The following is a 57,671-nucleotide window of genomic DNA, read 5'->3' on the forward strand; positions in this document are numbered from 1 at the left end:
GCGTCCGCGAGGCCGCCGAGGCCGGGGAGGCGATCTTCGGCAACACCGACACCTGGCTGCTGTGGAACCTCACCGGCGGCACCGACGGCGGCGTCCACGTCACCGACCCCACCAACGCCAGCCGCACCATGCTCATGAACCTGGAGACCCTCGACTGGGACGACGAACTGCTGTCGTTCTTCGGCATCCCCCGGGCCATGCTGCCGCAGATCCGCCCCTCCTCCAACCCCGCCTCCTACGGGGTGACCCGCGCCGACGGCCCGCTCGGCGGAGAGGTCGCCCTGACCGGTGACCTCGGCGACCAGCAGGCCGCCACCGTCGGCCAGGTCTGCTTCTCCCCCGGCGAGGCCAAGAACACCTACGGCACCGGCAACTTCCTGCTGCTCAACACCGGCACCGAACTGGTCCGCTCCAAGCACGGCCTGCTCACCACCGTGGGCTACCAGTTCGGCGACGACAAGCCGGTCTACGCCCTGGAGGGCTCCATCGCGGTCACCGGATCGGCCGTCCAGTGGCTGCGCGACCAGCTCGGCATCATCTCCGGCGCCTCCCAGAGCGAGTCACTCGCCCGCCAGGTCGAGGACAACGGCGGCGTCTACTTCGTCCCGGCCTTCTCCGGCCTGTTCGCCCCCTACTGGCGCTCCGACGCGCGCGGCGCCATCGTCGGGCTGTCCCGCTACAACACCAACGCCCACCTGGCGCGGGCCACCCTGGAATCGATCTGCTACCAGACCCGCGACGTCGTCGAGGCGATGCAGAACGACTCCGGCGTGGTGCTGGACGTGCTGCGCGTGGACGGCGGCGTGACCGCCAACGACCTGTGCATGCAGATCCAGGCCGACATCCTCGGCGTCCCGGTCTCCAAGCCCGTCGTCGCCGAGACCACCGCCCTCGGCGCCGCCTACGCCGCCGGCCTGGCGGTCGGCTTCTGGAAGTCCACCGACGAGCTCAAGCGCAACTGGAACGAGGACAAGCGGTGGCAGCCGCAGTGGTCCCAGGAGCAGCGCGAGACCGGCTACGCCGGCTGGAAGAAGGCGGTCACCCGCACCCTCGACTGGGTCGAGGTCGACTGATCAACCCACGACCGGGGCCGCGCCGCTCGGCGGCGCGGCCCCGGCCTCCGATGTTGTTCGAATGAGGAGCCCGGAACTGTGAATGCTGTACCGATGGGGCCGTCGTACCGCGCGGCGAGCCTGCGAAGGATGGCCGACGGTGAGTTCGACGTGCTGGTCGTCGGCGGCGGAGTGGTGGGCGCCGGAGCGGCGCTCGACGCGGTGTCGCGCGGCCTGTCGGTCGCGCTGGTGGAGGCCCGCGACTGGGCGGCCGGTACCTCCAGCCGGTCCAGCAAGCTGATCCACGGCGGCCTGCGTTACCTCGAACAGCTCGACTTCAAGCTGGTCAGGGAGGCGCTGAAGGAACGCGCCCTGCTGCTGACCCGGCTCGCGCCCCACCTGGTGCGCCCCGTGCCGTTCCTGTTCCCGCTCAAGCACCGGGTGTGGGAGCGGTTCTACGTGGGCGCCGGTGTGACGCTGTACGACGTGCTCGACGGCAAGCGGGTGCTGCCGCGCCACCGCCAGCTGAGCCGCCGCCGCGCGCTCGCCGTCGCCCCGGGCCTGCGCCCGGAGGCGCTGGTCGGCGCCGTGCAGTACTTCGACGCGCGGGTCGACGACGCGCGCTTCACCATGACGCTGGCCCGCACCGCCGCGCAGTACGGCGCCGCCGTCGCGACCGGGGCCCGGGTGACGGCGCTGGTCCGCGACGGGGAGCGCGTGACCGGGGCCAAGGTGCTCGATCTGGAGAGCGGCGAGGAGATCGTCGTCCGTGCCCGCCAGGTGATCAACGCGACCGGCGTGTGGACCGAGGAGACCCGGCGGATGACGGGCGCCGAGGGCGGCCTGACCGTCCGGGCGTCCAAGGGCGTGCACATCACGGTGCCGCGTGACCGGATCACCCTCAACACCGGCCTCATCCTCCGCACCGAGAAGAGCGTGCTCTTCGTCATCCCGTGGGGCCGGCACTGGATCATCGGCACCACCGACACCGACTGGTCGCTCAGCAAGGCCCACCCGGTGGCCACCCAGGCCGACATCGACTACCTGCTCGACCACGTCAACGAGGTGCTGAGCACGCCGATCGGCCGCGACGACATCGAAGGGGTGTACGCGGGGCTGCGTCCCCTGCTGGCCGGGGACGCCTCCGACACCGCCAAGCTGTCGCGCGAGCACACCGTCGCACGGCCGGCGCCGGGCCTGGTGGTGGTGGCGGGCGGCAAGTACACCACCTACCGGGTGATGGCCAAGGACGCGGTGGACGTGGCGGCGCGGGAGCTCTCCGGGGGCGTTCCCGCGTCGGTCACCGACCGCCTGCCCCTTCTCGGCGCGGAGGGGTACGAGGCGCTGTGGAACCGCCGTGCCCACCTGGCCGCCCGGGCCGGCCTGGACGTCGCCCGCGTGGAGCGCCTGCTGCGCCGCTACGGCTCGGCCGTGGAGGACCTGCTGCAGATGATCGAGGCGGACTCCTCCCTCGGCCTTCCGCTGGCGGGGGCCGGCGACTACCTGCGGGCGGAGGTGGTGTACGCGGCCTCGCACGAGGGGGCGCGGCGCCTTGAGGACGTCCTGGCCCGCCGCACGAGGATCGCGATCGAGGAACGCGACCGGGGCCTCGCGGCGGCGCCCGAGGTGGCAGCGCTCATGGCGCCGGTCCTCGGCTGGGACGAGCGGGACGTGCTGCGTGAGACCGAGGAGTACGCCGGCCTGGTCCAGGCCGAACTGGCGGCCGAGCACCAGCCCGACGACCTGTCCGCCGACGCCACCCGCGCCGGGCTGGCCACCCGTGACACCGGCACCGCCCACGCGGAGGCCTGCTGACCCGCGGCGGTCCATGACCCCGTACGTCGTCCCGCCGTGGGCGCCGGCACGAGCGTCCACCTCTCGCCGGGGGCGCCGGACGCCGGCGCCTGGACGACGGGCGCGTCGTCGTCCAGGGAGCCGCCGCGCACGCCGGCCACGTCGCCGCTGTCGCGGTTGGTGATGGTGTAGGCGCCGTCGCCGGTGGGCGTGAAGCGCCACTGCTGGCGCTCCGCGCGCGTGTCGGGACGCGCGTGGAGCGGGGCGCCCGCCGCGCGTGACGACGCGGTGAGGGCCCTGCCGCCGGTGACGAGTTCGAGGTAGCCGGTGCCGTGCCCCTCCAGCTTCCACCGCTGGCCGGCGGCTCCGGTGCCGGTCGCCTGGACGAGCCCGTCGCCCGACACCGTGAGGACCTTGCCGCTGCCGGCGTTGACCAGCGTGTAGGCGGTGCCCGTGGTGGCGTCCCGGCCGGGGGTCACCGTCAGGTCGTCGAACCGCGCGTTGAGCCACCCGGCTCCCGGCGTTCGCGTGCCGCCGTCGCCGACGCCCACCGCCAGCCCGGCCGGTCCCGCCGTGTAGGCGGTGTCGCGGGCGGTCCCGGCCGTCCGGCCGTCGATCGCGGCCGTGATGGCGTCGTCCTGGAAGGTGAGCGCCAGGCGGTGCCAGCTTCGCGTGCCGAGGGCGGCGACCCGCCCGGAGGCGAGGGTCGTGAGGCCGCCGGTGGTGTCGCCGCGCACGATCGACCACTCGCCGGTGCCGGTCACCCGCAGGTAGTAGGCGTCGATGTGGCCGACCTCCCAGTAGTCGCGCCCGCCGTACCTCCCGAGCAGCTCCGCCGAACCGGCCCCCTCCAGCATCACGTCGGCGCCGATCGTGTAGTTGGCCCAGATGGCGTCGCCGATCAGGCTGTACGGCGTCGCGTCGTTGTCGTGCCACACGATCGGCTTCACCGGCGACATCTGCCGTACGCACCGGCCGGCCCGCCCGGCGCCGCAGGGCGTGACCTCGAACGCGCCGTGCTGCGGGGCGAGGTAGGCGGGGATGGAGCCGGGCCGTGAGCCGTCGAAGTCGTCGGAGTAGGGCAGGCCGAAGGAAGCGGGCGGCCCGGAGACGGCGTCTCCCCTGCCCTGGCCGGTGGTCGTCGTCAGCGTGTAGACGCGGCCCGGCTTCAACGTCACCGAGAAGCTCCCGCCGTGGGGCGTCACGTCGGCCACGTGGGCGAGGTCCCCCGCGGGGTCGGTGGACGCCAGGTCGGTGGACCAGAGGTGCACCGTGCCGGTGGACAGCCCGCCCGTGACGGTGAACGTCGCGGTCTGATCGGCCCTGGCTCGGGTGGTCTCGATCACCGTGCTGTAGTCGCGCCCGTCCGGCGACTTCAGCGTGACGTAGCTGCCGTTGACGCGATCGCCGCCGAGCAGGCCGCTCGCGCCGTCGAGGTAGGTCCAGCCCGGCCGGGTGAACTGGGTGGTCTGGGCGGTCACCCACACCTGCTTGCCCACGGCGAAGCGCCCGGACCACGGCTGGTCGTCGACGATCAGCGCGGTCGTCGGGAACGGCAGGCCGGGCGGCGTCGCCGCGACCAGGGGCCAGTTGATGAAGGAGGTCATCCGCCCGTCGACGTACCCGAGGTTGACCGCCCGCGCCATCGCCGCCGCGCCGGCGTCGTGGTCCTGTGAGCCGTTCTCGCTGGCCCAGATCGGCTTGCCGGCGGTCCTGGCGGCCTCGGGCGTGTGACAGGTGTGGGCGTTGCCCCCGTCGCCGCCCTCGCAGGGATAGTGGGCGCCGACGACGTCCACCGCGGCGGCGAACGCGGGGTCGGCGGCGAGGGCGCCGGCCACGTCCCACCCGGAGTCGGCGGCGACGACCTTGGTGGCGTGGCCGCCTGCCCGCAGGGCCGCGTGCAGCTTCTTGTACCAGGAGGCGTCGAAGCCGTTCTCGTTCCACCCGCCGATGTAGTCGACGCGCAGGTGGTGCCGTTCGGCGCAGCCGAGCCACTTCATGAGGTAGCCGATCATGTCGTCGCTCCAGAAACGGCCGCGCCCGATCCAGCCGGGCGCGCCCCAGGACAGCGCCGCCAGCTTGATCGCGGGGTTGCGGCGCTTGGCCTCCTCCATGAGCCACCACTCGTAGCCGCGGTCGCAGTCGAGGTCGCCCGCGGTGTGCATGTGGCTGGGCTCGGCGCCGTCGGTGGAGTTCATGTCCCCGCCGATCTCCACCTTCAGCAGCTGGAGCGCGGCGCCGTAGCCCGGTTCGAACAGGTAGTCGAGGATCCGGCCGCGCTGCGGTTCGGGGTAGTCGAGCAGCAGCCGGGAGTTGCCGCCGCCTCCGCTGACGGCGCCGATGCCGTCGAAGGTCCGGCCGCTCCCGGCGCCGTCGACGGTGACGGTCGTGGTCGTGGGCGCGGCGCCGGGGACGGGGACGGCGGACAGGGAGAACAGGAGCGCGAGCAGGACCGGCAGCGGGCCGGAGCGGTTGTCGGACATCACTCACCTACAGGTCAGGGCGGCGAGGTGGTCCGGCCGCCCTGACCCGTTCGTCCCCCTCGGGGGCCATGGTGACGCGCTCAGGCCTTGTACGACTTGGCGATCTTGGCGAGCAGGTGCTCGAGCGTGTCGTAGGAGGGGGTGTCGACCACGTCGATGAGGTTCGCCGGGACGGGCACCTTGTGGGCGGCGGCGACCTTGGCGAACCGGGAGGGGTCGCCGGAGCGGAACCCGTGCTCGGCGGCGAGGCGCTGCAGGTCCGGGTCGGTCGACAGCAGGCGGCCGACGCGGTCGCCGCCGGGGGTGAACGGCACCAGCGTGTGCCTGGACAGCACGGTCGGCGACGGGTACATCAGCACCATGCCCGGCTTGACGCGTCCCCGCGCGGCGGCCTCCACGAACTGGGCCTCGTAGATCCAGACCAGCGGCGTGGGGCCCATGCCGACCGAGAGGTACTCCTCGAACGGCCCCTCGCTGGTGTTGTCGGTGTAGCCCTGACCGAGGAACAGCCGGGACAGCGCCGGCAGCACGTTCCGCTCGGCGTCGCCGCCCTGCACGATGCTGTGGCCGTTGGCCACGTAGCTCGCCACCGCCAGGTACATGGCCGCGGAGTTCGAGGTGCGCGGGTCGGTGGTGGAGACCAGGACGTTCTTGCGGACGGGATAGGCGGAGTGGCCCTCGAGCTGGTCCCACCGCACGCCGCGCGCGACCAGCTCGAGGTAGCGGGCGAAGTCGAAGCCCTGGACGGCCCTGCCCTTCTTCCCGGCGCCCATCTCCTTGACCACCCCCGCTCTGGCCAGCAGCTTCGCGATCGGCTTGAAGGTCGCGACCGCCATGGGCGAGGAGAACGGCGTGTACTTCGCGCTGACCTTCTTCTCCCGCTGGATGCGGTCGGCCGCGGGGGCGCTGGAGGGGAACGCGAAGTCGTACCGGCCGAGATCGACGGAGGTGGCGATCTGCCGCGAGCCCGCCGGGTCGACCTCGACCTTCAGGCCGTTGGCGGCGAACACCTTGACCACCTCGGGGTCCTCGAAGAACGCCTGCTTCTCCGAGCCGATCACCCCGCGCACGGTGACCAGTGAGGACGGCGTCCGCGCCGCGGCCGCGGGTGAGGCCGCCGTACCGGACGAGGACCGCGAGGTGGCGGCCGGGGCCGCCGGGGCGGACGGGATCCCGCCCGCCGCCGTGGGCGAGGCCGGGTCGTCCCCACCGGTGGTGATGACGACCACCGCGCCGACGACCACGACGGCCGCCGCCAGAACCGCGGAAACGACCTTCTTGTTCCGGTCCAGCAGTTCCTTAACATTCGATGATCGGAAGATTTCCGAATAGTGACGCCCGCCTGAATTCAAAGTGTCGCGAGTCGTCGACGGCCGGGCATCGGACGTGGCGTCGGCGATTTCCGGAGCGGACCCCTGGGGCTCCACCTCAATATTCGTCCCAGCCGCCTCCGGACCCAATTCGCGCCGGACCATGCGTTCGACGAAGATGGGAACGAAGTCCCTGATGGGGAAGCCGTCGAAGCGACTGTGGACGTCCCCCACCACGGTGTGCACCCGGTCGGCGGAATAGGCGTCGGTGAAGGTCTCGACCAGGCGATCGGTCACCTGACGCATCGCCTGTTCTTCGCGCACGGTATCGAGACTCAATGCGTATCTCCTCGGCGTGACAGCAGCCATATCGACGGCGGGACACCAAGATCCATCCGCGCCGCGCCAACCCTACCGGTTTACGGTCGCGCCGATAAAACGAATAGGTATTCCGAATGCCGCCGCGCACACCATTCAGCGCCGCATTAGGGCCCTTGCACACCTTTTGCGAGCTATAGGGCGATATACCGGGCTCAGGGCTGCGGAGTCAGGGAGATGCCCTCGGCGTCGTCGATCTCGAAGTACGACGGGTATTCGGTGTGGCCGGCCAGGCGCAGCGTGCGGGCGAGCCAGCGGCGCTGGGCGTGACGGGTGACGCCCACGGCGTTGTTGTAGAAGCGGCGGGAGTAGATCACCTTCGTCACCGCGGTGTCGAGCTCCTCCACCAGCTCCTTGCCTCCCGGGGCCTCGGCCAGGCGCTCGCGGAAGCGTTCCTGGTCCATCACGGCCCGCAGGGTGCGCGACAGGTCGCTCTCGGCGTGCTCACGCTCATCGAGCCCGGCCGTACGCGCCTCGTGCGCGGCCGCGGCGAGCACGAGGCTGGTGGCCGGGTCGAGGATGCGGGAGGAGGCGAGGTCCATGGCGACGGCGGCGCGGCGGACGAGCGCGGCGTCGAGGGCCTCCCGGGCGAGTTCGAGGCGGATGTGCAGCCGGTCGAGCCGCCCGGCCCGCCAGGAGATGTAGACGGCGGTGAGCACGACGACCACGCCGACCACCAGGATGATCGTGACAGTGCTCACGAACTCTCGCTTTCGTCACAGAGGCGGCGCCCGGTGACCGGCCCGCCCTCGCGAACGCTCACCGGGCCCCGCCGTCGTACCGGTGCTCGCGGCCGCTCACAGGGCCTCGGCCTCGTAGGCCGGCTCGGCCTGCCGGGACCGGCCGTTGTGCTCCTCCTCCACACCGCCGGCCGCGGTGGCGGTCACCGTCTCGTACACCCGGACGACGTCGCGGGCCACGGTCGACCAGTCGTACTTGCGGACGGCTACCCGGGCCTCGTCGGAGAGCTTGGCGCGGCGCTCGGGATCGTCGAGGAGGGCCACGGCCTCACGGGCCAGGGAGGCGGGGTCTCCGGTGGTGAACAGCGCCCCCGCCTGGCCCTCGCCGAGGACGCGGCGGAAGGCCGGGATGTCGCTGGCCAGCACGGCGGCGCCCGCCGACATCGCCTCGGTCAGCACGATGCCGAAACTCTCACCGTGGGTGTTGGGAGCGCAGTAGACGTCGACGGAGTGGTAGGCGCGGACCTTGTCCTCCTCGCTCACCATGCCGAGGATGCCGACGCGGTCGCGCAGCGCGGCCGGGACCTTGGCGAGCACGTCGCCGGCGTCGCCCGGGCCCGCGATGAGCAGCCGCAGGCCCGGACGCTCGGGAGCGATGATCGAGAACGCCTCCAGCAGCACCGAGAGGCCCTTGCGCGGCTCGTCCATGCGGCCGAGGAAGCCGATCACGCCGCCGTCGGGCCCCCAGCCGGGCAGCGGCTCGGCCTCGGCGTACCGGCTGACGGTGACGCCGTTCGGGATGAGGACGGCGTCGCCGCCGAGGTGCTCCACCAGGGTCTTGCGGGCGGCGTCGGACACGGCGATACGGCCGGTGATCTTCTCCAGGGCGGTGTGGAGCACGGGCGCCGAGACCGAGACGGCGCGCGAGCGCTGGTAGGAGGCGTGGAAGGTGGCGACGATCGGGCCGCGCGCCGCCCACACGGCCAGCAGTCCGACCGAGGGCACCGCCGGCTCGTGCACGTGGAGCACGTCGAAGCGGCCCTCGCGCAGCCACTTGCGCACCCGGCCGGCCGACAGGAAGCCGAAGGCCAGGCGGGCCACCGAACCGTTGTAGGGGACGGGCATCGCGCGCCCGGCCGAGGTCACGTAGAAGGGCAGGGGCGCGTCGTCGGACGCGGGGGCCATCACCGAGACGTGGTGGCCGTCGGCGATCAGCGCTTCGGCGAGGTCGCGCACGTGCGCCATGACGCCGCCGGGGACGTCCCAGGTGTAGGGGCAGACCATGCCCACCCTCATGGCGTGCTCACCGGGGTTCCAGGTCGTCGAGCCAGAGTCGCTGCAGCATGTGCCAGTCCTCGGGGTGTCGGGAGATGCCTTCCTGGAAGACGCGCGCCATGCTCTGGGTCATGATGGCGACCTTCTCCTGGCGGGTGCCCTCGGCGGGGACGGGGATCTCCTCGTGGATGTGCACCCCCCAGCCGTCGCCCTCGAACCACAGGCTGGCGGGATGCAGGGCGGCGCCGGTCTGCAGGGCGAGGAGCGCGGGGCCGGCCACCATGCGGGTCCTGCCGTTGAAGAAGTCGACCTCGATCCCCTTCTCGGTCAGGTCGCGCTCGGCCGGCAGGCACACCGCCCGGCCGGCCCGGAGCCGCTGCGCGAGGGTGCCGAAGGCGTGGGCGGTGCCGCCTCCTCTGGCGGTGAGCGGCAGCACCTCCATGCCGAGGCTCTGACGGAAGGCGACGAACCGTTCGTACAGCGACTCGGGCTTCAGCCGCTCCATCACCGTGGTGAACGGATACCCCTTGTGGATCAGCCAGGCGCCGGCGAGGTCCCAGTTGCCCATGTGGGGCAGGGCGAACACGACGCCCCTGCCGCCGTCGAGGGTGGCGAAGGCCCGCTCCGCCCCGATGTCGCGCACGCCGGCGAGGACGCGTTCCCTGCCGATCACGGGCAGGCGCAGCGCCTCCAGCCAGTAGCGGAAGTAGGAGCGCAGCCCGGCCTTGCTGAGGTCGCGGATCGACGGATCCGAGACGTCCTTGCCCGTCACGCGGGCGAGGTTGGATTCCAGGCGCCGCACGAGCTTGCCGTGGCGCCGCCACATCAGGTCGGCGATGAGGCGGAAGGCCCACGCGGCCACCGGCTCGGGCAGCTTGGGCACCAGCACCCAGCCGAGGTGGAACGCCCAGACGACGAGCCGATCGGCCACGCGAGGTTCACCCCCTAGGAGTCGGTGAGAAGATCTTCCGTCGATGCGTCGGGTCGTACGTTCATGTTGGCACTGTCTGGCGGTAAACGTGCAGAATCCGCTGCCCGGCGGTGAACGCGCTGGCCGCGGCGAGCAGCCACAGCCCCACGGCCAGCACGTACGGCACGCCGAGCCCCGACAGGCCCGCGGCGACCAGGACGACCAGCAGGCGCTCGCCGCGCTCGGCCAGGCCCACGTCGCAGGTGAGGCCGAGCCCCTCGGCGCGCGCCTTGGCGTACGACACCACCGCCCCCGCGACCAGGCAGAACAGCGCGACGGCGGCCAGCACCCGCTCACCGGTGGACATGAACCACAGGATCAGCCCCGAGAAGATCGCGGCGTCGCCGACGCGGTCGAGGGTGGAGTCGAGGAAGGCGCCCCAGGTGCTGCCGTTGCCGAGCATGCGGGCCAGGACGCCGTCGAGCAGGTCGGCGAGCACGAAGACCGTGATGACGATCGTGCCGAGGAACAGCCGGCCGCTGGGGTAGAAGCCGAGCGCCCCCACGGCGACGCCGAGCGTGCCGACGGCGGTGATGACGTTCGGGCTGATGCCGCGGCGGGCCAGCGCCCGGCCGAGCGGGGTCAGCACACGGGTGACGGCGGGGCGCAGGCTCTTCAACATCGCGGTCCGATCGTAGGCCACCCGGGGACCCGGGTTCGAACGGAGCCTCCCAGGTGAGCCGCCTGCCGCTGAATGGCACGCCGGAGCACGGGGAAGGGAAAAGGTGACAACACGAGAGGGAAACCGGCGGGCGAACACCTGGACAAGTCCAGATGTCGATTCGTGAGCACTTTTGCCTGTCCCCTCTTGTGATCCGCGCCACAGAGGTAAAGGGTGGTGTGCACCGCGCTCTCTCGGGGCGGCGGGCGCGGCGGCGGACGATGTGGCCGCGCGCGGCCGCATCTCACGGCGAAACGCGGGAGGCGACGTGCCGGAGAAGACCACGGGCCACACATCGGGAGCCGCGGGCAGAGCACCCTCGGCCGACCGGCCGGATGCGGTGCGCAATGTCGTGCTGGTCGGCCATTCCGGATCCGGGAAGACGACGCTCGTCGAGGCCCTGCTGGCCACGACGGGCACCATCCAGCGCATGGGCCGGGTGGAGGACGGCTCCACGGTCAGCGACTTCGACGAGGTGGAGGTGCGCCAGCAGCGCTCGGTCAACCTCGCCGTCGCGCCGGTGACGCACAACGACATCAAGATCAACCTGCTCGACACCCCGGGGTACGCCGACTTCGTGGGCGACCTGCGGGCGGGTCTGCGGGCGGCCGACGCCGCCCTGTTCGTGGTGTCCGCGGCCGAGGGCGTCGACGGGCTGACGCGCATGATCTGGGAGGAGTGCGCCGCCGTCGGCATGCCCCGGGCGGTCGTCATCACCAAGATCGACCATCAGCGCGCCGACTTCGACGACGTCGTCGCCACCTGCCAGGACACCTTCGGCGACGGCGTCGCCCCGCTCTACCTGCCCGTCGTCACCAACGGGCACGTCAACGGGCTCATCGGCCTGCTGACGCAGAAGTTCTTCAACTACGCCACCGGCTCCCGCACCGAGAACGAACCGGGGCCGAGCTACCAGGACCAGATCGACGCCTACCGCGGCACGCTGATCGAAGGGATCATCCAGGAGAGCGAGGACGAGTCCCTCATGGACCGTTACCTCTCCGGCGAGGAGATCGACACCAAGGTGTTGATCGAGGACCTCGAGAAGGCCGTGGCCCGGGGCGGCTTCTACCCGGTCCTCGCCACCTGCGCGGCGCCCGGCGCCGGCCCCGCCGTCGGCATGCTGGAGCTCCTGGAGGTGATCACCCAGGGCTTCCCGTCCCCGGTGGAGCACCCGCTGCCGGAGATCACCACGATCGACGGCAAGCCCGTGGACGGCCTCACGTGCGCCCCCGACGGGCCGCTGGTCGCCGAGGTCGTCAAGACCACCAGCGACCCCTACGTCGGCCGCATCAGCCTGGTGCGGGTCTTCTCGGGGACGCTGCGCCCCGACATGGTCGTCCACGTGTCCGGCCACGGCATGGCCGAGCGCGGGCACGAGGACCACGACGTGGACGAGCGCATCGGCGCCCTGTCCTCTCCGCTCGGCAAGACGCAGCGCACCGCCACCAAGTGCATCGCCGGAGACATCTGCGCGGTCGCCAAGCTGGGCCGGGCCGAGACGGGTGACACCCTCTCCGACAAGGACCACCCCCTGCTGGTGACGTCGTGGACGATGCCCGACCCGCTGCTGCCCGTGGCGATCCGCGCGAAGTCCAAGGCCGACGAGGACAAGCTGTCGCAGGCCCTCGCCCGCCTGGTCGCCGAGGATCCGACGCTGCGCCTGGAGAACAACGCCGAGACCCGGCAGCTCGTGCTGTGGTGCATGGGCGAGGCCCACGCCGACGTCCTGCTCGACCACCTGGCCAAGCGCCACGGCGTGGAGGTCGAGCGGATCGACCTGCGGGTGCCGCTGCGCGAGACCTTCAGCGGCAAGGCCCAGGGCATGGGCCGCAACGTGAAGCAGACCGGCGGGCACGGGCAGTACGCCATCTGCCACGTCGAGGTGGAGCCGCTGGAGTCGGGCGGCGGGTTCGAGTTCGTCGACAAGATCGTCGGCGGGGTGGTGCCGAGGCAGTTCATCCCCTCGGTCGAGAAGGGCGTGCGCGCCCAGATGGAGCGCGGCGTCCTCGCCGGCTACCCCGTCGTCGACATCCGCGTCACGCTGTACGACGGCAAGGCGCACTCGGTCGACTCCTCCGACATGGCCTTCCAGATCGCCGGGCAGCTGGCGCTCAAGGAGGCCGCGGCGAAGGTGCCCGCCCTGCTGCTGGAGCCCGTGGACGAGGTCTCGGTCCTGGTGGAGGACGAGCACGTGGGCGCGGTGATGTCCGACCTGTCCTCCCGCCGGGGCCGCGTCATCGGCACCGAGGCCGTCGGCACCGGCCGCACCCTGGTGAGGGCCGAGGTGCCCGAGCTCGAGATCACCCGTTACGCCATCGACCTGAGGTCGATGTCCCACGGCACCGGCACCTTCCAGCGAAGCTTCCTGCGCTACGAGCCCCTGCCGTCCCACCTGGCGGAGAAGATGAGATCCGCCTCCGACTAGCGGCCCGCCCCCTTCCCGGCGCCGGTCCCCGCACGTCAGCTGCTCGTGACCGGCGCCGGGTCGGCGGGGACCCGTTACGGCGAAGCCGGCGCCACCGTACGGCGGGGACCTCGGGGGCCGCCGGCGGAAGGCTGTCCCGGTGCAGGACGGCGGACGCCGCGGAGCTTCGGGTAAGACACTTGTCACCATCCGGCGTGGCGGGCCCGTGGCATGCCGGCCGGACGCGGAAGCCGCCCGGGTACGGAGACGCAGGTCCCCGAGGTTCTCCGCCCTTCCCTGGAGGGCCGCCCGGGCGTCCGCGGCTTCGCCGCATCGTTCACTGCGGCTCCATGGGTCATGGCGGTATCACGATCTGATTTCTTTCATCCGGCCTTACCAGTTCTTTGCCGATGCCAGACTGGTGTCCCATGCGAAACGGACATCGGCCTCTGCTCGCCGCCACCACCATCGCGGCGGTCACCACCGGCGTCGCCTATCTGTTCGGCCCGGGTGGCGTGCGGGCCGAGAAGGCGGACAGCGAGACCAAGCCCGCGACGCCGGCCGCCACGAGCCGCCGTACCCCCGCCCCCAAGGCGACGAGCCACCGCACCACGGCGGCCTCCGCGTCGGCCTCGCCGGTGTGCGCGGTGAACCCCAAGTACCCCAAGCGCCAGCTCCGGGGCGTGTGGATCGCCACCGTGCACAACGTCGACTGGCCCTCCGAGACCGGCCTGGACCCCGCGCGGCAGCAGGCGGAATACGTGCGCATCCTCGACAACGCGGTCAAGCGGCACCTCAACGCCGTCTTCGTGCAGGTCCGCCCGGCCTCCGACGCGATCTACCGCTCGCCGTACGAGCCGTGGTCGCAGTGGCTGACCGGCACCGCCGGGAAGGACCCCGGCTGGGAGCCGCTCCCCTTCCTGATCGCCGAGGCGCACAAGCGGGGCCTGGAGTTCCACGCGTGGTTCAATCCCTATCGCGCCGCCGACAAGGACGACGTGAACGCGCTGCCCGAGAACCACCCGGCCCGTCAGCACCCCGGGTGGACGGTGAAGTACCAGGGGAAGCTGTACTACAACCCCGGCCTGCCCGAGGTCCGCGCCTACACCGTCAAGGTCATCGACGACGTCGTGCAGCGGTACGACATCGACGGCGTGCACTTCGACGACTACTTCTACCCCTATCCGGGCAACGGCGCGAAGTTCTCCGACAAGGCCGCCTTCGCCAAGTACGGAAAGGGCATGTCGCTGGCCGCCTGGCGCCGGGACAACGTGAACAAGCTCGTCGCCGAGGTGGGCGAGGCCGTCCACGCCACCAAGCCGTACGTCAAGTTCGGCATCAGCCCGTTCGGGATCTGGCGCAACAAGTCCGACGACCCGTCCGGCTCCGACACCAAGGGCCTGTCGGCCTACGACGCGATCTACGCCGACGCCCGTGCCTGGATCAAGGCCCGTTCGGTCGACTACGTCATGCCGCAGCTCTACTGGCCGCGCGGGTTCTCCGCCGCCGACTACGCCAAGCTCGTGCCCTGGTGGGCGAACGAGGTCAAGGGCACCGGGGTGCACCTGTACATCGGCCAGGCGCTGTACCGGGTCGGCACCAAGGACGACGCGGCGTGGACCAAGGCGGGCGAGCTGCCGTCCCACCTGACCCTCGGCCGCAAGTATCCCGAGGTCGGGGGGGACGTCTACTTCAGCGCGGCCGACCTCGGCAGGAACCCGCTCCACGTGCTCGACGCGATCGTCAAGGACCACTATCCGCGTCCGGCGCTGACGCCGCTGATGAAGGAGCGCGGCGGCGCCGCCCCCGCCGCCCCGCAGGCCGTGCGCCGCACCGGGGGCACGCTGCAGTGGAAGGCCTCCCCCGGCGCCCGCTCCTACGCGGTGTACCGGGTGGCGGAGGCCAAGCCCGGCGACTGCGCGACCGCGGACGCCCGCAACCTCCTCGCCGTCGTCCCCGCGAGCGGCGCCGCCGACGAGTCGTACGCCGCCCGCACGGACGGCACCTACCTGGTCACCGCCCTCGACCGCCTCGGCAACGAGAGCGCCGCCACCGTCGCGACCCTCACCTAGAGGCGAGCCGGTCGGCGGCGTGGGCGGCGGCCGCCGCGGCGAAGGCCCGCACGATCGGGTGCGGGCGCGCCCCGTCGCCGGCCAGTTCGGGCTGGAACAGGGTGCACAGGAAGAACGGGTGCTCCGCCAGCTCCGCGATGCGCGCCTGGCCATCGTCGTCGAACCCGGTGAACGACATGCCGTGCTCGCGCAGCAGGCCCAGGTAGGACTGGTTGAGGCCGTAGGAGCAGTGGTAGCGCTCCATCCTGCGGTCGGCCCCGAGCACCTTCTCGGCCAGCGACCCGGCGGTGACGCGGACCGGCGCCTCGTGGCCGACCAGCGAGCAGGCCAGCGGCATGATCAGCATGCCGTCGGCGTCGTCGTCCAGGGCGGCGTTCTCGGCGTGGAGGGCGCCCCGCATGCCGCACACGTCGCGGGCGTACTCCAGCAGGGCGTGCTGGAAGCCCGCGCAGGTGCCGAGGAACGGGACCCGGCCCTCCCGCGCCGCCCGTACCGCGGCGAGGGCGCCCGCCTCGCTGGCGTACGGGCTGCCGGGCACCAGCCAGACGCCGTCGAACCCGTCCAGCGCCCCGTCCTGCCCGGCGTCCTCGGTGGGGATCCAGTACACGTCCAGCTCCAGCAGGTCGCGCTCGCGCAGCGCGTCCAGCAGGACGGGGATGCGCCCGTGGGCGCGCACGTGCGGGGAACGGTCGCCGACCAGGGCGAGGCGGGCGGCGAAGGCCGAGGCGGTGGAAGGCATGACGAGGCTCCTGACAGCGGGAAGGGGATCGACCGGCATGACCATCCTTGGCCGCCGAGGGCCTTGAGCGCCAACGATGATTCCCGGTCGGCCGATAAGCGATCCTGATGGAATGCGGACCCCCGGTGCCGCCGGTGTGCGACGATGTCGGCTGTACTCCCCGCGGAGCGCTCCGGGCGTCCCGTCCGGAGTCGGCGCACCGCTTTAGATCTTGCTAGGGTGCGCGCGGGCCCACGTCTCGGGGACGTTCACGGCCGGCCACCGGCGACCTCGAATTCCCGGACGGGTTCGACGTGATTTCCTGGACCGCGTGGCCGCCCTTCCCGTACGGTGCCAAGGATTTGCCGGGAGAAGGTTGTGGGAGGTCGTCGGTGAGGCGGGCGCTCGGCGCGTTGGTGATCCTGTTGGGCCTGGTGACGGCCCCTGCCGCCGCATGGGCGGACACGCCGCTGAGGCGGGAGGCGAACGCCGCCGGGCAGGTCGCCCTGATCGGTGTGCCCGGCCTGCACTGGGACGACGTGAGCGCGGCCGGCACGCCCAACCTGTGGCGGCTGGCCGGCCAGAGCGCGATCGGCTCGCTCTCGGTGCGCACCGTCGGCCGTACGACCTGCCCCTACGACGGATGGCTGACCGTCTCCGCCGGGGTGCGCACCGCCGTCGGCTCCAAGTGCGGCCCGCCGCCCGCCGTCGAGCAGCGGCCGGACGGCAAGGGGCTCATCCCCGACTTCGACTGGCTGTGGACGGTGCGGGACGCGACGTACGCGGGCACGCTCGGCACCGCCGTCCACTCCGCCGGCCAGTGCACGATGGCCGTCGGCCCCGGCGCGGCGCTCGCGCTGGCCGACCGCACCGGCACCGTCGACCGGTACGTCCCCTCCCCCGACAAGGTCGCCGACTGGTCGGCCTGCCGGGTGGTCGCGGTCGACGTCGACGACCTCATCCGTCCCTACATCGAGGGCGAACGGCTGTCCGAGGCGCCCGACAAGCTCTCCCCCGAGCAGCGCAGGGCCGCGGTGAAGGCGGCCGACGCCAAGGTCGGCGCCGTCACCGCCGCGCTGGCGCCCGGCACCGCGATCGCGCTCGCCGGCCTGTCCGACCACGGCGCCGACCCGCGCCTGCGGGTCGCGATGTGGCGGGCCCCGGGCACGGCGGGCCGCTTCCTCGGCGCCATGTCCACCCACCGCGACGACATGGTGATCCTGCCCGACGTCACCGCCACGCTGCTCCAGCAGGCCGGCGTGGCCGTCCCGGCGACGGTCATCGGCGTGACGTGGGACGCGAGCCGCCCGACCGCCCTGGCCGACGGCGTGACGGCCCTGCGGCACGCCGACGTCGCCGGGCAGACGATCCGCGGCCTGGGCGGGGTGTTCTTCACCAGCGTCGCCGTGCTCCAGGTGCTGTTCTACGTGATCGCGTTCCTGCTGCTGCGCCGGCGTCGCGCCCTCGGCGGGGTACGCCTGGCCGCGCTCGCCCTGGGCTCGCTGCCCGTCTCCACCTACCTGGTCAACCTCACCCCCTGGGACCGCTCGCCCGTGCCCGTGCTCACGCTGCTCGGAGGGGTCGTGGCCGGCGCGGCGGCGCTGACCGCGCTGGCCTTCGCCGTCCCGGCCCTGTGGGCGCGCCTGCGGGGCCGCGCGGAGGGCGGCACCGTCCTCGGCCCGCCCACGGTGATCGCCGGCGTGACGGCGGCCGTCCTGGTCGCCGACCTGCTGACCGGCACGCGACTGCAGTTCAACAGCCTCATGGGCTACACCGGCGTGGTCGGCGCCCGCTACAGCGGGCTCGGCAACATCCCCTTCGCGCTCCTCGCCACCTCGGTGCTGCTGCTCACCACCGCGGTCGCCGACGGCCTGGTCCGGGCCGGTCACCGCAAGGTGGCGGTCGCCCTGGTGGCGGGCCTCGGCGGCTTCGCGATGCTGCTGGACGGCTGGCCGGGGGTGGGCAGCGACTTCGGCGGCGTGATCGCGTTCGTGCCCGGCATCGCGGTCACGGCCCTGCTGGTGGCGGGCAAGCGCGTGTCGATCGTGAAGCTGGGGGCCTTCTGCGTGGCGGGCGGCGTGCTGGTCATGGGCATCGCCTACCTCGACTACCTGCGCCCGACGGCCTCCCAGAGCCACCTCGGGCGGTTCGTCGGCCAGGTGGTCGACGGCACCTTCTGGCCGGTGATCAACCGCAAGCTCGGGGCGATGCTGAGCACGCTGCTGTCGCCGAACCTCATGCCGATCGTGATCGCGGCGTTCGCGTTCCTGGTCTTCGCCCTGCTGCGCCCGGGAACGGCGAGCGCGGGCGTGCTGCCCGTGGCGTTCGAGCGGGCGCCGATGCTGCGCGCGGGCCTCATCGGCGCCCTGGTCAGCGGCGTGGTCGGCATGCTGGTGAACGACTCGGGGGCCGCGGTGCTGTCGATGGCCCTGGCCCTGGCCGTGCCGCTGGTGCTGTCGGCGGGCATCCGCGCCCTCACGCCCGGCTCCCCTGAGGGAACGGCTCCCGTGCTCCGTCCCCTCGCGACGGAGGCGTGAAGGCGCGGCCGCCCTGCCGGGCCTGAGCCCGGCGGCTCAGACGAGCCAGGCGGCGGTGTCCGGCGGGAGGTCGTGCCCGTCGACGGAGCCGCTGGTGAGGAGGATCTCCTCGTGCGCCGGCAGCCGTACCGGCTCCTCGCCGAGGTTGACGACGCAGGTCAGGCCGGAGTCGCGGGTGAACGCCAGCACCCGCGGCCCGAGGTCGAGCCAGGTGAGGGCACCGTCGCCGAGCCGCTCGCGGCGCAGACGCAGAGCGGTGCGGTAGAGGTTGAGCATCGAGCCGAGGTCGCCGGACTGGGCCTCGACGGTGAGCTTGCGCCAGTCCTCCGGCTGGGGCAGCCACGTCGGCTGCCCGCCGAAGCCGAACGGCGGATCCTCTCCCGACCACGGCATCGGCACCCGGCAGCCGTCCCGGCCGGGGACGGTGTGGCCCGAGCGGTGCCACATCGGGTCCTGGCGCAGCTCGTCCGGGATGTCCTCCACCTCGGGCAGGCCGAGCTCCTCGCCCTGGTAGATGTAGACGCCGCCCGGCAGTGCCATCGCCAGCAGCGCGGCGGCGCGGGCCCGGCGGTAGCCGAGTTCCAGGTCCGACGGCACGCCGTCCCTGCGGTCACCGTGGTCCCAGGAGGTGTCCTCCCTGCCGTACCTGGTGACGACGCGGGCGACGTCGTGGTTGGACAGCACCCACGTGGGCGGGGCGCCGAGCGGCGCGTGGGTCGCGAGCGTCTGCTCGATCGAGTGGCGCAGCGCCGCCGGGTCCCACGGGCAGGCCAGGAAGTCGAAGTTGAAGGCGGTGTGCAGCTCGTCGGGGCGCAGGTAGCGGGCGAAGCGCTCCTGGTCGGGGAACCACACCTCGCCGATGAACATCCGGTCGTCGTACTCCTCCGACAGCCGGCGCCAGCTCCGGTAGATGTCGTGCACCTCGGGCCGGTCGGTGTACCCGTCGGGGTCGCCGCCGTCGAAGTCCTTCACCAGCACGGCGGCCGAGTCGATGCGGATGCCGTCGACGCCCCGGTCGAACCAGAAGCGCAGCACTTCGTGGAAGTACTCGTGCACCTCGGGGTTGGTCCAGTTGAAGTCGGGCTGTTCGGGGGCGAACAGGTGCAGATACCACTGCCCGTCGGGGACCTGCGTCCACGCCGGGCCGCCGAAGATGGACTTCCAGTCGCCCGGCTCGTCGCGGAACCAGAACCGCTGCCGCTCGGGGGAGCCCGGCCCGGCGGCGAGTGCCTGCCGGAACCATTCGCTCTGGTCGGAGGTGTGGTTCGGCACCACGTCGATGATGACCCGGATGCCGAGCTCGTGGGCCTCCTCGATGAACCTCTCCGCCTCGTGGAGGCTGCCGAAGGCCGGGTCGATGCCGCGGTAGTCGGCCACGTCGTACCCGCCGTCCGCCATGGGCGACGGATACCAGGGATTGAGCCAGATGGCGTCGATCCCGAGGTCCGCCAGGTAGGGCAGGCGCGCACGGAGTCCGGCCAGATCTCCGGTGCCGTCGCCGTTGCCGTCGGCGAAGCTCCGCAGGTAGACCTGGTAGATCGCGGCTCCCCGCCACCACGTTTCGGGCATCCTGGACACTACTCCTTGCCGTCGATAGAGGTTGTCAGCCCTTGAGGCTGCCGGCGGTGAGGCCCGCCATGATGTGCCGCTGGAACAGGAAGAAGACGACGATCGTCGGAATGCTGGCGATCACCAGCGAGGCGATCAGCACGTTCTGCGGCATCTGCCGCGAGAGCGAGGCGATGCCGATGCTGATCGACATCTTGTCGCTGTCCGGCAGTACGAGCAGCGGCCAGACGAAGTCCCGCCAGACGTTGACCACGGTGAGGATGGAGACCACGCCGAGGATCGGACGGGAGACCGGCACCACCACCGACCACAGGATGCGGCCGGGGCCGGCGCCGTCGATCTCGGCCGCCTCCAGGAGTTCCCTGGGGATGGAGTCGAAGAAGCGCTTGAGCAGGAAGATGTTGAACCCGTTGGCCGCGGCGGGCAGCCAGATCGCCCAGGGCGTGTTCAGCAGGTCCCAGCCGAGCAGCGGCAGTTCCTTCACGGTCAGGTACGCCGGAAGCATGATCACCATCGGCGGGATCATCAGTGTGGCGAGCATCAGCGCCAGCACGACCTTGCCGAGGGCCGGCCGCAGCTTCGACAGCGCGTAGGCGGCGGCCACGTCGAAGGTGAGCGTGAACAGCCACGCTCCCCCGGCGTACAGGGCCGTGTTGCCCAGGAGCCGCTGGAGGTCCATCAGCTCCCACGCCTCGGCGAAGGCCTCGAAGCCGAAGTGCGAGGGGAGAAAGGTCGGCGGGATCTGGACGAGTTCCTCGGTGCTCTTCATCGCCCCGGTGACCATCCAGTACAGCGGGAAGACGAACACCGCGGTGAAGAGGGCGACCACCACGACCAGCACGGTCCAGTAGATGGCCCGTCCGTGCCGGGTGTTGAGCTGGTGGGGCGAGACGACGGTGCGGAACTCGCTGGAGATCGGCTTGCGGGGGCGGCGCCTCCCGCGCGCGCCGCTCCGGGCCCCGGACGTCTCGGCGGAGCGCTTCGGGGCGACGGTGAGGTTGGACATCTGCGGCCCTCTACTTGGTGTTGTCGCGCGAGACGCGCAGGTAGACGGCGGAGAAGATCATCAGAACGATCATGAGCATCACGCCGAGGGCGTTGCCGCCGTTGATGTTGCCGAAATTGAACGCGTACTGGTACATGAGGTAGACCACGCTGACCGTCGAGTTCTCCGGCCCGCCCCCGGTGAGCAGGAACGGCTCGATGAAGACCTGCATGGTGGCGACGATCTGCAGCAGCAGCATCACCAGCAGGATCAGCCTGGTCTGCGGGATCGTGATGTGCCGGATCCGCTTGAGGATCCCCGCCCCGTCCAGCTCCGCCGCCTCGTACAGCTCGCTCGGGATCGTCTGCAGCGCGGCCAGGTAGATCAGCGTGCCGCTGCCCATGTTCATCCAGGTGGACACGATCACCAGCGAGAACAGCGCCGTGCTGGAGGAGTTCAGCCAGTCCAGCGTCGGCAGGTGCAGAAAGCCGAGGACCTGGTTGAACAGGCCCGCGTCCGGGTCGTAGAACCACTGGAACAGCAGGACGCCGACGGCCGGGGGCAGCATGACCGGCAGGTAGACCACGAACCTGAGGTACGCCCGCGCGTGCCGCAGCTCGTTCAGCACGATCGCGGTGACGAACGGCACGCCGTACCCGAAGATCAGCGCGAGCACCGTGAACATCACCGTGTTCCGCCAGGCGGGGCCGAACGCCGGGTCCTGGACGACCGTGACGAAGTTCTCCAGCCCCACCCACACCGGCGCGTCGACGAAATTGGTCCGCTGGAAGCTGAGGATGATCTCCCGGATCATCGGATACCAGGAGAAGAAGGCGAAGCAGATCAGCGCTCCGCACAGGAACCCGTAGGCGGTGATGTTGCGCCTGATGCCGCGCCCCCGCCGGCTCGGGGACCGGACCGGCCTTCGCGCGCTCATTGTGGTCATCGGTGTCGTCTTCCGATCTCAAGGTGAAACGGCCGGGGCGCCTGCCACGCCCCGGCCGGGGGATGCTCAGCCCTTCTTGGCCAGCAGGGCGTTGACCTTCGCCTCGGCGTCGGAGAGCAGCTGGTCGATGTTGGCGTCCTGCCTGGTCAGGACCGCCGACATCGGGGTGTCGAGGACCGCGTAGATCTCCTGTGCGTACGGCCCGGGCTCGGCCTTCGGCGGGATGCCCTTGGAGCCGTCCACCCACTGCTGGAACTGCGAGGTGTCGATGTTGGCGTTGGCCTTGCGCAGCTCGGTGACGGCCTGCGCGGAGGGGCTGTCCGGCTTGAACAGGTCGGGGTACGGCTGGCCGACGGTCATGTTGGCCGCCTTGTTCCGCGCGTAGTCGAACTGGCCCTTACCGGGGGTGAGGAACTTGTAGTCGATCCACTTCAGGCCGGCCTTGATCTGCTCCGGGGTGGCCTTCGGGTTGATCATGTAGCCGGCGCCGCCGTTGAACAGGGCCTTGGCCTCGGGCAGGGCGGCGACGGCGTAGTTCTCGAACTTGGCCTGGAAGTCGTTGCGCAGGCTGATCAGCACGTCGGGGGCGCCGAGCATCATGCCCATCTTGCCGCCGGCCATGTCCTTCATCAGCTGGGCCCATTCGGTGTGGAGCCGGGAGCCGGTGCTGTTGTCGACCCAGCGCATGTCGTGCAGGTTCTGCAGCACGGCCTTGCCCTCGGGGCTGTTGAAGGCGGCCTTCTTGCCGTCGGGGGTGAGCACCGAGCCGCCCCGGCCGTACAGGGACGCCGTGAAGTGCCACCCGCCGACGTTGTTGGCGCTGTACTCGCCGAAGCCGACGTACCCGGCGCCGAGCGCGGAGATCTTCTTGGCGGCCTCGCGCACCTCGGCCCAGGTCTTGGGCGGGTTGTTCGGGTCGAGCCCGGCCTTGGTGAAGACGTCCTTGTTGTAGACCAGGCCCATGCCGTAGCCGTCGGTCGGCAGGCCGTAGACCTTGCCGTCCTTCTTGAAGATGTCGACGGCGCTGTTGTAGTCGCCGTAGGTCTTGATCGTGTCGAGGTAGGGCGTGATGTCGGCCGCCTGGCCGCTGGCGATGAGGCGCTCGACGTTGGGGAAGTTGACGTAGAACACCGTCTCCAGCTGGCCGCCCGCGAGCTTGGCCTCGAAGGTGCGCGGGTCGTAGCAGGGGAAGGCGTCGGTCGCCTTGCTGATCGTGATGTTCGGGTTGAGCTTCTGGAACGCCGCCAGGTCCTCTTCGAAGGTGGCGCGCTCCACCTTGTTGGTCCTGGGCGGCTCGCAGTTCACCGTGATCGAGACCGGCCCGTCACCGGCGGGAGCGGCCGTGCCCTGCGAGCCCTTGGCATCGGGGGTCTTATCAGCGTCCGCGCCGCAGCCGGCGGCGGCGAGCGCGAGTCCTGCGCTGAGCAGGATCATCATCTTCCGGGATTTCATTTGCTCCTCCTGGCCAGGTTTCGCGGCCGTTTCGCCGAGCGACGCGCAAGGAACATATAAACCAGGACAGAGCACAGCAAGAGATCGACGAGGATGATGCAAAAAAGTGACAGAGGATCGTCGGCAGGGTGACGCGTGCCGTACGAGGGCGCGGCGAGCACCGTGAGCGCGCGGGCGGAAGAAAGAGGCGGTGCTTCCGAGTGACGAGGGAAGCGCGCCGGCTCAACAGGCGCCCAGCCGTGAGCTCAGCGGCGGCTCCCGGGGACCGGAAGCCGCCCGGGAGCGGGCCGCCCGGGAGCGGCCGCTCCGGAAAGCACTGATCAGCCGCCCACCGGGGACCGCTCGGCAAGGTCCTCGCCGGGAACCTGCTCGCCCGAGAGCCCGCGCGCGCGGACCGGGCCCGTCGAGCCGCGGACGACGAGCTCGGGCTCGAACAGCAGCTCCTCCGCCGTGACCGCCGCGCCGTCGATCTGGTTGACCAGTAAAGTCACGGCGGTGCGGCCGATGGCCTCCAGCGGCTGGCGCACGGTGGTCAGCGGCGGGTGGGTGCAGTTCATGAACGCCGAGTCGTCGAAGCCGACCACCGAGACGTCCTCGGGCACCGCCAGGCCCAGCCGCCGCACCGCCCGGATCGCCCCCAGGGCCAGCACGTCGCTGGCGCAGATGATGGCGGTCACCCCCTTCTTGACGAGCCTGGTCGTCACCGCCTGCCCCCCCTCGAGCGCGAACAGGCTGCGCTCGACCGCCCAGGGCTCGACCGTCAGCCCGGCCCGGGCCGCCTCGGCCCGGAAGGCCTCCAGCTTGCGGTTGGACGGCACGTGGTCGGCGGGGCCGAGGACCATGCCGACGCGCTCGTGGCCGAGCGACAGCAGGTGGCCGAAGGCCTGCTCCACCGCGACCTCGTCGTCGGTGGACACCCGCGGGAAGTTCAGCCCCTCGGTCGCGGCGTTCACCAGGACCACGGGCAGCCGCAGTTCGAGCAGCCGGTGGTAGTGGTCGTGCGGCGCGTCGTCCTCGGCGTAGTGGCCGCCGGCGAACACCACGCCGGAGACCTGCTGCTCCAGCAGCATCTCGATGTAGTCGGACTCCGAGAGCCCGCCGGCGGTGCGGGTGCACAGGACGGGGGTGAAGCCGCGCTGGGCCAGGGCGCCGCCGACGACCTCGGCCAGCGCGGGGAAGATCGGGTTGGCCAGCTCGGGCAGCACCAGCCCGACCAGGCGTGCCCGCTCGCCGCGCAGCTGTGTGGGGCGCTCGTATCCGAGGACGTCGAGGGCGGTCAGCACCGCGGCCCGGGTGGCCTCGGAAACCCCGGGCTTGCCGTTCAGCACGCGGCTGACGGTGGCTTCGCTCACGCCGACCTTCTTGGCGACCTCGGCGAGCCGCCGTGTGGTGGAACGGCCGGTGGCCGCCAGGTTCTCTGTCACGTTGCAAGCATATTGTCAAAGTCCCGCAAGTGTTTGCAGAGCCGGACGGCGACCGTGTCGAGGACGCCTCACGTCCCGCCCGGACAACCGGCGTGACAGAGTCGTTATCTTTCATAGAGTCATCGAAACATTGCAGACATCTGGTCGTCATCTTAAGGTGTGGGCACCTCGAGCTCCCTCTCCTCCCCCCACAGATGGGACCGCGATGAGACCAACGCAGATGGCGTTACGGCTGCTCTCCGTGACGCTCGCGACCATGCTGGCCGTCACGGGACTGACGGCCGCACCCGCCTCCGCCTCCGGCCCCGCCCCCGCCCCGGGCGGAACGACGGGCACCGCCAAGCGCGCCACGGCCGCCGCCGTCGGCACCGTCAACCTCGCGGCCGGCAGACCGGTCACCGCCGGCAGCACCAACAACGGCTACCCGGCCTCCAACGCCACCGACGGCAACCAGGCCAGCTACTGGGAGAGCGCCAACAACTCCTTCCCCCAGTGGATCCAGGTCGACCTCGGCTCCACCGCCACCGGCGTCGGCCGGGTCGTGCTGAAACTGCCCACCGGCTGGGAGCGGCGCACACAGACCCTGTCCATCCAGGGAAGCACCGACGGATCCACCTTCTCGACGCTCTCCGGCTCCGCCGGGCGGGTGTTCGACCCGGGCGTGGCCAACACCGTCACCGTCGACTTCACCGCCACGAGCACCCGCTACGTCCGGGTGAACATCACGGCCAACACCGGGTGGCCCGCCGGCCAGGTCTCCGAACTGGAGGTGTACGGCGACGACCCCGGTTCGGGACCTGATCCCGGGACCAACCTCGCCCTCGGCAAGGAGGTCGCCGAATCCGGCCACGTGTACACCTTCGCCGCCGCCAACGCCGTCGACGGCGACCTCAACACCTACTGGGAGGCCAACTCCGGGGCGTTCCCCAACACCCTGACGGTGAAGCTGGGCGCGAACGTCGCCACCTCCCAGGTCACGCTCAAGCTGAACCCCTCCGGCGCCTGGGGCACCCGCACCCAGAACATCGAGATCCAGGGCCGCGAGCAGAGCTCCTCGTCGTACACCACCCTGAAGCCGGCCGCCGACTACACCTTCGACCCGGCCACCGGCAACAGCGTGAACATCCCCGTCTTCGCCTCGGTCGCCGACATGCGGCTGAAGTTCAACTCCAACACCGGCGCGCCCGGCGGCCAGGTGGCCGAGTTCCAGGTGTTCGGCACCGCCGCCCCGAACCCCGACCTCGTCGTCACCGCCGCGTCCTGGACGCCCGCCTCCCCCGTCGAGACCGACGCGATCACCCTGTCGGCGACGGTGAAGAACCAGGGCAACGCCGGCTCCGCCGCCAGCAAGGTCGGCCTGTACCTGGGTGACACCAAGGTCGGCACCGCCGACGTCGGCGCGCTGGCGGCCGGGGCGTCGGCCACCGTGTCGGCGAACATCGGGCCGCGCGCCGCCGGCACCTACCAGGTCACCGCCAAGGCCGACGAGGCCGGCACCGTCGTCGAGCGGAACGAGTCCAACAACTCCTTCACCGCCCCCGGCTCCCTGACCGTCCGGCCGGTGGACAGCTCCGACCTCGTCCCCGTGCCCGCCTGGAGCCCCGGCAACCCGGCCGGCGGCGCGAACGTCACCTTCACCGTCGCGCTCAGGAACCAGGGCAACGTGGCCTCCGCGAGCGGCGCCCACGCCATCACCCTGACGGTGCTGAACGACAGCGGCGGCACCGTCAAGACACTGACCGGCACCTACAACGGCGCCATCGCCGCCGGCGCCACCACCTCCCCCGTCAGCCTCGGCACCTGGACCGCCGCCAACGGCCGATACACCGTGCGGGCCGTGGTCGCCGACGACGGCAACGAACTGCCCGTCAAGCGGGCCAACAACACCCTCGACCAGTCACTGTTCGTCGGCCGCGGCGCCAACATGCCGTACGACCACTACGAGGCCGAGGACGCCGTCACCGGCGGCGGCGCGGCGGTCGTCGGCCCCAGCCGCGACATCGGCACCCTGGCCGGCGAGGCCTCGGGCCGCAGGGCGGTCACGCTGAACGGTACCGGCGCCTACGTGGAGTTCACCACCAAGGCCGCCACCAACACCCTGGTCACCCGCTTCTCGATCCCCGACGCGCCGGGCGGCGGCGGCATCACCTCCACGGTGAACGTCTACGTCAACGGCCAGTTCCACAAGACGCTCAACCTGACCTCCAAGTACATGTGGCTGTACGGCGCGGAGGCGAGCCCCAACAACTCGCCCGGAAACGGCTCCCCGCGGCACATCTACGACGAGGCCAACCTCATGCTCAACCAGAGCTACCCGGCCGGCACGAAGATCAGGCTGCAGAAGGACGCCGCCAACTCCAGCACCTACGCGATCGACTTCGTCGACACCGAGCAGGTGGCCCCGGTCGCCAACCCCGACCCCGCCAAGTACGTCGTACCGGCCGGCTTCGGCCAGCAGGACGTCGCGGCGGCCCTCGACAAGGCCCGGATGGAGGCCGGGTGGACCGGCGTCTACCTGCCCGCGGGTGACTACCAGGTCTCCTCGAAGTTCAACGTCTACGGCAAGGCCGTCAAGGTCGTCGGCGCCGGTCCCTGGTACACCAGGTTCTACGCCCCGTCCGGCCAGGAGAACACCGACATCGGCTTCGAGGTGAACTCCAGCGCCAACGGCTCGTCCTTCTCCGGGTTCGCGGTCTTCGGCAACTACACCCAGCGCAACGACGGCCCCGGCAAGGTGTTCAACCTGACCGGCGTCCGCAACATCACCATCGACGACCTCTGGATCGAGCACCAGATGTGCATGGTGTGGGCGACGAACGTCAGCAACGTGACGGTGACCGACAGCCGCATCCGCGACCTGTTCGCCGACGGCATCAACTTCACCAACAACAGCAGGAACAACACCGTGCGCAACGTCGAGGCGCGCTCGACCGGGGACGACTCGTTCGCCCTGTTCAACGCGGTCGACATCGCCCAGGGCGACGTGACCGGGAACGTCTTCGAGAACCTCTCGGTCATGACCCCCTGGCGGGCCGCCGGCATCGCGGTCTACGGCGGGTACGACAACGTGTTCCGCAACATCTACATCGCCGACACGCTCACCTACTCGGGGGTGACGATCAGCTCGCTCGACTTCGGCTACCCCTTCCGGGGCTTCGGCACCACGCCGACGAGGTTCGAGAACATCTCGATCGTCAGGTCCGGCGGCCACTTCTGGGGCCAGCAGACCTTCCCGGGCATGTGGCTCTTCTCGGCCTCCAAGGAGTTCCGCGGCATCCGGATCAGCGACGTGGACATCGTCGACCCGACCTACTCCGGGATCATGTTCCAGACGAAGTACAGCAGCAACCAGCCGGAGAACCCGATCACGGACACCGTTCTCACCAACGTCACCATCTCGGGCGCCCGCAGGAGCGGTGACGCCTTCGACGCCAAGTCCGGCTTCGGGATCTGGGTGAACGAGATGCCCGAACAGGGCCAGGGACCGGCCGTCGGCTCGGCGACCTTCACCAACCTGACCCTGACCAACAACTACCAGGACATCAAGAACACCACCACGACCTTCACCATCAACCGCAACTAGGACGTCGTGCCCGGCGGGTGGAGGACGCCCCTCGCCGGGCACGGCCGCTCGCACCCCGGTGGCGTGGGCACCCCACGCCACCGGGGTGCTGACGTCAGGAGGCGGGCCAGGCGTCCGCGAGGAGCTCGCGGGTGTCCTGCAGCAGCTGCGGCAGCACCTTGGTGTGGCCCACCACCGGCATGAAGTTGGTGTCGCCTCCCCAGCGGGGCACGATGTGCTGGTGCAGGTGCGCGGCGATGCCCGCCCCGGCGACGTGGCCGAGGTTCATGCCGACGTTGAACCCCTGCGCGCCGCTCGCCTTGCGCAGCGACACGATCGCGCGCTTGGTGAAGTCGGCCAGCTCCACCGTCTCGGCCTCGTCCAGGTCGGTGTAGTCGGCGACGTGACGGTACGGGCAGACCATCAGGTGGCCGGAGTTGTACGGGTACAGGTTGAGCACGGCGAAGACCGAGGAGCCCCGGGCCACGATCAGCCCGTCCTGATCGCTCATCTTGGGGATCTCGCAGAACGGGCACCCGTCACCCGGGCCCGACCCCGTCGGCTTGTTCTCCCCCTTGATGTACGCCATGCGATGCGGGGTCCATAGACGCTGGAAGTTGTCTGGCTCTCCGGCACCGGGCTGCTCAATCGACTCCTGCATGCCTTGCAGCATAGGACGGGCCGCGTGCTTCCCGCCCCCCGGGCACCGCCCCAGACGGGGGAAGGCCGGTCCCCGCGCCTCACGGGAACCGGCCTCCACGCACGGGCCGGGGCGCCGCCCCTCAGACCTGGACGCGCCGCTCGACGGCGTCGACGATCTCGGCGATGGCCTCGTCGACCGGGACGCCGTTCTTCTGCTCGCCGCTGCGGTAGCGGAACGACACCGCGCCGGCCGCGATGTCGTCGTCGCCCGCCAGCAGCATGAACGGCACCTTGGACTTCTGCGCGTTACGGATCTTCTTCTGCATGCGGTCGGAGGAGGCGTCGACCTCCACCCGGATGCCTCGCTCACGCAGCCTCTTGGCGACGTCGGCGAGGTAGGGCACGTGGGTCTCGCCGATCGGGATGCCGACCACCTGCACGGGCGCGAGCCACGGAGGGAACGCGCCGGCGTAGTGCTCGACCAGGACGCCGAAGAACCGCTCGATCGACCCGAACAGCGCCCGGTGGATCATGACGGGCCGCTGCCTGGCGCCGTCGGAGGCCTGGTATTCGAGCTCGAAGCGCTGCGGCAGGTTGAAGTCGAGCTGGATGGTGGACATCTGCCAGGAGCGGCCGATGGCGTCGCGCGCCTGCACCGAGATCTTCGGGCCGTAGAACGCCGCGCCGCCGGGGTCGAGCACCAGCTCGAGGTTCTCGGACTCGGCGACCTCGCGCAGCGTCTGGGTGGCCTCCTCCCAGTCCTCGTCGGTGCCGACGAACTTCACCGGGTCCTTGGTGGACAGCTCCAGGTAGAAGTCGTTGAGGCCGTAGTCGCGCAGCAGGTCGAGCACGAAGCGCAGCAGCGAGGTCAGCTCGTCGCGCATCTGCTCGCGGGTGCAGTAGATGTGCGCGTCGTCCTGGGTGAGGCCGCGGACGCGGGTCAGGCCGTGGACCACGCCGGACTTCTCGTAGCGGTACACCGTGCCGAACTCGAACAGCCGCAGCGGCAGCTCGCGGTAGGACCGCCCGCGCGCCCTGAAGATCAGGTTGTGCATCGGGCAGTTCATGGGCTTGAGGTAGTAGCGGGCGCCCTCGAGCTCCATGGGCGGGAACATGCCGTCGGCGTACCAGTCGAGGTGGCCGGAGATCTTGTAGAGGTTCTCCTTGGTGATGTGCGGGGTGTTGACGAAGGAGTACCCCGCCTCCTCGTGCCGCTTGCGGGAGTAGTCCTCCATCAGCTTGCGGATCACGCCGCCCTTGGGGTGGAAGACCGGCAGGCCCGAGCCGAGCTCGTCGGGGAAGGAGAACAGGTCGAGCTCGGCGCCCAGCTTGCGGTGGTCGCGCTTCTCGGCCTCCTCCAGCATGTGGAGGTACTCGTCCTGCTTCTCGCGGGACTCCCAGGCGGTGCCGTAGATGCGCTGGAGCTGGGGGTTCTTCTCGCTGCCCCGCCAGTAGGCGCCGCCGGAGCGCATCAGCTTGAACGCGGGGATCACGCGGGTCGAGGGCAGGTGGGGACCCCGGCAGAGGTCCTTCCAGCACAGCTCGCCCGACTTGGGGTCGAGGTTGTCGTAGATGGTGAGCTGGCCACCGCCCACCTCGACGCTCTCCTCGTCGGCGGCGCCGCCCTTGAGCCCGATGAGCTCCAGCTTGTACGGCTCGGCGGCGAGCTCCTCGCGGGCGTCGTCGTCGGAGACCGGGCGCCGCTGGAACAGCTGCCCCTGCTTGACGATCTCGCGCATGCGCTTCTCGACGCGCTTGAGGTCGTCGGGGGTGAAGGGATCCTTGACGTCGAAGTCGTAGTAGAAGCCGTTCTCGACCGGCGGGCCGATGCCGAGCCTGGCCTCGGGGAAGATCTCCTGGACGGCCTGCGCCATCACGTGGGCGGTGGAGTGGCGCAGGATGGCCCGGCCCTCCTCGCTGTCGATCGCGACCGGCTCGACGACGTCGCCGTCGGCGACCGCGGCCGCGAGGTCGCGCAGCTCGCCGTTGATCCTGGCGGCGATCACCGTGCGGCCGTCCGCCTCGAGCGCCTCACCCGCCGTCGTGCCGCCCGCCACCACACGCTCGGCTCCGGCGAGGGTGATGCGTATTTCGAGGGCGGCAGACACGATTGCTCCAAGGATCTGGTGGATTCGGTTTCTTCGCTGTCCTGCCCGATGCTACCGGGAACCGTCGGCGAATATCGCCGTCACCCGGAGCGGGACGCCGGGGCCGGGATCGGTGACGGTGGTGGTGCCGCGATCGTGCCGCACGGCGATCCGGCGCCCGCCGACCGGTATGCCGGAGACCTCCAGCCGGTCGATGCCGGGCGGCAGCGCGGGTTCCACGGTCACCTCGCCGGAGGGGGCGTCGGGACGGACGCCGAGCAGCCCCTCGACGACCTGGCCGACCAGGGTGAAGGCGACCTCCGGATAGTCGCCGTTGCGGCCTCCGGCGACGTGCGGCAGGTCGCGCGCGGCGAAGATCTCGCGCATCCACTTCCAGGCGGTCGCGGGGCGGCCGTTCCGGAAGAAGAGGTCGGGGAGGTAGGTGAGCGCCTCGATGTTCGGGGGCCTGCCGGGGCCGGAGGCCTGCGCGTCGACGTAGTCCAGGTACGCCTCGTTGCGGGGGCCGGCGGGCATGATGCCCTTGAGCGGCATGAAGAAGCTGTTCTCCTGTCCCCACCCGGTGACCGGGTCGCCGCCGGTGGTGTACCCCCGGATCTGCCCGGCGCCGTACCCGCCCCAGAAGCGGGCGAAGTGGTCGCGCAGCCGCCGGGCCGCCCGGTTGTACGGTTCGCCGTCCTCGCCGCGGGCCCGCGCGAGCGCGGCCATGGCCAGGTAGGCGCGGTACTGGGCCGCGATGCCGTCCCCGGCTTCGGCCAGGGGTTCGCCGTCCAGCTCGTTGTAGGTGGCGGTGCCCTGGAAGATGCCCCCGCCGGTCCCCCGGGCCACGGGGCCGCCCCCGCCGTGGAGCTCGACGAACTCGCCGGTGGCGTGGCGGTAGAACGCCCACAGGACGGGGTCCTCGACGTAGGAGCGGTCGCCCGTCCACCGGTAGGCGGCCTCGGCGGCCTCGACCAGCTCGAAGACGGCCGGGACCTCCCTGACGAAGTCGTCCGGCCCCCGGTAGTCGAGGGACAGGTACGACCCGTCGAAGTTGAACGCCCAGACGGGGTGGTAGCCGTGGTCCTTCGTCGCCGAGGCGGCGAAGCACTTGAGCATCGTCAGGTTGGCCTCGTCGAGGCCGAGCAGGTGGGCGGCGGGGAGCTGGTGGACGAAGTCGCGGGAGTAGAAGCCGCTGCGGTGGGCGTACCCGGCCCAGTAGGACGGCAGGTAGACCCCTTCTCCCGTGCCCTCCGGGCGGGTCTCGTCGGCGTCGACCGGGCCCCGGGTCCCGCCCGGGTGGGCCCAGCGCAGCGCCCGCCGCGTGGCCCACTCGAACATCTCGACGACCTCGGGGCATGACGAACTGATCTCCATGGACGTTCCAATCGGTAGGCGTGGCGCCCGCCGGGCCGCGGGACCGGTCAGGCGCGCGCGGGGGGCACGCTCTGCCGCAGGACCGGCTCGGCCGGGATCAGCAGGCCGGCCTCGGGGGCGGCGCCGTCCTCGACGATCTGCAGGAGGCGGCTGACCAGGGCGTCGGCGATGCGCCGCAGCGGGAGCCGCACCGTCGTGAGCGGCGGCTGGAGCAGGGTGGTGTAGGGCATGTCGTTGAACCCGGTGACGGCGAGGTCCTCGCCGATGGTCAGGCCCTCCGCCTGGGCCGCGGCGTAGACGCCGGGGGCCAGCCAGTCGTCGACCATGACCAGCGCCGTGGGGCGCGGCCGGCGGCTCAGCAGGCCCTGGGCCACGGCCATCACCTGTTCCGGGTCGTCGACGACGGCTTCCCGGCCGGTCAGGCGGTGGCGCCGCACTCCGGCGCGGAAGCCCTCCATGCGGTGCGTCAGCCACGGGATGTCGGCGGACATGCCGAGGAACGCCAGCCGCCGGTGCCCGCGCGCGGCGAGCAGGCCGACCAGGTCGATCATCGCCTGGACCGAGTCGACGTCCACCCAGGCCTGCGGCACTCCCGGTGCCGTGCGGCCGAACACCACGAAGGGGAAGCGCTCCCGGGCGAGGTAGTCGACCCGGGGGTCGTCGCGGAGCACGTCGGACAGCAGGAAGGCGTCGGCGATGCGGGCGGCGATGACCTCCTCCAGCGCCTGCGCCTGTCCCTGGCCGGCGCGGGGCCGTACCAGCAGGATGCGGTAGCCGGCCTCGCCGGACGCCGTGACCAGGGCCTCCAGGAAGCCGCTCATCAGGGCGTTGGGGTTGGCCGGGTCGGTCTCCGGGGTGGTGTAGGCGATGACCCGCCGGGTGCCGGAGCGCAGGCTGCGGGCCGACTGGTCGGGGCGGTAGCCCATCTCCTCGATGAGCGCCGTCACCCGCTCCAGGGTCTCGGCCCGCAGCCGGTGCGGGGCGTTGAGCGCGTTGGAGACCGTCTGGCGGGACACACCGGCCGCGCGGGCGACGTCCTCGATGCTGACCCCGCGGGGCCGGTGCGCCGCCACCGGTCAGCCCTCCCCGGTGCGGCGGCGCAGCCGCAGCAGCCCGCCCGTCGGGACCGTGACCACCTGGGCCCCGGCCGGCAGGTGGAGCCCGGTCGTGGACAGCAGGGTGCCGCGGCAGTCGTGCACGGTCGCCTCGGCGTGCCGTTCCGTCTCGCCGAGCAGGACGACCCGGGAGTCGGGGGCGGCGTTGGCGACCAGCAGTTCCGTCCAGCCCTCGGCTGGGACGTCGACCGGCAGCGACGCGTAGCGGGCGATGACCATGGTCTGCTCATCGTAGGCCCGCACGAGCGGGTATCCGTGCTCGGGCTGTTCGGGCCGCAGGGTGCCCAGTTGCAGCGTCTCCAGGTGGTCCCGGAAGATCCCCAGCCAGAACCTGATCACCGCCAGCCGCCCCGGCGTCTGCGCGGACAGGTCGACCGAGATCTGCGGCACCGAGAACAGCGCGTTGATCAGGTGCACGGCGACCTGCTCGTCCGGCTCGGAGGGATGCCACATGATCATGTCGGCGTGCACGGCGCGCGGTCCCGAGATCAGGCGCAGGTCGATCGTGCGCTGCCGGTTCTCCTGCGGGCTCAGCGGGCAGTCCGTGGCGCGGATCATGTTCCCGTACGGCCACAGGCCGGGGCTGGTGTACGGCTGCCGGTACTCCACCAGGAGACCCGGCCGGGTACGGCGCAGCCGCAGGTCCAGCTCGTGGAGCAGCCGCCGGACGCCCTCGTCCACCTCCTGGCAGTCGGCGCCGGGACCCGGGGCGGGGTCGCCGCCGGGGGTGGCGAACTGGTCCACGAAGTCGATCTTCAGGCCGTCCGTCCCCCATGTCTCCACCGCCTGGGACAGCCGGTCGAGGAGGAACGCGCGGACCTCGGGGTGGCGCGGGTCGAGCACCGCGGCGTCCATGTGGTCGAGGTAGCGCAGGAACCTGCCCTCGAACCGCTCGAACGCCGCGTTGTCCTTACCGATGAACGGGATCGCGTACCACAGCAGGTAGGCCATGCCGAGGTCGCGCACCCGCGCCACGTGTGCCGCCATGTCGGGGAACGCCGCCGGGTTCGGCTCCCAGTCGCCGCAGAAGGCGTACCCCCGTGACCGGTCGGCCGTCTGCCAGCCGTCGTCCACGATGATCGTGTCGCAGCCCAGCTCCTTCGCCAGCCGCGCCTGCGTCTCGACCGGCTCCTCGCCGACCTCCTGGTGCATGCCGTACCACGTCGAGTACACCGGCAGCCGCGCCTGGCGCGGAGTGGCGGGCGGCCGTGCCGTCTCCTCCCACCACGCGGCGACGTCGCCCAGCGCCGCGGCGAAGTGCCGGTCGGACAGGTCGATGCGGAGGCGCGGCGCCCGGCCCCGGACGGTGAGGGCGAACTCGCCGGTCTCCTCGATCACGCCTCCGGTGATGGACACCTGGTCGTGGACCTCGGCCAGGGCCACCGTGCACACGTTGACGCCGCCGGACCCGACCAGGGACGCCACCGGCGAGCCGCTGGTCAGCCGGGAGGTGGCCGGCAGGTTCCAGATGGGCGGCACCCAGACGGTGCCGCTGTGCGGCGTCCAGAACGCGGCGGTCGCGACGCACGGCAGGCGCCACTGCGCCGCGGTGGCGCCGGGCGCGTCGATCACCCAGGCCCGGTCTCCCACCTGGGTGACCGTGACGTCCGAGCCGCCGTCGACCGCCACCTCGACGCCCCCGACGCGCACCGTGACCGTCTCGGCCAGCGCGTGCGGCTGCCAGATCTGCATGTCTATCCCTTCGTGGCACCGGCCAGCAGGCCGGAGATGAACTGCTTCTGCAGGACGAGAAACAGGACGATCATGGGGAGCGACGAGATCGCCGTCCCGACCATGACCTGGCCGAAGTCGGTCCGGGCCGTCGCCTGCAGCGAGGCCAGGGCGACCGGCAGGGTGTACATCTCGGGCGTGCGCAGGGCGATCAGCGGCCACAGGAAGTCGTTCCAGGCGCCGAGGAAGAGGAAGACCGCCAGCGCCGCGAGGACCGGTCGCATGACCGGCACCACGACCCGCCACAGCACCCGCAGCTCGCCGGCGCCGTCCACGCGGGCGGCGTCGAGCAGCTCGTCCGGCACCGCGAGCAGCGACTGCCGCATCAGGAACACGCCGAACGGCACCGACAGGCCGGGGAGGATGAGCGCGGGGAAGCTGTCGATCAGCCCGATGTCGTTCATCAGCTCGAACACCGGGATGATCGTGACGCCGCCGGGGATGACCAGCGTCGACAGGAGCAGGACGAAGAACGCGTCGCGTCCCCGGAAGGTGAACTTCGCGAAGGCGTACCCGGCCAGGAGCGAGATCACCAGGGCGCCCGCCGTCTGGACCACCGCGACGAACAGCGTGTTGCCCAGCACGTGGAGCAGCCCGATCGACTCCTCCAGCTTCCCGATGTTCTCCAGGAGCCGGTCGCCGGGGTAGAACTTCGGCGTCGCGGAGAAGATGTCGGAGTTGGCGTGGGTGGCCGCCATGGCCATCCAGTAGAACGGCCCGACGCACACCCCGAACACCGCGGCCAGCGCGAACGTCAGCGGCCAGCCTCTGATCAGCCGTCTCATTTCCTTCCTCCGCTCAGCTTGATCTGCAGGAGGCCGAATCCGGCGACCATCAGCGTGAGCGCGTAAGCGATCGCGGCGGCGTAGCCGAAGTCGAAGTAGCGGAAGCCGTTCTGGTACAGGTAGAGGGAGATCGTCAGTGTGGTGTTCTCCGGTCCCCCGCCGGTCAGCACGAACGGCTCGTCGAAGAGCTGCAGCGTGCCGATGGTCGACAGCACCACCGTCAGCAGCAGGATCGGGCGCAGCTGCGGGATCGTGATCGACCGGAACCGGCGCAGCGCCCCGGCCCCGTCCACCATGGCGGCCTCGTAGAGGTCCTTGGAGATGCTCTGCAGGCCGGCGAGATAGATCACCGCGTTGTAGCCGGTGTAGTGCCAGGTGAGGGCGATGACGATGGAGATGCGCGCCCAGAAGGGGCTGCCGAGCCAGTCGACGCGCGGCGCGCCGAGGAAGCCGAGCAGCCAGTTGAGCAGGCCGGAGTCCCTGCTCAGGATCACCGAGAACATCACGCCGTAGGCGACCAGCCCGGTCAGGGACGGCAGGAAGACGCCGAGCCGCCACACCGCGCGCAGCCGCACGTAGGCCGAGTTGAGCCCGAGGGCGAGCAGGAGCGCGAGGAAGAGCATGATCGGAACCTGGACCACGAGGATCAGGGCGGTGTTCCACAGCGAGGTCCAGAACAGCGGGTCGTCGGCCAGCCGGACGTAGTTGCGCAGGCCGACGAAGCTGCGGGCGGCGCCCGCGCCGGTGGTGAGGCTGATGTACGCCGCGGCGAGGATCGGATACGCCTTGAAGGCCAGGAATCCGAGCAGCGCGGGCGCGATCAGGATGTAGGGGACGTTCCTCTTGGTGAGGATGGGACGCCGCGTGCCGGGGGCGTGCCCGAGCGCGGTCTCCTCGGTCAGCGTGGCCGTCATCCCGCCGCGAGCTTCCTGTTGGTCTGCTGGGCGAGGAGGCGGGCCGCCTGGGACAGCGCGCCCGCCGGGTCGGCGCCCTTGGTGAGGACCTGGGTCTGCGCGTCACTGGCGATCTTGAGGGCGCGGGCGTAGTCGCTGGAGTAGTAGGTGGCGTCGGCGCCCTCGCCGAGGGAGTCGGTGAAGGTCTTCAGGGCGGGCTGGCCACCGTAGTAGGGGTTCGGGGCGGAGTACATCGGGTCGGCGTACGCGGCGGTCAGCGCCGGGAAGACGCCGCCCTGCCTGAACACCTTGTTGACCACCTCGGGGCGGGTCAGCGCGTACTCCACGAACTTGAACGCCTCGGCCTTGTGCGGGCTGCTCCCCGAGACGCTGAGGTAGGTGGAGTTGACGATCGCCGCCCGCTTCCCGCCCACGGCGAAGGCGGGCGGCGACATGACCCGCCACAGGCCCTTCTGCTCGGGACGCATCTCCGGGATGTAGCTCACCGCCCAGGCCGGCCAGGGCAGCACCGCCAGCCTGCCGGCGCCGATGAGCTTCTTCGAGGTGCCCTCGCCGGAGGTGTCCGCGACGATCCCGGCGTCGTTCATCTTCTTGATCAGGCCCATGGCCTGGACGGCCGGCGCCGAGCCGAGCGTGACCTCGCCCTCCCGGTCGAAGTAGAAGGCGCCCTGCTGCTGCAGGAGCATCTGGTAGAAGTCCATGTCGGGGCTGCCCGCCGCCGGCTTGTTCAGGCCGATGAGGAAGGCGCCGGTCTTGGCCTTCAGCGTCTTCCCGGCCTCGATCAGGTCGTCCCAGGTCTTGATGCCCGCCACGTCGATCCCGGCCTTCTGGAACAGGTCGGAGCGGTAGAAGAGCCCGGCCGGGTTGACCTCCCAGGGCATGGCGTACACGCCGCCGTCCTTGCCGAGCACGGTGGGCCACAGGCCCTTGGCGAAGGCGTCCTTGTACTTCTCCGCGCCGAGCGTGCGCAGGTCGGCCAGGCCGCCGGGGAACTTCTCGGTGTAGCTCGGCAGGTAGTCGACGCCGATGTGCAGCACGTCGCCCAGGCCCTTGCCGCCCGCGGCCATGCCGATGGTGATCTTCTCCCAGATCGCCGGGTTGCCGATGGCCTGGACGTCGACCTTGATGCCGGGGTTGTCCTTCTCGAAGTCCTTGGCGACGGCGGCCAGGCCGTCGGAGGCGGGCTTCCAGGTCCAGACGGTGATCTTGACCGGTCCGCCCGCGTCCGGGGCGGAGCCGCCGCAGGCGGCCAGGGGCAGGCAGAGCGCGCCGGCGGACGCCAGGGCGAGGAGGCCACGACGACTGATCATGAGACTTTCCCTTCAGGGACATGTGCGCCACTCAGCGCGCGGGCGAGCCGGGTGGCCGTTTCTCGGGGGGTGGTGGCGTGCGGCGACAGGCGGATCCATCCGCCGCGTAGCGTGGTGACGAGCCCGGCCGCGGTCAGGGCCGCGTGCGCCTCGGCCGGGTCCGCGCCGGGCAGGCGGAACGAGGCGATCCCGCCCCGCTCCGCCGGGCCGAGCTCCGGGAGCAGCACGTGGGCGCCGGCCGCCCGGACGACCCGCAGCATCTCGTCCAGCGTTTCGGTGACCCGCCGCCCCACGGCGTCGGGCCCCGCGGCCAGCAGCAGGTCGATCCCCGCGCCGAGGGCGGCCACCGCGGGATGGTCGGGGTTGGTCATGGTGTGCGCCACGGCGCCGGGCAGCGGCCCGGACTCGATGTCGAAGGCGTCGCGAAGGCCGGACCAGCCGCCGAGCCCGGCGGCGAGGCGGTCTAGAGCGTGGTCGCGGACCAGCAGCAGGGCCGCGCCCCAGCCGGCGCGCAGCCACTTCTGACCGCCGCACGCCAGCACGTCGGCCGCCTCCACCTCGATCGGCACCGCGCCGAGGCCCTGGATCGCGTCCACGATCAGCAGCCGGTCCGGTCCGAGGACCTCCTTCAGGGCGCCGAGCGGGGCCCGGTACCCGGTGAGCGCGTCGACGGCGCTGACCGTGAGCGCCCTCACCTCGGGGGTGAGATGGGCGGCGAGGACGTCCGGGGTGATCGGCGCCGCGTCGATCCAGCGCACACGCGGCCCGCCGCGGTCCTGGAAGCGCAGCCAGGGGTGGGTGTTGGCCGGGAACTCGCCACGCGGGACGAGCACGGTCCCGTCGCCGGGCAGCGCCGCCGCCACGGCGAACAGGCCGTGGCTGGTCGAGGAGACGAACGCCACCTCGTGTCCGGCCGCCTTCAGCAGGGTCGCGGCCGAGGCGGCGGCCTGGGAGGTGGACCGCTCGAAGCGGGCCAGGGCGGCGCCCCGGCTCAGGTCGGCGGCCTCGGTGAGGGTGGCGGCGACGTCGCGCGAGATCGGTCCGACCCGGGCGAAGTCGAGGTACCCCGCCGGCTCCTGGAAGCGGCCCAGATAGTCCTCCCAACCAATATGAACGTTCAAATCCTGCAAGCCGCCCACGTGGGATTCCTCCAGCAAACCGGGGAGTAGACGCCGAGATTTCGGCGATTTCCGTTTGAACGTTCATATTGAGCCTCGCGGCGCCGGCGCGCAAGAGGGTGCCGGGCGGAAAGTTCGGGCCGGCGCCTCTCCGCCAGTGGACGGCGGCCGCGCCTACACCCGGGAGTCGCGGCGGACCGGCTGGAGGCCGAGGGCGGTGAGCTCGGCCCTCGTCCCCCGGAAGACGTTGCGGTCGATCGAGCCGTGGGCGTACTGATGGATGGCCCAGGAACGCCACGGCGGCGGCACCACCGGGCGCCCCTTGGGGTGGCTCGGCGCGGCGATCCACAGGGGATAGTCCTCGAGGCCCCGGCAGTAGCCCTTCCTGGCGAACGACAGGAAGGTGTAGATCAGCGGCCGGATCCCGGTGCACAGCGTGACGACGTGGCACCAGCGCCGCGCGAAGGCCGCCACCTCGTGGGGCGGCAGGTGCCCGGAGCGTTCGAGGTCGAGGGCGATCAGGTCGCCCCGCCGCAGACCGCCGGCCGCGTCGATCACGTCCAGGAAGTGGCGGACCTGGTCCTCCGGATCGGCCTTGGGATGGCCGAAGTGGTAGGCGCCGCAGACCAGCCAGTTCTCCCGCATCGCCGCCCAGTTGCGGGCGAAGTACTTGTCGGTGAACGCCGTCCCCTCGGTCGCCTTGGCGAACCCGAAGTCGACGCCGTCGTCGGCGTGCCCCGCCCAGTTCACGTGGCCCTGCCAGTTGGACACATCTATGCCGTGCAGCATGAGGGTTTCCCGCACTCCCGGTGACTCGCCCCCGGGATCCTAGTAAGCCACCACCCCCGTCCCCCCGCAGGACATCACCTGGAGTGATTACGGATTGCGTCAAGCAATCACCATGCCGCCGGGGAACGGCCGGGCGGGAACGCGGGAGCCCGGCGCCGATAGGGTTGCCGCATGGAGGTCGAGGGTGTGAGAAGGCTGCTGGCCGAGGCAGGGGTGGACGCCCGGCGGTACCACCTCGCGCTGGCGTTGCTGTGCGACGGCGCCTGGTGGACGCTGGCCGATCTCGTCCGCGGGGCCGCGACCTCCCGTCGCGGGATCGAGGCGCTGCTGCGCGAGGTGGGACCACAGCGCTCCGGCGACCGTTTCCGCCTCACTCCCGAGCAGGTGCGGGCCTACCGCCCGCTTTTGGAGGAGTCCGGGCACCCGGGGGAGCCCGCTCTGGCCGACCCCGTGGCGCATCTGCTGCCCCGGTACGCCGACGTGCTGGAGCGCATGGAGAAGCTGATCGCCGAGGGGCCGCGGGGACGGCAGGCGCTCGACCACGTCGCGGCGACCCCCGAGACGGTGGTGCGCAGGGCGCTCCTGCTCGGCGGCCGGTTCTGGCTGCCGGGGGCCCGGCTGCTGTGCGTGGGCGACCACGACCTCACCTCGCTCGCGGTGGCGATGGCCTTTCCGGGCGTCCAGGTCACGGTGGTCGACATCGACGACCGCATCCTGGCCTACATCGACGCCCAGGCCGACGGCCTCGGGCTCGACGTGCGCACCCGCTGGGCCGACCTGCGCCTCGGGCTGCCCGCGTCGGCCCGCGATCAGGCCGACCTGGCGATCACCGACCCTCCGTACACCCCCGAGGGCGTCGGGCTGTTCGTGGCCCGGGCCGTCGAGGGGCTGCGCGATCCTGATCGGGGCCGCATCCTGCTGGCGTACGGCGCGGGCGAGCGGACCCCCATGCTGGCGCTCAAGGTGCAGAACTCCCTGCACGACCTGAACCTCGCCCTTGAGGCGATGTATCCGGACTTCAACCGTTATTTCGGGGCGGAGGCGATCGGCTCGGCGGCCGACCTGTACGTCCTGCGACCGACCACCAAGACCCGCCCGGCCGTCGCCGCCAGGGTGGAGCGCTTCAGCACCGCGATCTACACCCACGGCCCGCAGTCGGTCGAGGCCCTCCAGGGCCTCCCCGGACCCGCCGCGCTCGGCGAGGGCGGCTTCGAGCCCGAGGTGCTCGTGGGCGACTGGCCGAAGGACGCCTTCCCCAAGCTGCCGAGGACCCGGCTGTCCACCTGGCTCGCCAAGCCGTACGCCGCCTCCCCCTCGCGGGTCGCGCTGGCCGTACCCGCCGGGCTGGAGGCCGCCCTCCCCCGCCTGCTGCTCGCCACCCGGGCCCGGCACGTGCGGGTCCTGCTCTCCGGCGCCGCCCCCGACCTTCCGGCGCTGCGCGCGGCGCTCCCCGGCGTCTACGAGCTCACGCGGACCGGGCACGTCCTCGACGCCGTACGACTGCCGACGCCCGCCGGTGACGACGGACGCCTGTTGCGCGGCATCCTGGACAACGCGCACGGCAAGCTCGCCAACACATGGCGGGAAGGCCTGATCAGGGCGAGAGGGCATCTCACCAAGAAGCAGGCGCGGGCCGTCGTCGCCGAGGTCGCCCCCTGGGCCGGCGACGTCACGGTCCTGGAGCTCCCCGAGCACCGCCTGCGCGCCCTCCCGGCCGCCGTCGCCGCCTCGCTGCGCCTCCCGCCCGCCGAAGCGGGCGAGACGACCGGACACGGCTGACCACCGGGGCGGACTACCCCCTCCGGCCGCCATGAGAGATGGTTGGAAAAGGGGGAAACCGGCAGGAGGTGCCGTGATGCAAGTCAAGCAGTGGACTGTGGAGATCTATATAACCGAGGACGACAACGACGACAACACCGTCGCGCGCGCGATCGTCCAGACTCCTGGCGGAAGGAGGCACGAGAGCGTCGGCCACGCCAGGCGCAACCCCATCGACCGTCCCGTTCCGGAGATCGGTGACGAACTGGCCGTCGGCCGGGCGCTGGCCGATCTGGCCGACAAGCTGACCGGTGACGCGGCCGCGGACGTCGCCCAGTTCGCCGGGCAGAGCAGAAGAGGCTGACACGGCCGGGCCCGCCACCGGGGCGAATGTCCCGCCCATTCGGGACCTAGGACCTCTGCACCGGCCCTCGGGCCTGGCATCAGATGGAGGTGAGAGTCAGACCCATCCAGGAGGTTCTCATGTCGATGCCGACGCGACGCGAGTCGAGAGGCCTGGCGCTCCCCGACCTGCTCGACTGGCTGGAGGCCCCTTTCATGGGAGCCAGAGCCGGGGAGCGGATGGTCCGCTTCGAGGACACCGTCAGGGACGGCCATTACATCGTGCGTGCCGAACTGCCGGGCATCGACCCGGAGAGCGACGTTGAGGTCGTCGTGTCGAACGGCGTGCTGACCATCCGCGGCGAACGGAAGGAGGAGCGGACCGAACGCCACCGCAGCGAGTTCGTCTACGGGGAGTTCAGCCGCTCCCTGCCGCTGCCGCCCAACGCCGACGAGAAGAACGTCAAGGCGGTCTACCGCGACGGCATCCTCGAGGTGGACATCCCGCTGGCGGAGGAGAGGCCGGAGGCGCAGCGCGTGCCGATCGAGAAGCAGGGGTAGGCAGGGCGCGGGCCCGCGTTTCTCGTCCCGCTCCCGGCCAGGGACTTTCGTCCCTGGCCGGGAGCGTGCGCCGGCGGATAGCGTCTGAGCATGATCCGCGTTTTCCTGCTGGACGACCACGAGGTGGTGCGGCGTGGCGTGGCCGCGCTCCTGTCCTCCGAGGACGACATGGAGATCGTCGGGGAGGCCGGCACCGCCGAGCAGGCGATGGTCCGCATCCCGGCGCTGAAGCCGGACGTCGCCGTGCTGGACGTGCGGCTGCCCGACGGCGACGGCGTCGAGGTGTGCCGGGAGGTCCGTTCCAGGACGCCCGGCCTGTCCTGCCTGATGCTCACCTCGTTCGCCGACGACGACGCCCTGTTCGACGCCGTGATGGCGGGAGCCGCCGGGTACGTGCTCAAGCAGATCCACGGTTCCGACCTGGTGGGGGCGGTACGGACGGTGGCGGCGGGCCAGTCGCTGCTGGACCCGGAGACGACCGCGGCGATGCTGCGCCGCCTGCGCGACCAGGCGTCCAGGAAGGATCCGCTGGCGGCGCTCACCGGCCAGGAGCGCCACATCCTGGAGCTGATCGGCGAGGGCCTGACCAACCGGCAGATCGGCGAGCGCCTGTTCCTCGCCGAGAAGACGGTCAAGAACTACGTCTCCAACCTCCTGGCGAAGCTCGACATGCAGCGCCGCACCCAGGCGGCCGCCCTCGCCGCCCAACTCAAGACCGACCGCCACACCTGAGCGCCCGGCTCGGGGCCGGCGGTGGCTTGAGGAGGAGGGAGGGTGAGGAACGAGCCCGTACGACGACGAAAGCCGCCGCCTCAAAGAGGCCCCGAGCCCGCCGAGCGGAGCGAGGCAGTCAAACACAGCGCAGCGGCACGCGCCAGGTGACGCGGGTGCCTCCGCCCTCGGCGGCCTCGACCGTGAAGGTGCCGCCGAGGCGGGCGGCGCGGTCGGCGAGGTTGCGCAGGCCGCTGCGGCGGCCGCCGCTCGGAGGCGGGCCGACGCCGTCGTCCTGGGTGACGAGCGTGAGCGTGCCGCTCCGCGCCTCCACCGTGACGTCGACCCTCCCGGCCCGCGCGTGCCGCACGACGTTGGAGAGGGTCTCCCGCAGCACGGCGAGCAGGTGCTCGCCCAGCTCGGGCGGCACCGTGACGTCGAGGTGGCCCTCCATCCGCAGGCCAGGCATGAAGCCGAGGTGCCCGCGCGCGTCCTCGACGAGCTCGGCGATCCGGTTGCGGAGGGCCGGCACGGCGTCGTCCGGCGGGGCCTGGAGGGCGAAGATCGTCGAGCGGATCTGCCGGATCGTCCCGTCGAGCTCGTCGATGGCGTGCTGGAGCCGGGAATGGGCCTCGGGGCGGTCGGCCACCAGGCGGACGCTGCTCATCAGGGTCATGGCCACCGCGAACAACCGCTGGATGACCACGTCGTGGAGGTCCTTGGCGATGCGGTCGCGGTCCTCCAGCAGGCCGATGCGCTCGGCGTCCTCGCGGGCCTCGGCGAGTTCCAGCGCGATGGAGGCCTGGCCGGCGAACGAGTGGAGCATGCGCACGTGCGACTGGCTGAACGGGATGCGGCCGGAACGCTTGCCCAGCGACAGCACCCCGCGTACGGCGCCGGCGGCGCCCAGGGGCACCGCGACGGCGGGCCCGATCTGCAGGTGGCCGGAGATGACCGCGGGGATCTCCGTCTCGGGCAGGTCGGTCACCACGACCGGCTCGCCCCTGGTGAAGGCGCGCCCGGACAGCGAGTCGGCCACCACGACCTCCACCGCCGGGACCTCCTCGGCCGGCACCCCGTCGGCCATGCTGACGCGCAGCTTCTCGCCCCCGGCGGCCGGCAGCAGGACCACGGCCACGTCGGCGCCGGACATCTCGCGGGCCCGGCGGGCCATCAGGGTCAGCACCTCGTGCGAGCCCGCCCCCGACAGCAGGGTGGTGGTCACCTCCGACGAGGCCTGCAGCCATACCTCGCGCCTGCGGGTCTCCTCGTACATGCGGGCGTTCTCGATGGCGACGCCGGCCGCGGTGGCGAGGGCGACGACGATGGCCTCGTCCTCCTCCTCGAAGTCGCCGCCGCCGCGTTTCTCGGTCAGGTAGAGGTTGCCGAAGACCTCCCCCCGCACCCGGATGGGCACGCCGAGGAACGACCCCATGGGCGGGTGCCCGGGCGGGAAGCCGTACGACTCGGGGTGGTCGGCGATGTGGTGCAGGCGCAGGGGACGCGGCTCCTTGATGAGCAGGCCGAGAAGGCCGAGGCCGTGCGGCCAGTGCTCGATCCTCGCGATCTCCTCCTCCGACAGCCCGACGGGGACGAACTGGACGAGCGTGCTGCCCTCGCCGATGCGGCCGAGGGCGCCGTAGGTGGCGTCGACGAGGGTGGTGGCGGTCTCCACGATCCGGCGCAGGACGGTCTCCAGGTCCAGGTCGCTGCCCACCGCGACGACCGCGTCGAGCAGGGCGTGGACGCGGTCGCGGGTCGCAAGGACGGCCTCGAGCCGGACCTGCAGCTCCGACAGCAGCTCGTCGAGCCGCATCTGCGGCACGAGCGAGCGCGGTGGGACGTCCGCCATACAGGCAGTCTCCCCTGACCAGGAGCTTTGCAAATCGGCTCCGCTTCGCTTCTGGACCATTTGCCCGAGGATCGGCCTCCGCTTGACCTTCGTCGGCACCCGATGGTGCCCGGCGGTCAGGTCACCGGCTCCAGGCGCGCGCGGCGCGGCCGGACGATCGCGACCGGGCAGCGGGCGTGGCGCAGGACGCCGTTGCCCACCGACCCGAGCAGCGGCCTGCCGTGGACGCCCTGGGGGCCCGAGCCGACGACGACGAGGTCGGCGTGCCGCGAGGCGTCGCACAGCGCGGTGACGGGGTGCCCGCGCACGGCCGAGGCCTCCATCGGCACGTCGGGGTAGCGTTCCCGCCAGGGTTCCAGCCGCCGCCACACCTCGCGCGACTCCTCCGCGAGCGCCTCCTGGGCCGCGCCCGCGTACGCCGTGGCGTCCGGCGCGAAGGGCGGGGCGGCCGAGGCGTACAGCACGTGGGCCCGCGCCCGGCGCAGCGCGGCCTGCTGGAGGGCGTAGTCGAGGGCGGCCTCCGACACTTCCGAGCCGTCGAACCCCACGACGACCTCGCCGAAGGCGGTCTCCGGGGGACGCTTGACGACGATGACCGCGCCCTCGGCGCGCCCGGCGACCGAGCACCCCACCGAACCGATCACCGAGCCGACGAGGCCGCCGAGGCCCTTGCTGCCGAGGACCAGCTCGTCGGCGCTCTCGGACTCGGTGGTGAGCCGCTCGGCGACCGCGCCCGTGATCAGTGCGGAGGTCACCTCGACCCCCGGCACCTGCCGCCGCACCCAGTCGGTGGCGGTGGCGAGCGCCCCCTCCCAGTAGGACGACAGCGAGTTGCGGTTGCGCGGCGTCGGTTTGAACGGGAACTCGTACGACCAGGGCTCGCGCACGTGCACGATCCGCAGGCGTGCGCCCCACCGCGCCGCCTCGTCGGCGGCCCACTTCACCGCCGCCGCCGCGGAGGGGGAGCCGTCGACCCCGACGACGATCTGTCCTGTCATGGCGCACCTGCCAAGCTCTAGAGGAACATCGGGGGCACGGGCACGAGGTCGTCGGTCTCGTACCCGAGCTCGTCGTCGACCTCGATGACGCCGTCGACGGTCTGCACCGACTCGACGACCTGCGCGATCTGGGAGCGCCGGGGGACCGTGCCGCGCAGCGACACCAGCCCGTGCTCGACCAGGATGGCGAGGGTGGCGGGGTCGACGGCGGCCCGCCAGACGGCGTCCAGCACGTCGGCGCGCACGTCGGAGGGACGGCGGACGAAGATCTTGAGCAGGTCCGACTGGTGGACCGTGCCGATGATCTTGCCGCTGAGGTCGTCGATCACGGGAAGCTGCCTGACGCGGTGATCGTGCATGACCCGGGCGGCGTCCCTGACGGGTGTCCTCTCGGTCACCGTGATCGCGGGCGTGGTCATGACCTGGCCGGCGGTGGTCCCGGTGGCCCTGACGCGCTCCCTGCGGTGCCGCAGGCCCCCGAACACTCCCCCGGCCCCCGGGGCCTCGATCTCCTTCAGCAGCAGGTCGTGCGCCGAGACCACCCCGACCGGCCTGCGCTCGGAGTCGACGACGGCCACCGCTTCCACCTTGAACCGCCGCATGGTCTCCACGACGTCGGCGAACGAGGTGTTCTGCGCCACCGCGATGGCCACCCTGCCCATGACCTCCCCGACATTCATGATCATGGCTGCCTCCCTGGACTTCCCGCTGTGGTTCGAGCATCCCGCTCGCGACGCGGATGCCGTCAGCGGCGAAAGTCCCAGGTGGCGGGGACCTTTGACTCGCCTCTCCCGCGCCCGGCGGGCAGGGGCTCAGTGGCGGGCCGGGCGGACCAGCCCCGTCTCGTAGGCGTGGACCGCGGCCTGCGTGCGGTCGCGCAGGCCCAGCTTGACCAGGATGCGGCTCACGTGGGTCTTGACCGTCTGCTCGGCCACCACCAGCCGCTCGGCGATCTCGGCGTTCGACAGGCCCTGCGCGATCAGCGACAGCACCTCGGTCTCGCGTTCGGTCAGGTCGCCGACCCGGTCCTTCAGAGGGGCCCTGAGGGTGCCGGTCACGCGGGAGAACTCGGCGATGAGGCGCTTGGTGATGTTCGGGGCGAGCAGGGCCTCACCGGCCGCAACCACCCGGACGGCGTGCGCGAGCTCGGCGGCGGAGGCGTCCTTCAGCAGGAACCCGGACGCGCCGGCGCGCAGCGCCTCGTAGACGTACTCGTCGAGGTCGAAGGTCGTCAGGACGAGCACCTTCGCGGCGGCGCCGCCGGGTTCGGTGATGCGGCGGGTGGCCTCGATGCCGCCGAGCTCCGGCATCCGGATGTCCATCAGGACGACGTCGGGGGCGAGCTCGGCGACCTTGGCGACGGCGTCGAGCCCGTTCACGGCCTGCCCGACGACCTCGATGCCGGGCTCGGCGTTCAGCAGCACCGTGAAGCCCTGGCGGACCAGCATCTGGTCGTCGGCGATCAGCACGCGGATCGTCGTCACGCGACCTCCTCGGCACGGTCGGGGGGCGGCTGCGGGGCGGACCCGGTCTCCTGGACGGGCCCGGCGGGCGCGGGCAGGACGGCGGTCACCTCGTAGCCGCCGTCCGGGGTGCCTCCCGTAGCCAGGTCGCCGCCCAACATGGTCGTACGCTCCCGCATGCCGAGCAACCCGTGCCCCGCCCCCTTGGACGGCGGGACGGGACCGGCCGGCGCGGTGTTGACGACCCGGACGGTGAGAGCCTCCGGCCCGTAGGCGACGCTCACGCGCACGGCCGCGCCGGGGGCGTGCCGCATCACGTTGCTGAGCGCCTCCTGGACGATGCGGAAGGCCGACAGCTCGACTCCGGGGGACAGCGGGCGCGCCTGGCCGGTGGTCTCTACGGTGACCGTGACCCCGGCGGCGCGCACGTTGGCGACCAGTTCCCCCAGCCGGTCGAGCGTCGGCTGCGGGGCGTGCCGGACCCCGTCGGCCAGGGCGTCCTCCGAGCGCAGCACGCCGAGGACGCGCCGCAGCTCGGTCAGCGCCTCGACGGCGTTCTGGCGGATGCCCGCCAGGTTCTCCTTCAGCTCTTCGGACGGGTCGTCGACCAGGTGCGGGGCCACCTGCGCCTGGATCGAGATCACCGACATGTGGTGGGCGACCACGTCGTGCAGCTCGCGGGCGATGCGGTTGCGCGTCTCCAGCACCGTGCGCCGGGCCCGCTCCTCCGCGGTGATCTCCTCCTGCTCGACGAGCCGGGTACGGGCGACGCGCCGCCCGCGCAGCGCGGCGCCGACCACGGTCGCCGTCACCGCCACCGGGATGAGGAGGACGGCGTTGGCGGAGTGTCTCTGGTCGATGAACACCACGCAGTACAGGGCCGCCAGGACGCTGATCGTCAGCGCCTCGGCGGCGGCCCGCGGGCGCACGCGCAGCGCCAGCAGGAACAGCACCGCGCCCTGGAGCAGGATCCCGGCGGTCGTCCAGGGGAACGGCACCGGACCCGGCAGGTCGAAGCCGGGCGGCGGCGGGGGGACGCGCTCCACCAGCCACGGGGAATCCGGACCGGCGTCGATGACGATCTCCGACAGCTGCGCGCCGACGATCGTGAAGAGGGTCGAGGCCCACCAGGCCAGTACCGGGCGGGACATCGCGACGACGAGCGCCGCCGCATGCATCGTCGCCAGCAGGCCGTACGCCGGGCTCCGGGGGTGGGTGAGCTGCACCATGACCAGCGCGTACAGCACGACCAGCACGTGCGGCAGCCGGGCCGTCCACCGCGGCCCGCCCATGCGCGGGAGCGGGTCGGCCGCCAGCGTCCACAGGTCCGTGCGCAGGATGGACAGGGTCCCCCGCCGCCTGTCCCCCTCGCCCCGTCCGGTCACCGCACTCACCCTAACCCGGCCGTCCGCCCGCCACCCCGGCGAGCCGCCGCTCCCGAACCTAGCGGCCGGGCGGCGCGACGGCTTCCCGCGGGGGAGCCACCCTGCCGGGTGGCTCTGGAGTACTACGGGTATGGGGGCGCCCCCGGACGACCGGCGGCGGGCGGGGCGATCGTCAGGCCCAGGGGCGGAAGACCGCTCGCACGCAGCCGTCCTTCTTGTTCTTGAACATGTCGTAGCCCCTCGGCCCGTCGTCCAGCGACATGGTGTGCGTGGCCAGATGCGCCGCCCTGAGCTCGCCCTTGTCCATCAGGTCGAGGAGCTTCGGGATGTAGCGGTGGCCGTGCTGCTGGGCCCCCCGGACGGTCAGGCCCTTGTTCATCATGGCGCCGAGCGGGAACTTGTCGACCAGGCCGGTGAAGACGCCGAGGATGAAGACCGACCCTCCCTTGCGGCAGGCGTAGATCGCCTCGCGGACGGCGATGGGCCGGTCCTGTTCGAGGCCCATCCGCTGCTTGGCCTTGTCGTACACCTTCTGCGGGCCGGGACTGTCGGCCTCCAGGCCGACGGCCTCGATGCAGACGTCCGGTCCCCTTCCGCCGGTGCGCTCCTTGAGCTCGGCGACGACGTCGGTCCGGGTGTAGTCGATGGTCTCGGCGCCGACGTGACGCTCGGTCATCGCCATGCGCTCGGGATAGCGGTCGATCGCGATGACCCGGGCGGCGCCGAGCAGCGTCGACGCCCTGGCGGCCATCTGGCCGACCGCGCCGCACCCCCACACCGCGACGACGTCTCCGGGCCGCACCCCGCCGAGGTCCGCGCCCATCCAGCCGGTGGGCGCCGAGTCGGAGGCGAACAGGGCGTTCATGTCGTCGACGCCGTGCGGCACGGCGAAGGCGCCGTAGTCGACGTACGGGACGCGGATGTACTCGGCGTGGCTGCCCCGGTAGCCGCCCATGGCGTGCGAGTAGCCGAAGATGCCGGCGGTGTCGCCGCCCCAGAGCATGTCGGTGATGCCCGGGGTGGTGTTGCTGTTCTCGCACAGCGACCACATGTCGTGCTCGCAGTGCCAGCAGCGGCCGCAGCCGATGATCGAGCACACGACCACCCGGTCGCCCACCTGGTGGCGGCGGACCTCCGAGCCGACCTCGACGATCTCTCCGACGAACTCGTGGCCGATCACGTCGCCCGCGCGCATCGCCGGGACGTACCCGCCGAGCAGGTGCAGGTCGGAACCGCAGGTGGTGCTCAGGGACACCTTCACGATCGCGTCCTGGGCGTTGATGATCTGAGGGTCGGGGACCCTCTCCACCGCCAGCTCGTTGACGCCTTCCCAGCACAGTGCCTTCACAGCCGCCCCTCTCCGCCCGCGCGCTGCGCGGTGAGATCCACGATCCGTCCGGTGGGGGTGGGTGGCAGCGGCTGCTCCTCGGAGCGCAGCACCTCCCCGGTCTCGATCAGGCACTTGGACTCCCGCAGGGCCCTGCGGACGGCCTGGCGCGGGTCCTGCCCGCCGAGGCGCGCGAGGACCTCGCCGACGCCGCTCGGCACGGACGCGAGCGGCCTCGCCCCGAGCTCGGTGCCGCGGTCTCCCGGGGCCTCGCGGACCTGTACCTCGATCGTGTCGCCCAGCCGCGCCAGCGGCTCGGGCAGGCGCCCGTCCGGCACGACCTCCTCCGGCCGGCGGTTGACGGTGACCATGAGCCACCGGCTCGCCTCGCGCTGGGCTCTCGCCCGGGTGCGGCGCGACGAGAGCCACCGTCTCAGGCCCAGGCCGATGCCTCCCAGCGCGATCCCGCACAGAACAGCACGTTTCATTGCCCTCTCCCCCTTGATGGACAACTGCTCGGATCGCTACCCATCACCGCCCAGCGCTACCTCAACCGGACAGCACTTGAGGAGGAGTTGACGGGGTCTCACCGCGCCGATGGAGCGGGCGGCGAGCGAAATGACCGGCCGTTCGGAGATCGCCGAGGTCCGCCTCGTTCCGCTCGACCACGGGGCGAGGGCGTTCGTCCTCCTGCTTATAGGTGAGGAGAAAGGTACGACATACCGCCATAGGGCGCTTACGCAAGGTCACAAAAGGATCGTCCCGCTTGTCGCGCCACGTCACGGGGCGCCGGCAAAACAGCCGCTCCGGTCATTGTCTTATCGCGGAGCCGGGTAACGGGGTGGATTGGGCGGCGGGCGGGTGGAGGAATGACCGCCGGCGAGCGGGGGCGCCCGGCCGGGGCACGCGTTTGCCCTGGCCTCCGAAAAGGCGCGGCAATCGGCGTCTCCGTTGGTCATTAGATTGCGACGGGCGGTAACGGACCCGGCGAAGACTGAAGATCAGGACCACCGACGATCAGTGATGCCTCTTGATCGGTCGCGAAGATAGTCACCGGCCGGACCGCGGCCAGGAGGACACGGCGATTTAACATTGGGCCCGCGGGCCCGCGTGATAGGCGAAGCCGCCGCATCGGCGGGGCGCAAGCCGTTGTGGAGGGGGATCACGGCGTCGCGGGCCGGTTATGACGGAAACATCGAAGCCACTGCGGCTCGACGCCGCCCCGTGATTTTCCGGGAAGCCTGCGGCATCGGGCCTGGCGGCGGACTGACGCACCGGCATCGCGAGGAATAGCGCCCATCGCGACAAATTCGCTGAAGTCAGCACTGAGCCGACCGATGGCGACGCAGCGGCGGCCGGTGCCGGTTCGGCCGGGAACCCGCAGGTCAGCGTCGACCCGCGGATCGGCGGCCCGCGATGGACGCCGCGCGGGCGGCCGTCGCCAGGAGAGCACGACCGCCTCCCGTGGGACGTGATCCCCGCGGCGGACGCCGTGCCCGTCCGGTACTAATCGGAGTGCGAGTGGTTAATCAATCAGTGGGCCGCTTCGTACTGGGCGACGATGTGGGAGGCGATGCGGCCGCGCTCGCTGACGTTCAGCCCGTGCGCCTTGGCCCACGCACGGATCTCGGAGCTTTTGTCGCGGGCGGGACGCTGGGCGGCGCCGCGCTTGCGGCCCCGGGCGGGCGCGCTCTCGGCACGGCGGGCGCTGGAGACGAAAGGCGAAAGAGCCTCGCGGAGATTCCTGGCGTTTTTGTCGTTCAGATCGATCTCGTAGCTGGTGCCGTCAATCGCGAAGAACACCGTCTCTTTTGCCTCGCCACCTTCCAGGTCGTCGATGAGAAGGGTCTGGATCTGTGTCGCCATCTCCCACTCCTTTCACGGGGCTTAGTTTGGCACCTCAAGAATATACCCGGTTTCGGTGGCTTCCCACGCGGGGAACAGTGCGATGCATTGACCGTCTCTTGACGTAAGTTAGCCGTTTCCGGCGAACCCGGCGTTTAGCGGGTCGCCTGGCCATGCCCAGTGCCCCCGGCGGCTGGGACGAAACCGGTGTTCTGTCTCACATACCGGTCCCGTCCGGCATACTGCCGACTCCCGTTATTTCGCTAGGTGCCGGGCTTCTTCGCTTAGAACCCGGCGCGGCGCGGCGAAACGGACCGTACGCGGGTGGACCGCCTCCGGCGGCCCGCTCAGTGCCCCCACTAGATTGTTGGCATGGTCAAGACCGTTGGGCTGGTGCTGCACCCGAAACGCGACTCGAAAGAGGCCATCGACACGATCGTCGAGTGGGCCCGCGCCCGTGACGTGACGGTGCTCGGGCTGCGCGACGAGGTGGGGCGCATCGACTGCAGCGCGGTGGCGGTCGACCCCGCCGATCTGGTCGACCGCGCCGACCTGCTGGTGAGCCTCGGCGGCGACGGCACGATGCTGCGCACCATGCGCCTCGGAGCCGCCCGCTCGACGCCCGTGCTGGGAGTGAACCTCGGCAAGCTGGGGTTCCTCGCCGAGATCGACGTCAGCGAGCTTCCCCCGGCCCTGTCCGCCATCGACAACCACCACTTCACCGTCGAGCCGCGCATGGCGGTGAAGGCCAAGCTGCCGGACGGCGAGACGGTCACCGCCTTCAACGACATCGCCCTGGCGCGCATCCCGGGCGACCGGCTCTCGGCCGTGTCGATCTCGGTCGAGGGCCACCCCTTCGTCCGCTACGCCTCCGACGCGGTGATCGTGGCCACCTCCACCGGCTCGACCGCCTACAACTTCTCGGCCGGGGGCCCGATCGTCTCGCCGCTGGTCGAGGGGTTCATCGTCGTCCCAGCGGCGGCGCATTCGTCGTTCAACCGGGCTCTGGTGCTCTCGGCCGACGAGCAGGTGTCGCTGGAGCTGCTCCCGACGAGCGGGCAGCTGGCGATCGAGGTCGACGGCTCGGTGGCCGGGCGTCTCTCGCCGGGCGACCACATCGCGGTGAGCGCGGTGCGGGCCGCCGGCCGGGTGGTGCGGCTCGGCGGCACGACGTTCTACGAGCGGGCCCGGCGCAAGCTGCGCGTCAGCGGCAGCGCCGAGGTCGACTGAGGTCCCGCCCGCCGGTCAGCGCAGCAGGGCGCGGCGCAGCGCCGCGAGCCGGTCGGCGTTCGCGCGCCGGCTGACCTGGGCGTCCGGTACGACGACGTCGAAGCCGTGGAAGGCCCCCGGGTACAGGTGGAACTCGGTGGAGACGCCGGACCGGACGAGCCTGCGGGCGTAGTCGGCGCACTCGTCGCGGAAGACCTCCAGCTCGCCGACCTCCAGGTAGGCGGGCGGGAGGCCGGACAGGTCGGCCGCCCGGGCGGGCGCGGCGTACGGCGGGACGCCGTCGGTGCCCGCCGCCTCCCCGAGCAGGGCCTTCCAGGCGAAGAGGTTGGCCGCGCGGTTCCAGGTGACGGCGTCGGTGAACTCCCTGCTGGAGGGGGTGTCGTTGCGGTCGTCGAGCATGGGGCAGACCAGCAGCTGGAAGGCGACGTCCGGGGCTCCCCGGTCGCGGGCCAGCAGGGCTATGGCGGCGGCCAGCCCTCCCCCGGCGCTCGCGCCGCCCACCGCCATGCGGCCCGGGTCGATCCCGAACTCGCCGGCGTTCTTGGCGGTCCACACCAGGCCGGCGTAGCAGTCCTCCACGGGCGCGGGGTGCGGGTGCTCGGGCGCCAGCCGGTAGTCCACCGAGACCGCGACGCACCCCAGCTCCTCGACGTAGCCGCCCAGCCGCGCGTCGTCCATCTCGACGGTGCCGACCACCATGCCTCCGGGGTGCATCCAGTACAGGCAGGGCAGCGGGCCGCTCCGCCCGGCCGGCCGGTGGACGCGGAGCCTGACGTCGGGGGCGCCGTCCGGGCCGGGGACGAGGTGGTCCTCGACCACCACTCCGGGACGGTGGACGGGCGGCATGGCGGCGAAGCCGGCCGCCATCCGGCGGCGCAGGCCGGGCAGGTCGTCCGGTGACAGGCGGGCGAAGTCGACGGGCGGCAGGAAGGCCTTCTCCAGTCCGGCGGCCAGTTCCGGGTCGAGGTCACGGTGGAAGGGCAACGGTCGTTCACCTCTCGGACGATGTCGCGGCGGGCACGCCGGGGGGTGGCACATGGAGATCATGCGCCGGTCGCACCCGCCCGGCCACCGCGACATCGCGGTGATGACCTGTTATTTCCCTCTCGATCGCCCTCGCCGGAGAAGCCTCGCGGCATCGGCCCCGGAGTGCCGGTCGGACCAGGTGAGCCATCCGGCTCCCGCCACGGTGACCGCGCCGACCGCCACGAGCAGTCCGGGACGGCGCCTCGCCTCGGCCGACACCCGGCCGGCGACGCCCTTGAGCATCCCGGGGGCCCCTTCACGCGCCGAGACCGCGGAATGGGCGGCGGCTCCGCGCAACCGCTCGGCGACCTCGGCCGCCTTCTCCTTGGCGGCCGCCTTGGTCTCCACCATCTTCTGCTGGGCGCGGGCCTTCACGTCGACCTTCTGCGCCAGCGCCTCGACCGTGCGGCCCAGCTCCTCACGGGTGCGGACGATCTCGTCGCGCAGAAGCTCCTCCTCCGACGGCCTGTGCCTGCGCGAAGGCGGGGCCTCGGCGCCGCCGTGGGCGGCGGAGACCTGCGGCGGGTGCCCGGCCGCGGCGCGGGCGGGGGTCTCCGACAACCCGGCGAGCGGGTCGCCCCTCCCGTGGCTGACGACGGGCTTGACGTACGGCTTCGGCGGCGCGTGGACCTGGGGGACGTTCAGCGAGGGACCGGCGGACTCCGGTGTGGCCGTGCCGGGCTCCTGCCGGCGCAGGCCCACCTCTCCGGCGGTGGGATGGTACGGGGCGCCAACGGGATCGGTTTCGCTCATCGGTGCGCACTCTCCTTGAGAACGTCGACGTCTGCCTTGAGGTTGCGGATGGCCTCCTGGGGAAGCGGCGGGGTGGCCCTCGCCACCTGGCCCTTGCCGACCAGGGCGAGCACGGCGGCGACGATCAGGAGCGCCACGCCCACGATCACGGCCGAGATCCACGCCGGGACGGCGTAGGCGATCAGCATGATCAGTGCGGCGACCAGCGCACCGCCGCCGTAGAGGGCGACCACCCCGGCGCCGCCGAACAGCCCGGCCCCGAGACCGGCTCGCTTCCCCTTGCGGGTGAGCTCGATCGTGGCGAGCCGGATCTCGTCGCGGACGAGCCGGGAGACGTCCTCCGACAGATGCTTGACCAGTTCGGCGGTCGAGAGGGAGGCGTAGGGGTTGGTCCGGGGTTCCTTGAGGTCGGTCATGGCGTTTCCCCTTTCTTTCACCGGCGCCGGGAGCGGGCGGGACGGGTCAGGTGCGGCGGAGCAGGGCGATCACGGCCTGTTCCACGGCGCCGTGCGTGGCCATCTGCCCGAATTCGGCGTCGGCGCCGAGCAGGGTGAGGGACTTCTCGATCGTGCGCCCCCTGTCGTACGCCTCCACCACGCGCGGGTCGACGTAGGAGGCGCGGGCGACGGCCGGGGTGTTGCCCAGGTACTCCGAGACCTCTTTCATGACACGGCTGACGGCTCGTTTCCGGCCGGTGCGGTGGCGGGCGCGGGCCGAGACCGCGAGCCCCACGGCGGCCAGCACCGTCGCGTGCCAGGTGCGGAAGTCCTTGGCCGAGACCTCGAATTCGAGGGTCTCGCGCAGGTAGCCGTTGATGTCGGCGCTGCGGACGTCCACCCAGTGGTCGCCTTCCTGGTAGCGGAGCAGATCCCCCTCCTCGCCGGAGCGGTGCAGGGCGGTGATCACCTTGCAGACGTCCGAGTCGACCATCTCCACCTCCCGCATCTTGCCGCCCTTGGCGGGGTAGACGCACCTCACCTGGCCCTTCTCGCAGACCACGTGCTCCATGCGCAGGGTGGCGAGCCCGAACGAGTCGTACTCCTCGCCGCCGACGCGGAAGAAGCCGATGTCGAGCATGCGCGCGGCGGCGGCGAGCACCCGCTCACGCTTCAGGGTGCGCCCGGAGAGGTCCTTGCCGACGCGCTCACGGAAGACGGGGAGGCGCCGTGCCATCTCGCACACGCGGTCGAACTTCGCGCGGTCCTGCTCCTCTCTCCAGACGTCGTGGTAGCGGTACTGTCTCCGCCCCGCGGAGTCGGTGCCGACCGCCTGGATGTGACCGTCGGCGGTGCGGCAGATCCACACGTCCCGCCAGGCGGGAGGTATACGCAGGGCCGTGATGCGGCGGAGGACCCGGGAGTTCCTCACCGGACGGCCGTCCGGCCAGTGGTAGCTGAAGCCGCGTCCCCGGCGCCGGCGTCGGATGCCCGGTTCGGCGGGGTTGCTCTCTCGCAGTTCCACCGTCACGCCGATCCCATACCCATGCTGAGAACGGCAAACAGACCATTAAACGGACTTTTAGTGCGATAGCCGACTTCACGCCACGGGTGTGGCGGGCGCCCCGCCACACCCGGAGGGCGCACTCCGACTACCTCCCGGGTCCGGGCATGTGTCCCGGCATGTGTCCGGGCATCTGTCCGCCGTGCATCGGGCCGGGCATGCTGCGGTTGCCCACGGCCATGGCGCCGAGGCCGAGCAGCAGGATCACGATCCCGGTGATGACGTTGTTCCAGATCGAACCGGTGGTGTGGGACCGTATGACCCACGGCGAGATGATGGTCCACACGCCGAGGATCGGCGCGATCCAGGTCAGCCCGTACGTGCGGCCGTACGCCGAGGCGAATCCCAGCGCCAGGGCCGCCAGTGCCAGACCTGTGACCAGGTTGCTCACCGAGAGGCGCGACAGGCCGTTGAACCCCACCACCCAGGGCGATATCGCGAGGTAGAGCCCTGCGAGAAGCGTCAGCCCATCGATCACCTGCGCGACCATGCTGGAGCCCGCCCGCTCGTACTTGGCGCGCATCTCGACGATGTCGGGATGCGCCTCCAGGCCGGTCGGTCTAGTCATGACCTCACCGCCTTCCGACTTCCTTCGCGGAACCGATGTCCATTTCGGCCATACCCCTAAGGCGAGCCAGGTCACGGTGAACAGAGCAAAGTTTCTCCCTATTAGGGAGGCTAAGCCACTAAATGTCGGATTTCTATGGTCCGTGGTTCAGTCGGTCTCGGCGCGGCCGAGCCGCCAGTAGCCCATGAAAGCCACCGCCGAACGGTCGACGC

The 57,671-nt window shown here is 71.5% G+C and carries 46 protein-coding genes and 1 pseudogene (1 of these 47 running past the window's edge); 11 read left to right on the forward strand and 36 right to left on the reverse strand.

What is annotated here, in order from left to right; translation table 11 throughout:
* The coding region (gene glpK / locus KIK05_RS16570) for a glycerol kinase GlpK (protein WP_214411625.1) at positions 1 to 1,073 on the forward strand (1,073 nt) is incomplete at its 5' end.
* Positions 1,074 to 1,166: 93 nt separating this feature from the next.
* Positions 1,167 to 2,867 carry a glycerol-3-phosphate dehydrogenase/oxidase gene (locus KIK05_RS46960; protein WP_250562949.1) on the forward strand — a complete coding sequence of 567 codons (1,701 nt, stop codon included), beginning with the start codon at positions 1,167 to 1,169 and terminating at the stop codon, positions 2,865 to 2,867.
* A 50-nt stretch (positions 2,868 to 2,917) separates the two neighbouring features.
* Here KIK05_RS46960 and KIK05_RS16575 read toward each other — a convergent pair.
* The 6 genes and pseudogenes from KIK05_RS16575 to pgsA all read right to left on the reverse strand — a co-directional run.
* Positions 2,918 to 5,329: pseudogene (locus KIK05_RS16575) on the reverse strand (RICIN domain-containing protein); the annotation flags it as partial.
* An 80-nt stretch (positions 5,330 to 5,409) separates the two neighbouring features.
* On the reverse strand, positions 5,410 to 6,978 hold the full coding sequence (locus KIK05_RS16580) for a three-helix bundle dimerization domain-containing protein (RefSeq protein ID WP_214411627.1): 1,569 nt from the start codon (positions 6,976 to 6,978) through the stop codon (positions 5,410 to 5,412).
* 194 nt (positions 6,979 to 7,172) lie between these two features.
* A complete protein-coding gene (locus tag KIK05_RS16585; protein ID WP_214411628.1) occupies positions 7,173 to 7,718 on the reverse strand; it encodes a hypothetical protein in 546 nt (181 codons plus the stop codon).
* Between the two features lie 96 nt (positions 7,719 to 7,814).
* Complete coding sequence (locus KIK05_RS16590; RefSeq protein WP_214411629.1) at positions 7,815 to 8,993, reverse strand: glycosyltransferase family 4 protein; 1,179 nt, start codon at positions 8,991 to 8,993, stop codon at positions 7,815 to 7,817.
* A 7-nt stretch (positions 8,994 to 9,000) separates the two neighbouring features.
* Positions 9,001 to 9,903, reverse strand: coding sequence for a phosphatidylinositol mannoside acyltransferase (locus KIK05_RS16595; protein WP_308249953.1), 903 nt, complete (start codon positions 9,901 to 9,903; stop codon positions 9,001 to 9,003).
* Between the two features lie 61 nt (positions 9,904 to 9,964).
* Positions 9,965 to 10,564 carry a phosphatidylinositol phosphate synthase gene (gene pgsA, locus KIK05_RS16600; RefSeq protein WP_214411630.1) on the reverse strand — a complete coding sequence of 200 codons (600 nt, stop codon included), beginning with the start codon at positions 10,562 to 10,564 and terminating at the stop codon, positions 9,965 to 9,967.
* Positions 10,565 to 10,871: 307 nt separating this feature from the next.
* Here pgsA and KIK05_RS16605 point away from each other — a divergent pair, with 307 nt between their 5' ends.
* Together KIK05_RS16605 and KIK05_RS16610 are read left to right on the forward strand one after the other, a co-directional pair.
* Positions 10,872 to 13,031, forward strand: coding sequence for an elongation factor G-like protein EF-G2 (locus KIK05_RS16605; protein WP_214411631.1), 2,160 nt, complete (start codon positions 10,872 to 10,874; stop codon positions 13,029 to 13,031).
* A 407-nt stretch (positions 13,032 to 13,438) separates the two neighbouring features.
* Positions 13,439 to 15,082, forward strand: a complete 1,644-nt coding sequence (locus KIK05_RS16610; protein WP_214411632.1) for a glycoside hydrolase family 10-like protein — start codon at positions 13,439 to 13,441, stop codon at positions 15,080 to 15,082.
* Here KIK05_RS16610 and KIK05_RS16615 read toward each other — a convergent pair.
* The gene (locus KIK05_RS16615) at positions 15,075 to 15,821 is read right to left on the reverse strand and encodes a CTP synthase C-terminal region-related (seleno)protein (RefSeq protein ID WP_214411633.1); all 747 of its coding nucleotides are present in this window, start codon (positions 15,819 to 15,821) and stop codon (positions 15,075 to 15,077) included. The two genes, KIK05_RS16610 and KIK05_RS16615, sit on opposite strands and share 8 nt — an antisense overlap.
* 371 nt (positions 15,822 to 16,192) lie before the next feature.
* On the opposite strand from KIK05_RS16615, the gene KIK05_RS16620 reads away from it, so the two are divergent.
* The gene (locus tag KIK05_RS16620; protein WP_214411634.1) at positions 16,193 to 18,337 is read left to right on the forward strand and encodes a hypothetical protein; all 2,145 of its coding nucleotides are present in this window, start codon (positions 16,193 to 16,195) and stop codon (positions 18,335 to 18,337) included.
* A gap of 36 nt (positions 18,338 to 18,373) precedes the next feature.
* Here the strand turns inward: KIK05_RS16620 and KIK05_RS16625 are convergent, their stop codons facing one another.
* From KIK05_RS16625 to KIK05_RS16645, 5 genes are all read right to left on the reverse strand, one after another.
* Positions 18,374 to 19,906 carry a glycoside hydrolase family 13 protein gene (locus KIK05_RS16625; RefSeq protein ID WP_214411635.1) on the reverse strand — a complete coding sequence of 511 codons (1,533 nt, stop codon included), beginning with the start codon at positions 19,904 to 19,906 and terminating at the stop codon, positions 18,374 to 18,376.
* 34 nt (positions 19,907 to 19,940) lie between these two features.
* Positions 19,941 to 20,912: a carbohydrate ABC transporter permease gene (locus KIK05_RS16630; RefSeq protein WP_214411636.1), complete on the reverse strand. Its 972-nt coding sequence runs from the start codon at positions 20,910 to 20,912 to the stop codon at positions 19,941 to 19,943.
* A 10-nt stretch (positions 20,913 to 20,922) separates the two neighbouring features.
* Complete coding sequence (locus tag KIK05_RS16635; RefSeq protein ID WP_214411637.1) at positions 20,923 to 21,837, reverse strand: carbohydrate ABC transporter permease; 915 nt, start codon at positions 21,835 to 21,837, stop codon at positions 20,923 to 20,925.
* 66 nt (positions 21,838 to 21,903) lie between these two features.
* Complete coding sequence (locus KIK05_RS16640) at positions 21,904 to 23,289, reverse strand: extracellular solute-binding protein (RefSeq protein WP_214411638.1); 1,386 nt, start codon at positions 23,287 to 23,289, stop codon at positions 21,904 to 21,906.
* Positions 23,290 to 23,609: 320 nt separating this feature from the next.
* Positions 23,610 to 24,713 carry a LacI family DNA-binding transcriptional regulator gene (locus KIK05_RS16645; protein ID WP_308249954.1) on the reverse strand — a complete coding sequence of 368 codons (1,104 nt, stop codon included), beginning with the start codon at positions 24,711 to 24,713 and terminating at the stop codon, positions 23,610 to 23,612.
* Between the two features lie 205 nt (positions 24,714 to 24,918).
* Between KIK05_RS16645 and KIK05_RS16650 the strand changes: the two genes are divergently transcribed.
* A complete protein-coding gene (locus KIK05_RS16650) occupies positions 24,919 to 28,296 on the forward strand; it encodes a galactose-binding domain-containing protein (RefSeq protein WP_250562932.1) in 3,378 nt (1,125 codons plus the stop codon).
* Between the two features lie 94 nt (positions 28,297 to 28,390).
* Here KIK05_RS16650 and KIK05_RS16655 read toward each other — a convergent pair whose 3' ends face one another.
* The 10 genes from KIK05_RS16655 to KIK05_RS16700 form a co-directional block, all read right to left on the reverse strand.
* Positions 28,391 to 28,936: an HIT family protein gene (locus tag KIK05_RS16655; RefSeq protein ID WP_308249955.1), complete on the reverse strand. Its 546-nt coding sequence runs from the start codon at positions 28,934 to 28,936 to the stop codon at positions 28,391 to 28,393.
* A gap of 121 nt (positions 28,937 to 29,057) precedes the next feature.
* Complete coding sequence (gene thrS / locus KIK05_RS16660) at positions 29,058 to 31,025, reverse strand: threonine--tRNA ligase (protein ID WP_214411640.1); 1,968 nt, start codon at positions 31,023 to 31,025, stop codon at positions 29,058 to 29,060.
* Positions 31,026 to 31,076: 51 nt separating this feature from the next.
* On the reverse strand, positions 31,077 to 32,378 hold the full coding sequence (locus KIK05_RS16665; protein WP_214411641.1) for a glycosyl hydrolase family 65 domain-containing protein: 1,302 nt from the start codon (positions 32,376 to 32,378) through the stop codon (positions 31,077 to 31,079).
* Between the two features lie 47 nt (positions 32,379 to 32,425).
* A complete protein-coding gene (locus tag KIK05_RS16670) occupies positions 32,426 to 33,451 on the reverse strand; it encodes a LacI family DNA-binding transcriptional regulator (RefSeq protein WP_214411642.1) in 1,026 nt (341 codons plus the stop codon).
* A 3-nt stretch (positions 33,452 to 33,454) separates the two neighbouring features.
* Positions 33,455 to 35,185: a glycoside hydrolase family 36 protein gene (locus KIK05_RS16675; RefSeq protein ID WP_214411643.1), complete on the reverse strand. Its 1,731-nt coding sequence runs from the start codon at positions 35,183 to 35,185 to the stop codon at positions 33,455 to 33,457.
* A gap of 2 nt (positions 35,186 to 35,187) precedes the next feature.
* The gene (locus tag KIK05_RS16680; RefSeq protein WP_250562933.1) at positions 35,188 to 36,009 is read right to left on the reverse strand and encodes a carbohydrate ABC transporter permease; all 822 of its coding nucleotides are present in this window, start codon (positions 36,007 to 36,009) and stop codon (positions 35,188 to 35,190) included.
* A complete protein-coding gene (locus KIK05_RS16685; RefSeq protein ID WP_214411644.1) occupies positions 36,006 to 36,923 on the reverse strand; it encodes a carbohydrate ABC transporter permease in 918 nt (305 codons plus the stop codon). Before KIK05_RS16685 ends, KIK05_RS16680 begins: the two co-directional genes overlap by 4 nt.
* On the reverse strand, positions 36,920 to 38,233 hold the full coding sequence (locus KIK05_RS16690; RefSeq protein WP_214411645.1) for an ABC transporter substrate-binding protein: 1,314 nt from the start codon (positions 38,231 to 38,233) through the stop codon (positions 36,920 to 36,922). The genes KIK05_RS16685 and KIK05_RS16690 overlap by 4 nt, the downstream gene beginning before the upstream one ends.
* Positions 38,230 to 39,354 carry an aminotransferase class V-fold PLP-dependent enzyme gene (locus KIK05_RS16695; RefSeq protein ID WP_250562934.1) on the reverse strand — a complete coding sequence of 375 codons (1,125 nt, stop codon included), beginning with the start codon at positions 39,352 to 39,354 and terminating at the stop codon, positions 38,230 to 38,232. The genes KIK05_RS16690 and KIK05_RS16695 overlap by 4 nt, the downstream gene beginning before the upstream one ends.
* A gap of 171 nt (positions 39,355 to 39,525) precedes the next feature.
* Positions 39,526 to 40,140, reverse strand: a complete 615-nt coding sequence (locus KIK05_RS16700) for a glycoside hydrolase family 25 protein (RefSeq protein WP_214411647.1) — start codon at positions 40,138 to 40,140, stop codon at positions 39,526 to 39,528.
* 171 nt (positions 40,141 to 40,311) lie between these two features.
* Between KIK05_RS16700 and KIK05_RS16705 the strand changes: the two genes are divergently transcribed.
* The 4 genes from KIK05_RS16705 (at position 40,312) to KIK05_RS16720 (ending at position 43,533) form a co-directional block, all read left to right on the forward strand.
* A complete protein-coding gene (locus KIK05_RS16705) occupies positions 40,312 to 41,919 on the forward strand; it encodes a bis-aminopropyl spermidine synthase family protein (protein WP_214411648.1) in 1,608 nt (535 codons plus the stop codon).
* A 76-nt stretch (positions 41,920 to 41,995) separates the two neighbouring features.
* Positions 41,996 to 42,262 (forward strand): DUF1876 domain-containing protein, encoded by a 267-nt coding sequence (locus KIK05_RS16710; protein ID WP_214411834.1) that lies wholly within the window; start codon positions 41,996 to 41,998, stop codon positions 42,260 to 42,262.
* A 119-nt stretch (positions 42,263 to 42,381) separates the two neighbouring features.
* The gene (locus tag KIK05_RS16715) at positions 42,382 to 42,801 is read left to right on the forward strand and encodes an Hsp20/alpha crystallin family protein (RefSeq protein WP_214411649.1); all 420 of its coding nucleotides are present in this window, start codon (positions 42,382 to 42,384) and stop codon (positions 42,799 to 42,801) included.
* A gap of 90 nt (positions 42,802 to 42,891) precedes the next feature.
* On the forward strand, positions 42,892 to 43,533 hold the full coding sequence (locus tag KIK05_RS16720) for a response regulator (RefSeq protein WP_214411650.1): 642 nt from the start codon (positions 42,892 to 42,894) through the stop codon (positions 43,531 to 43,533).
* A 118-nt stretch (positions 43,534 to 43,651) separates the two neighbouring features.
* Here KIK05_RS16720 and KIK05_RS16725 read toward each other — a convergent pair whose 3' ends face one another.
* The 8 genes from KIK05_RS16725 to KIK05_RS16760 form a co-directional block, all read right to left on the reverse strand.
* A complete protein-coding gene (locus tag KIK05_RS16725; protein ID WP_214411651.1) occupies positions 43,652 to 45,364 on the reverse strand; it encodes a sensor histidine kinase in 1,713 nt (570 codons plus the stop codon).
* A 116-nt stretch (positions 45,365 to 45,480) separates the two neighbouring features.
* Positions 45,481 to 46,362, reverse strand: a complete 882-nt coding sequence (locus KIK05_RS16730; RefSeq protein WP_214411652.1) for a universal stress protein — start codon at positions 46,360 to 46,362, stop codon at positions 45,481 to 45,483.
* A 17-nt stretch (positions 46,363 to 46,379) separates the two neighbouring features.
* Positions 46,380 to 47,048 carry a CBS domain-containing protein gene (locus KIK05_RS16735; RefSeq protein WP_214411653.1) on the reverse strand — a complete coding sequence of 223 codons (669 nt, stop codon included), beginning with the start codon at positions 47,046 to 47,048 and terminating at the stop codon, positions 46,380 to 46,382.
* A 126-nt stretch (positions 47,049 to 47,174) separates the two neighbouring features.
* Positions 47,175 to 47,846 (reverse strand): response regulator, encoded by a 672-nt coding sequence (locus KIK05_RS16740; protein WP_214411654.1) that lies wholly within the window; start codon positions 47,844 to 47,846, stop codon positions 47,175 to 47,177.
* On the reverse strand, positions 47,843 to 49,210 hold the full coding sequence (locus KIK05_RS16745) for a sensor histidine kinase (RefSeq protein WP_308249956.1): 1,368 nt from the start codon (positions 49,208 to 49,210) through the stop codon (positions 47,843 to 47,845). The genes KIK05_RS16740 and KIK05_RS16745 overlap by 4 nt, the downstream gene beginning before the upstream one ends.
* 172 nt (positions 49,211 to 49,382) lie before the next feature.
* Positions 49,383 to 50,558, reverse strand: a complete 1,176-nt coding sequence (locus KIK05_RS16750) for a zinc-dependent alcohol dehydrogenase (RefSeq protein WP_214411655.1) — start codon at positions 50,556 to 50,558, stop codon at positions 49,383 to 49,385.
* Entirely contained in the window at positions 50,555 to 51,025 is a 471-nt protein-coding gene (locus KIK05_RS16755) for a hypothetical protein (protein WP_214411656.1), read from the reverse strand. Before KIK05_RS16755 ends, KIK05_RS16750 begins: the two co-directional genes overlap by 4 nt.
* A gap of 1,045 nt (positions 51,026 to 52,070) precedes the next feature.
* Positions 52,071 to 52,403, reverse strand: coding sequence for a histone-like nucleoid-structuring protein Lsr2 (locus KIK05_RS16760; RefSeq protein WP_214411657.1), 333 nt, complete (start codon positions 52,401 to 52,403; stop codon positions 52,071 to 52,073).
* A 351-nt stretch (positions 52,404 to 52,754) separates the two neighbouring features.
* On the opposite strand from KIK05_RS16760, the gene KIK05_RS16765 reads away from it, so the two are divergent.
* On the forward strand, positions 52,755 to 53,612 hold the full coding sequence (locus tag KIK05_RS16765; protein WP_214411658.1) for an NAD(+)/NADH kinase: 858 nt from the start codon (positions 52,755 to 52,757) through the stop codon (positions 53,610 to 53,612).
* 15 nt (positions 53,613 to 53,627) lie between these two features.
* Here the strand turns inward: KIK05_RS16765 and KIK05_RS16770 are convergent, their stop codons facing one another.
* From KIK05_RS16770 to KIK05_RS16795, 6 genes are all read right to left on the reverse strand, one after another.
* Positions 53,628 to 54,596 carry an alpha/beta hydrolase gene (locus KIK05_RS16770; RefSeq protein WP_214411659.1) on the reverse strand — a complete coding sequence of 323 codons (969 nt, stop codon included), beginning with the start codon at positions 54,594 to 54,596 and terminating at the stop codon, positions 53,628 to 53,630.
* Between the two features lie 111 nt (positions 54,597 to 54,707).
* Complete coding sequence (locus KIK05_RS16775; RefSeq protein ID WP_214411660.1) at positions 54,708 to 55,391, reverse strand: DUF3618 domain-containing protein; 684 nt, start codon at positions 55,389 to 55,391, stop codon at positions 54,708 to 54,710.
* Positions 55,388 to 55,807, reverse strand: a complete 420-nt coding sequence (locus KIK05_RS16780) for a phage holin family protein (protein ID WP_214411661.1) — start codon at positions 55,805 to 55,807, stop codon at positions 55,388 to 55,390. The genes KIK05_RS16775 and KIK05_RS16780 overlap by 4 nt, the downstream gene beginning before the upstream one ends.
* A gap of 46 nt (positions 55,808 to 55,853) precedes the next feature.
* Positions 55,854 to 56,852: a DNA topoisomerase IB gene (locus KIK05_RS16785; RefSeq protein WP_214411662.1), complete on the reverse strand. Its 999-nt coding sequence runs from the start codon at positions 56,850 to 56,852 to the stop codon at positions 55,854 to 55,856.
* A 127-nt stretch (positions 56,853 to 56,979) separates the two neighbouring features.
* Entirely contained in the window at positions 56,980 to 57,459 is a 480-nt protein-coding gene (locus KIK05_RS16790; protein ID WP_214411663.1) for an SPW repeat protein, read from the reverse strand.
* 147 nt (positions 57,460 to 57,606) lie between these two features.
* Positions 57,607 to 57,671, reverse strand: partial view of a siderophore-interacting protein gene (locus KIK05_RS16795; RefSeq protein ID WP_214411664.1) — the end only. 904 nt of this gene lie beyond the right edge of the window; 65 of the gene's 969 nt are visible here — the last part of the coding sequence; its start codon lies beyond the right edge, outside the window; it ends in the stop codon at positions 57,607 to 57,609.

The sequence above is a fragment of the Sphaerisporangium fuscum genome (assembly GCF_018531465.1).
In the GTDB taxonomy this organism is placed as follows: Bacteria; Actinomycetota; Actinomycetes; order Streptosporangiales; family Streptosporangiaceae; genus Sphaerisporangium; species Sphaerisporangium fuscum.

Bases quoted from the DNA above. Each gene is read 5' to 3' on its own strand.
- KIK05_RS46960 (WP_250562949.1), top strand. From the start codon at position 1,167: ATGGGGCCGTCGTACCGCGCGGCGAGCCTGCGAAGGATGGCCGACGGT.
- KIK05_RS16590 (WP_214411629.1), bottom strand. From the start codon at position 8,993: ATGAGGGTGGGCATGGTCTGCCCCTACACCTGGGACGTCCCCGGCGGC.
- pgsA (WP_214411630.1), bottom strand. From the start codon at position 10,564: ATGTTGAAGAGCCTGCGCCCCGCCGTCACCCGTGTGCTGACCCCGCTC.
- KIK05_RS16610 (WP_214411632.1), top strand. From the start codon at position 13,439: ATGCGAAACGGACATCGGCCTCTGCTCGCCGCCACCACCATCGCGGCG.
- KIK05_RS16615 (WP_214411633.1), bottom strand. From the start codon at position 15,821: ATGCCTTCCACCGCCTCGGCCTTCGCCGCCCGCCTCGCCCTGGTCGGC.
- KIK05_RS16625 (WP_214411635.1), bottom strand. From the start codon at position 19,906: ATGCCCGAAACGTGGTGGCGGGGAGCCGCGATCTACCAGGTCTACCTG.
- KIK05_RS16630 (WP_214411636.1), bottom strand. From the start codon at position 20,912: ATGTCCAACCTCACCGTCGCCCCGAAGCGCTCCGCCGAGACGTCCGGG.
- KIK05_RS16635 (WP_214411637.1), bottom strand. From the start codon at position 21,837: ATGACCACAATGAGCGCGCGAAGGCCGGTCCGGTCCCCGAGCCGGCGG.
- KIK05_RS16640 (WP_214411638.1), bottom strand. From the start codon at position 23,289: ATGAAATCCCGGAAGATGATGATCCTGCTCAGCGCAGGACTCGCGCTC.
- KIK05_RS16650 (WP_250562932.1), top strand. From the start codon at position 24,919: ATGAGACCAACGCAGATGGCGTTACGGCTGCTCTCCGTGACGCTCGCG.
- KIK05_RS16655 (WP_308249955.1), bottom strand. From the start codon at position 28,936: ATGCAGGAGTCGATTGAGCAGCCCGGTGCCGGAGAGCCAGACAACTTC.
- KIK05_RS16665 (WP_214411641.1), bottom strand. From the start codon at position 32,378: ATGGAGATCAGTTCGTCATGCCCCGAGGTCGTCGAGATGTTCGAGTGG.
- KIK05_RS16675 (WP_214411643.1), bottom strand. From the start codon at position 35,185: ATGCAGATCTGGCAGCCGCACGCGCTGGCCGAGACGGTCACGGTGCGC.
- KIK05_RS16680 (WP_250562933.1), bottom strand. From the start codon at position 36,009: ATGAGACGGCTGATCAGAGGCTGGCCGCTGACGTTCGCGCTGGCCGCG.
- KIK05_RS16685 (WP_214411644.1), bottom strand. From the start codon at position 36,923: ATGACGGCCACGCTGACCGAGGAGACCGCGCTCGGGCACGCCCCCGGC.
- KIK05_RS16690 (WP_214411645.1), bottom strand. From the start codon at position 38,233: ATGATCAGTCGTCGTGGCCTCCTCGCCCTGGCGTCCGCCGGCGCGCTC.
- KIK05_RS16700 (WP_214411647.1), bottom strand. From the start codon at position 40,140: ATGCTGCACGGCATAGATGTGTCCAACTGGCAGGGCCACGTGAACTGG.
- KIK05_RS16705 (WP_214411648.1), top strand. From the start codon at position 40,312: ATGGAGGTCGAGGGTGTGAGAAGGCTGCTGGCCGAGGCAGGGGTGGAC.
- KIK05_RS16710 (WP_214411834.1), top strand. From the start codon at position 41,996: ATGCAAGTCAAGCAGTGGACTGTGGAGATCTATATAACCGAGGACGAC.
- KIK05_RS16715 (WP_214411649.1), top strand. From the start codon at position 42,382: ATGTCGATGCCGACGCGACGCGAGTCGAGAGGCCTGGCGCTCCCCGAC.
- KIK05_RS16720 (WP_214411650.1), top strand. From the start codon at position 42,892: ATGATCCGCGTTTTCCTGCTGGACGACCACGAGGTGGTGCGGCGTGGC.
- KIK05_RS16725 (WP_214411651.1), bottom strand. From the start codon at position 45,364: ATGGCGGACGTCCCACCGCGCTCGCTCGTGCCGCAGATGCGGCTCGAC.
- KIK05_RS16730 (WP_214411652.1), bottom strand. From the start codon at position 46,362: ATGACAGGACAGATCGTCGTCGGGGTCGACGGCTCCCCCTCCGCGGCG.
- KIK05_RS16735 (WP_214411653.1), bottom strand. From the start codon at position 47,048: ATGATCATGAATGTCGGGGAGGTCATGGGCAGGGTGGCCATCGCGGTG.
- KIK05_RS16755 (WP_214411656.1), bottom strand. From the start codon at position 51,025: ATGAAACGTGCTGTTCTGTGCGGGATCGCGCTGGGAGGCATCGGCCTG.
- KIK05_RS16760 (WP_214411657.1), bottom strand. From the start codon at position 52,403: ATGGCGACACAGATCCAGACCCTTCTCATCGACGACCTGGAAGGTGGC.
- KIK05_RS16765 (WP_214411658.1), top strand. From the start codon at position 52,755: ATGGTCAAGACCGTTGGGCTGGTGCTGCACCCGAAACGCGACTCGAAA.
- KIK05_RS16775 (WP_214411660.1), bottom strand. From the start codon at position 55,391: ATGAGCGAAACCGATCCCGTTGGCGCCCCGTACCATCCCACCGCCGGA.
- KIK05_RS16780 (WP_214411661.1), bottom strand. From the start codon at position 55,807: ATGACCGACCTCAAGGAACCCCGGACCAACCCCTACGCCTCCCTCTCG.
- KIK05_RS16790 (WP_214411663.1), bottom strand. From the start codon at position 57,459: ATGACTAGACCGACCGGCCTGGAGGCGCATCCCGACATCGTCGAGATG.